This is a genomic window from Streptosporangium sp. NPDC023825 (genome assembly GCF_040639575.1).
GTDB lineage: Bacteria > Actinomycetota > Actinomycetes > Streptosporangiales > Streptosporangiaceae > Streptosporangium.
The window spans coordinates 1-57671 of sequence record NZ_JBFAAE010000013.1 but is presented as its reverse complement, the minus strand read 5'-3'; the positions used below and the strand labels follow the sequence as shown (position 1 = coordinate 57671).

At 71.7% G+C, this 57671-nt stretch carries 50 protein-coding genes (1 of these 50 running past the window's edge); 19 read left to right on the top strand and 31 right to left on the bottom strand.

Translation table 11 applies throughout. The features are described 5' to 3' along the window. Positions 1-413 carry the 5' portion of a hypothetical protein gene (locus AB0G15_RS14600; protein WP_362839076.1) on the bottom strand. The gene continues 289 nt to the left of window position 1, outside the view, so only the first 413 of its 702 coding nucleotides appear in the window; its start codon is at positions 411-413; the stop codon falls past the left edge of the window. 715 nt (positions 414-1128) lie between these two features. Here AB0G15_RS14600 and AB0G15_RS14595 point away from each other — a divergent pair. After that, complete coding sequence (locus AB0G15_RS14595) at positions 1129-5769, top strand: FtsK/SpoIIIE domain-containing protein (protein ID WP_362839074.1); 4641 nt, start codon at positions 1129-1131, stop codon at positions 5767-5769. A 278-nt stretch (positions 5770-6047) separates the two neighbouring features. Here AB0G15_RS14595 and AB0G15_RS14590 read toward each other — a convergent pair whose 3' ends face one another. Next, positions 6048-6320 carry a WXG100 family type VII secretion target gene (locus tag AB0G15_RS14590; RefSeq protein ID WP_329090315.1) on the bottom strand — a complete coding sequence of 91 codons (273 nt, stop codon included), beginning with the start codon at positions 6318-6320 and terminating at the stop codon, positions 6048-6050. 416 nt (positions 6321-6736) lie between these two features. On the opposite strand from AB0G15_RS14590, the gene AB0G15_RS14585 reads away from it, so the two are divergent. Further along, positions 6737-8512 (top strand): biotin carboxylase N-terminal domain-containing protein, encoded by a 1776-nt coding sequence (locus tag AB0G15_RS14585; protein ID WP_362839071.1) that lies wholly within the window; start codon positions 6737-6739, stop codon positions 8510-8512. A 182-nt stretch (positions 8513-8694) separates the two neighbouring features. Beyond that, positions 8695-10041: a hypothetical protein gene (locus tag AB0G15_RS14580; protein WP_362839069.1), complete on the top strand. Its 1347-nt coding sequence runs from the start codon at positions 8695-8697 to the stop codon at positions 10039-10041. 208 nt (positions 10042-10249) lie between these two features. Here the strand turns inward: AB0G15_RS14580 and AB0G15_RS14575 are convergent, their stop codons facing one another. From AB0G15_RS14575 to AB0G15_RS14565, 3 genes are all read right to left on the bottom strand, one after another. Next, on the bottom strand, positions 10250-11239 hold the full coding sequence (locus AB0G15_RS14575; RefSeq protein WP_362678915.1) for a LacI family DNA-binding transcriptional regulator: 990 nt from the start codon (positions 11237-11239) through the stop codon (positions 10250-10252). 11 nt (positions 11240-11250) lie between these two features. After that, positions 11251-14070, bottom strand: coding sequence for a glycoside hydrolase family 3 C-terminal domain-containing protein (locus tag AB0G15_RS14570; protein WP_362839067.1), 2820 nt, complete (start codon positions 14068-14070; stop codon positions 11251-11253). Between the two features lie 417 nt (positions 14071-14487). Then, positions 14488-15693 carry an ROK family transcriptional regulator gene (locus tag AB0G15_RS14565; RefSeq protein WP_362839064.1) on the bottom strand — a complete coding sequence of 402 codons (1206 nt, stop codon included), beginning with the start codon at positions 15691-15693 and terminating at the stop codon, positions 14488-14490. Between the two features lie 213 nt (positions 15694-15906). Here AB0G15_RS14565 and AB0G15_RS14560 point away from each other — a divergent pair, with 213 nt between their 5' ends. From AB0G15_RS14560 to AB0G15_RS14550, 3 genes are read left to right on the top strand one after another with little or no spacing between them, the layout of a single operon-like run. Continuing rightward, positions 15907-17601 carry an extracellular solute-binding protein gene (locus AB0G15_RS14560; RefSeq protein WP_362839061.1) on the top strand — a complete coding sequence of 565 codons (1695 nt, stop codon included), beginning with the start codon at positions 15907-15909 and terminating at the stop codon, positions 17599-17601. A 43-nt stretch (positions 17602-17644) separates the two neighbouring features. Then, a complete protein-coding gene (locus tag AB0G15_RS14555) occupies positions 17645-18628 on the top strand; it encodes an ABC transporter permease subunit (RefSeq protein WP_362839312.1) in 984 nt (327 codons plus the stop codon). Then, entirely contained in the window at positions 18625-19524 is a 900-nt protein-coding gene (locus tag AB0G15_RS14550) for a carbohydrate ABC transporter permease (protein WP_362678903.1), read from the top strand. Before AB0G15_RS14555 ends, AB0G15_RS14550 begins: the two co-directional genes overlap by 4 nt. Here AB0G15_RS14550 and AB0G15_RS14545 read toward each other — a convergent pair. Both AB0G15_RS14545 and AB0G15_RS14540 read right to left on the bottom strand, forming a co-directional pair. After that, a complete protein-coding gene (locus tag AB0G15_RS14545) occupies positions 19514-19855 on the bottom strand; it encodes a MerR family transcriptional regulator (protein ID WP_362839058.1) in 342 nt (113 codons plus the stop codon). The genes AB0G15_RS14550 and AB0G15_RS14545 overlap by 11 nt on opposite strands. A gap of 144 nt (positions 19856-19999) precedes the next feature. Next, positions 20000-20455, bottom strand: coding sequence for an Hsp20/alpha crystallin family protein (locus AB0G15_RS14540; protein WP_362678897.1), 456 nt, complete (start codon positions 20453-20455; stop codon positions 20000-20002). 293 nt (positions 20456-20748) lie between these two features. Here AB0G15_RS14540 and AB0G15_RS14535 point away from each other — a divergent pair, with 293 nt between their 5' ends. Then, entirely contained in the window at positions 20749-21333 is a 585-nt protein-coding gene (locus AB0G15_RS14535; protein WP_362839055.1) for a CGNR zinc finger domain-containing protein, read from the top strand. Between the two features lie 34 nt (positions 21334-21367). After that, positions 21368-21925 (top strand): protein-tyrosine phosphatase family protein, encoded by a 558-nt coding sequence (locus AB0G15_RS14530; RefSeq protein ID WP_362839053.1) that lies wholly within the window; start codon positions 21368-21370, stop codon positions 21923-21925. A 93-nt stretch (positions 21926-22018) separates the two neighbouring features. On the opposite strand, the gene AB0G15_RS14525 is transcribed toward AB0G15_RS14530, so the two are convergent. Next, a complete protein-coding gene (locus tag AB0G15_RS14525) occupies positions 22019-22885 on the bottom strand; it encodes an aldo/keto reductase (protein WP_362839050.1) in 867 nt (288 codons plus the stop codon). A gap of 343 nt (positions 22886-23228) precedes the next feature. On the opposite strand from AB0G15_RS14525, the gene AB0G15_RS14520 reads away from it, so the two are divergent. Then, complete coding sequence (locus AB0G15_RS14520) at positions 23229-24344, top strand: exo-alpha-sialidase (protein ID WP_362839048.1); 1116 nt, start codon at positions 23229-23231, stop codon at positions 24342-24344. An 8-nt stretch (positions 24345-24352) separates the two neighbouring features. Next, on the top strand, positions 24353-24637 hold the full coding sequence (locus tag AB0G15_RS14515; protein WP_362839046.1) for a MoaD/ThiS family protein: 285 nt from the start codon (positions 24353-24355) through the stop codon (positions 24635-24637). 346 nt (positions 24638-24983) lie between these two features. Here AB0G15_RS14515 and AB0G15_RS14510 read toward each other — a convergent pair whose 3' ends face one another. The 9 genes from AB0G15_RS14510 to AB0G15_RS14470 form a co-directional block, all read right to left on the bottom strand. Then, positions 24984-25202 (bottom strand): hypothetical protein, encoded by a 219-nt coding sequence (locus AB0G15_RS14510; RefSeq protein WP_362839043.1) that lies wholly within the window; start codon positions 25200-25202, stop codon positions 24984-24986. A gap of 72 nt (positions 25203-25274) precedes the next feature. Further along, positions 25275-25511, bottom strand: coding sequence for a zinc ribbon domain-containing protein (locus tag AB0G15_RS14505; protein WP_362839309.1), 237 nt, complete (start codon positions 25509-25511; stop codon positions 25275-25277). Then, positions 25508-25726 (bottom strand): hypothetical protein, encoded by a 219-nt coding sequence (locus tag AB0G15_RS14500; RefSeq protein WP_362839040.1) that lies wholly within the window; start codon positions 25724-25726, stop codon positions 25508-25510. Before AB0G15_RS14500 ends, AB0G15_RS14505 begins: the two co-directional genes overlap by 4 nt. Further along, positions 25723-26538 carry a carbohydrate ABC transporter permease gene (locus AB0G15_RS14495; RefSeq protein ID WP_362839037.1) on the bottom strand — a complete coding sequence of 272 codons (816 nt, stop codon included), beginning with the start codon at positions 26536-26538 and terminating at the stop codon, positions 25723-25725. The genes AB0G15_RS14500 and AB0G15_RS14495 overlap by 4 nt, the downstream gene beginning before the upstream one ends. Then, complete coding sequence (locus tag AB0G15_RS14490; protein WP_362839035.1) at positions 26535-27419, bottom strand: sugar ABC transporter permease; 885 nt, start codon at positions 27417-27419, stop codon at positions 26535-26537. The genes AB0G15_RS14495 and AB0G15_RS14490 overlap by 4 nt, the downstream gene beginning before the upstream one ends. 86 nt (positions 27420-27505) lie before the next feature. After that, positions 27506-28810, bottom strand: a complete 1305-nt coding sequence (locus AB0G15_RS14485) for an extracellular solute-binding protein (protein ID WP_362839032.1) — start codon at positions 28808-28810, stop codon at positions 27506-27508. A gap of 10 nt (positions 28811-28820) precedes the next feature. Continuing rightward, the gene (locus AB0G15_RS14480) at positions 28821-31127 is read right to left on the bottom strand and encodes a TIM-barrel domain-containing protein (RefSeq protein ID WP_362839030.1); all 2307 of its coding nucleotides are present in this window, start codon (positions 31125-31127) and stop codon (positions 28821-28823) included. A 162-nt stretch (positions 31128-31289) separates the two neighbouring features. Further along, positions 31290-32147 (bottom strand): permease-like cell division protein FtsX, encoded by an 858-nt coding sequence (locus tag AB0G15_RS14475; RefSeq protein WP_362839027.1) that lies wholly within the window; start codon positions 32145-32147, stop codon positions 31290-31292. Further along, complete coding sequence (locus AB0G15_RS14470; RefSeq protein ID WP_362839025.1) at positions 32140-32862, bottom strand: RNA polymerase sigma factor; 723 nt, start codon at positions 32860-32862, stop codon at positions 32140-32142. The genes AB0G15_RS14475 and AB0G15_RS14470 overlap by 8 nt, the downstream gene beginning before the upstream one ends. Before the next feature lie 240 nt (positions 32863-33102). Here AB0G15_RS14470 and AB0G15_RS14465 point away from each other — a divergent pair, with 240 nt between their 5' ends. After that, positions 33103-35160 carry a beta-galactosidase gene (locus tag AB0G15_RS14465; protein ID WP_362839022.1) on the top strand — a complete coding sequence of 686 codons (2058 nt, stop codon included), beginning with the start codon at positions 33103-33105 and terminating at the stop codon, positions 35158-35160. A gap of 39 nt (positions 35161-35199) precedes the next feature. On the opposite strand, the gene AB0G15_RS14460 is transcribed toward AB0G15_RS14465, so the two are convergent. The 8 genes from AB0G15_RS14460 to AB0G15_RS14425 all read right to left on the bottom strand — a co-directional run bounded on the left by AB0G15_RS14460 (position 35200) and on the right by AB0G15_RS14425 (position 43522). Beyond that, the gene (locus tag AB0G15_RS14460) at positions 35200-35616 is read right to left on the bottom strand and encodes a type II toxin-antitoxin system VapC family toxin (RefSeq protein WP_362839020.1); all 417 of its coding nucleotides are present in this window, start codon (positions 35614-35616) and stop codon (positions 35200-35202) included. Further along, positions 35613-35837 (bottom strand): hypothetical protein, encoded by a 225-nt coding sequence (locus AB0G15_RS14455; protein WP_362839017.1) that lies wholly within the window; start codon positions 35835-35837, stop codon positions 35613-35615. The genes AB0G15_RS14460 and AB0G15_RS14455 overlap by 4 nt, the downstream gene beginning before the upstream one ends. Before the next feature lie 425 nt (positions 35838-36262). Beyond that, positions 36263-37222 (bottom strand): hypothetical protein, encoded by a 960-nt coding sequence (locus AB0G15_RS14450; RefSeq protein ID WP_362839014.1) that lies wholly within the window; start codon positions 37220-37222, stop codon positions 36263-36265. Then, positions 37219-37764 (bottom strand): RNA polymerase sigma factor, encoded by a 546-nt coding sequence (locus AB0G15_RS14445; RefSeq protein WP_362839011.1) that lies wholly within the window; start codon positions 37762-37764, stop codon positions 37219-37221. The genes AB0G15_RS14450 and AB0G15_RS14445 overlap by 4 nt, the downstream gene beginning before the upstream one ends. Positions 37765-37956: 192 nt before the next feature. Further along, the gene (locus tag AB0G15_RS14440) at positions 37957-38952 is read right to left on the bottom strand and encodes an RNA polymerase subunit sigma-70 (protein ID WP_362839008.1); all 996 of its coding nucleotides are present in this window, start codon (positions 38950-38952) and stop codon (positions 37957-37959) included. Positions 38953-38981: 29 nt separating this feature from the next. Continuing rightward, positions 38982-39884: an alpha/beta hydrolase gene (locus AB0G15_RS14435; protein WP_362839005.1), complete on the bottom strand. Its 903-nt coding sequence runs from the start codon at positions 39882-39884 to the stop codon at positions 38982-38984. Positions 39885-39899: 15 nt separating this feature from the next. Next, complete coding sequence (locus tag AB0G15_RS14430) at positions 39900-40268, bottom strand: hypothetical protein (RefSeq protein ID WP_362839002.1); 369 nt, start codon at positions 40266-40268, stop codon at positions 39900-39902. A gap of 92 nt (positions 40269-40360) precedes the next feature. After that, positions 40361-43522, bottom strand: a complete 3162-nt coding sequence (locus AB0G15_RS14425) for a BTAD domain-containing putative transcriptional regulator (protein ID WP_362838999.1) — start codon at positions 43520-43522, stop codon at positions 40361-40363. A 278-nt stretch (positions 43523-43800) separates the two neighbouring features. On the opposite strand from AB0G15_RS14425, the gene AB0G15_RS14420 reads away from it, so the two are divergent. The 3 genes from AB0G15_RS14420 to AB0G15_RS14410 all read left to right on the top strand — a co-directional run bounded on the left by AB0G15_RS14420 (position 43801) and on the right by AB0G15_RS14410 (position 47370). Then, the gene (locus AB0G15_RS14420; RefSeq protein ID WP_362838996.1) at positions 43801-45000 is read left to right on the top strand and encodes a cytochrome P450; all 1200 of its coding nucleotides are present in this window, start codon (positions 43801-43803) and stop codon (positions 44998-45000) included. Positions 45001-45093: 93 nt separating this feature from the next. Further along, positions 45094-46290 (top strand): pentapeptide repeat-containing protein, encoded by a 1197-nt coding sequence (locus tag AB0G15_RS14415; protein ID WP_362838993.1) that lies wholly within the window; start codon positions 45094-45096, stop codon positions 46288-46290. Positions 46291-46476: 186 nt separating this feature from the next. Next, positions 46477-47370: an endonuclease/exonuclease/phosphatase family protein gene (locus tag AB0G15_RS14410; RefSeq protein ID WP_362838990.1), complete on the top strand. Its 894-nt coding sequence runs from the start codon at positions 46477-46479 to the stop codon at positions 47368-47370. Between the two features lie 18 nt (positions 47371-47388). Here AB0G15_RS14410 and AB0G15_RS14405 read toward each other — a convergent pair whose 3' ends face one another. Then, on the bottom strand, positions 47389-47889 hold the full coding sequence (locus AB0G15_RS14405) for a helix-turn-helix domain-containing protein (RefSeq protein ID WP_362838987.1): 501 nt from the start codon (positions 47887-47889) through the stop codon (positions 47389-47391). Between the two features lie 110 nt (positions 47890-47999). On the opposite strand from AB0G15_RS14405, the gene AB0G15_RS14400 reads away from it, so the two are divergent. Beyond that, complete coding sequence (locus AB0G15_RS14400; RefSeq protein ID WP_362838984.1) at positions 48000-48785, top strand: SDR family oxidoreductase; 786 nt, start codon at positions 48000-48002, stop codon at positions 48783-48785. Positions 48786-48974: 189 nt separating this feature from the next. Then, positions 48975-49307 (top strand): nuclear transport factor 2 family protein, encoded by a 333-nt coding sequence (locus AB0G15_RS14395; RefSeq protein ID WP_362838982.1) that lies wholly within the window; start codon positions 48975-48977, stop codon positions 49305-49307. A gap of 108 nt (positions 49308-49415) precedes the next feature. Here the strand turns inward: AB0G15_RS14395 and AB0G15_RS14390 are convergent, their stop codons facing one another. Then, a complete protein-coding gene (locus AB0G15_RS14390) occupies positions 49416-50810 on the bottom strand; it encodes an NAD(P)H-quinone dehydrogenase (protein ID WP_362838979.1) in 1395 nt (464 codons plus the stop codon). Between the two features lie 153 nt (positions 50811-50963). On the opposite strand from AB0G15_RS14390, the gene AB0G15_RS14385 reads away from it, so the two are divergent. The 3 genes from AB0G15_RS14385 (at position 50964) to AB0G15_RS14375 (ending at position 54165) form a co-directional block, all read left to right on the top strand. Continuing rightward, entirely contained in the window at positions 50964-51416 is a 453-nt protein-coding gene (locus tag AB0G15_RS14385) for a gamma-glutamylcyclotransferase (protein WP_362678808.1), read from the top strand. Positions 51417-51642: 226 nt separating this feature from the next. Continuing rightward, positions 51643-52446: a purine-nucleoside phosphorylase gene (locus AB0G15_RS14380; protein ID WP_362838977.1), complete on the top strand. Its 804-nt coding sequence runs from the start codon at positions 51643-51645 to the stop codon at positions 52444-52446. Positions 52447-52521: 75 nt separating this feature from the next. Then, the gene (locus AB0G15_RS14375) at positions 52522-54165 is read left to right on the top strand and encodes a phospho-sugar mutase (RefSeq protein WP_362838975.1); all 1644 of its coding nucleotides are present in this window, start codon (positions 52522-52524) and stop codon (positions 54163-54165) included. Between the two features lie 132 nt (positions 54166-54297). Here the strand turns inward: AB0G15_RS14375 and AB0G15_RS14370 are convergent, their stop codons facing one another. The 4 genes from AB0G15_RS14370 to AB0G15_RS14355 all read right to left on the bottom strand — a co-directional run bounded on the left by AB0G15_RS14370 (position 54298) and on the right by AB0G15_RS14355 (position 57356). Next, positions 54298-55089, bottom strand: coding sequence for a PH domain-containing protein (locus AB0G15_RS14370; RefSeq protein ID WP_362838972.1), 792 nt, complete (start codon positions 55087-55089; stop codon positions 54298-54300). A gap of 31 nt (positions 55090-55120) precedes the next feature. Continuing rightward, positions 55121-56200, bottom strand: coding sequence for an adenosine deaminase (locus AB0G15_RS14365; protein ID WP_362838969.1), 1080 nt, complete (start codon positions 56198-56200; stop codon positions 55121-55123). A 90-nt stretch (positions 56201-56290) separates the two neighbouring features. Next, positions 56291-56647: an AraC family ligand binding domain-containing protein gene (locus AB0G15_RS14360; RefSeq protein ID WP_362838967.1), complete on the bottom strand. Its 357-nt coding sequence runs from the start codon at positions 56645-56647 to the stop codon at positions 56291-56293. A 91-nt stretch (positions 56648-56738) separates the two neighbouring features. Beyond that, positions 56739-57356 carry a hypothetical protein gene (locus AB0G15_RS14355; RefSeq protein WP_362838965.1) on the bottom strand — a complete coding sequence of 206 codons (618 nt, stop codon included), beginning with the start codon at positions 57354-57356 and terminating at the stop codon, positions 56739-56741. Between the last annotated feature and the right edge of the window lie 315 nt (positions 57357-57671).

Sequence of the window (57671 nt, the reverse complement as noted above, 5' to 3'; positions counted from 1 at the left end):
CCGAGTTCCCTGCTGGCGGAGACCACCATGTCGCGGGTGAGAAGCGTGCCGGGGATGAGGGTGACGCGGGCGAAGTTCTCGGTGACGCGGGCGCGCTGGGACCAGGCCACGTAGCCGATGCCGGTGTCGGCGATCTGGACCTCCCTCAGCATCGCCTCGGTGAAGGGCTGTCCGGCGCCGACCTGCTGTGAGATGGCGATCGCCGAGACGCGGTCGCCGCTGCGCAGGACGAGCAGCGTGGTGGCGAGGGCGCCGCCCAGGATGAGGAGGACGGCGAGGGCGGCGAGGGCTGGTTTGCGCTCGCGTGGGGGCACGGGAAGTTTGCGCGACGCCGGGCCCGACAGGGTGCCCGCCGAGGTCTGACGCTCGGCGTTGACCGGGACGCGGCCCGTTGGCTTCTCACTGGTCCTCATGGGTAGGGGGACTCCCAGAGTGATCATAAATATGGGGAACTACTGGTCGAATTTACGCCATTATGCGCACCATGCCGACGGGCTGTCGGACAAAAGCCAGGACCCATGCTCGTTTGATAGGAACACGTCTGTCAACGCCACTTCAGAAGAAAATGGCTGTTTGGCTAGATGACGGGAGACTTATCTGGGTGATAAGGACGGTAATTAACTCTCGCACCAATCACCCCACCTTTTTCACACCTCATTCGCGTGTCCGGCCCCGGCCGTCTTCATCCACCCCCCTCCGCCCGTCCCCGACTTCCTTCGCCCGCTTCCCCCGCCCGATTCCTTCGCGCGCCCTCCCCGCCCGCGCCCCTCGCCCGTCGCCTTCGCGTGCCGCTCCGGCCCGTCGCCGGAATGCCGGACACCGGAAGGTCAGGCACCGGAAGGTCAGGCCGGCGCGCTCAGGACGCGGACCGGAATCCGCCGTTCCCCCCGGTTCTCCGAACAGGTTTTCCACAGCCCGGCGTCGCGGGCGGCCCACCGCCCGCCCACCCTCGCATCCCCAAATGCCCACCTGGGGCGGCATAACCGGTCAACACCCCCGGACAGTTATCCACAGGTTTTGCCGTTTTCCACATACCGGTCGCGAGTCAGGACATTGCCGCGAACACTCTCTCGGGGACGGTTTTCACTCTGTACGGTGGATCCGGGGCCTGACCCGAGGAGAGCGGCGATGCGGATCATGCTCACCGTGCTCGACGAGCACGCCGACCGCGATGTCGTGGTCGAGGGCGACGAGACGACCACGGTGGCACGGCTCGCGGAGTCCCTGGCGGGCCAGGGAGGCGAGCGGCCGAGCAACGTGGTGCGGCTGACGCGCAGCAAGGCCCCGTACGGGCTGGATCGCGACTCCGCCGGGGCCGAGCCTCCGACGCTCTGGATGGACGGCCGCCCCCTCGACCCGGCCGCCCCCGCGCTCGGCCTGCTCCGCGACGGCGACCTCGTCACCCTCGACCGCTCCCTCGCGGTGGCCACGCTGGCCGAGGAGCCCGGCGGGATCGTGGAGATCCGGGTGGTCGGCGGGCCCGCCGCCGGGTCGGTGCACCGCCTCAGCCTGGGTGTGCACACCATCGGTTCCGACCCCGCCTGCTCGGTGGCCGTGACCGACCCTCGGCTGCCCGCGCGGGCCGCGGTGGTGCGGCTCACCCCGGACGCCATCACCGTGGAGCCCGGGGAGGGCACGACCCCCCTGCTGGACCGCGACCCCCTGGAGGGTCCGCTGCCCTGGCCCGAGCACGCCCTGCTGAGCTGCGGGGGGACCGTGCTCACCCTCAAGGCGGTGGAGCCGCCCGACGCCCACCTGGACGCGCAGCCCGACGGCGGGCTGGCCTACAACCGGCCGCCCAGGTTCCGGCCGCCGGGCGGCGCGCGGCGCTTCGAGGTCCCGGCCGAGCCCAAGCGGGCCGAGACCATGCGGCTGCAGCTGCTCACCGCCTTCCTGCCCGCCGCGCTGGGGGTGGGCCTGGCCATCGCCCTCAAGTCGCCGTACTTCCTGCTGTTCGCGTTCATGACGCCACTGATCATGATCGGCCAGTGGTGGAGCGACAGGCGGCACGGCCGCAAGCAGTACCGCCAGCAGCTCAAGGAGTACAAAGCGCGGCTGAAGGTCTTCGAGGCGGCCGTGGAGCGCGCCCGCGCCGACGACGAGACCGCCCGCCGCGCCGCCGCGCCCGACCCCGCCGAGGTGCTGCTCACCGTGACGGGCCCCCGGCGGCGGCTCTGGGAACGACGCGATCACGACCCCGACGCGCTGCGGCTGCGGGTCGGCCTCGCCGACCTCCCCGCCGACCTGGAGTTCGCCCCCGAGCGCTCCGCGCCGGTCGACGCCCCGCTGCCCGCCCCGCCCACCTGCCAGGCGGTGCCGGTGGCGCTGGCCATGCGCCGCCTGGGCGTCGCCGGCCTGACCGGGCCCAGGAACACGGCGGCCGGGGTGGCGCGCTGGCTGGTCGGCCAGGCCGCCGCCCTGCACAGCCCGCGCGACCTGGCGATCGTCGTCCTGTCCGCGCACGGCGACGGCGAGGAGCGCTGGAACTGGGTCCGCTGGCTGCCGCACTGCGCCCCGCGCGGCGGCGAGGACTGCGTGGCCCTGGTCGGCGCCGACCCGGACACCGCGGCCCGCCGGGTGAGCGAGCTCGCCGCGCTGATCGACGAGCGCCTCGGCGACGACGCCGCCGCGGGCCCCGCGGCCAAGCTGGGCCGCATCCCGGCCGGCTGGGGCGACCTGGGCGGAGCCGCGGGTACGGGTGCCGAGCAGCCGTACGCCGCCCCCGTCTACGACGAGCGCCCCTACGACGTGCTGGTCGTGCTCGACGGCGCGCAGGTGCTGCGCGCCCTGCCGGGCATGCCCCAGGTGCTGCGCCAGGGTCCCAGGGCGGGCGTCTACACCCTGGCGATCGACGGCGACCAGCGGTTGCTGCCCGAGGAGTGCGCCACCGTCGCCGCCGTGGAGGCCGATGGCACCGTGCGGCTGCGCGGCGGCGGCCTGGACGACCTCGGGGAGATCCTGGCCGACCAGGTGACGGCCGCCTGGTGCGACAGGCTGGCCCGCTCGCTGGCGCCGATCCGCGACGTCAGCCGCGACGACGCCGGGGTCGCCCTGCCGGACTCCGCGCGGCTGCTGGACCTGCTGGAGCTGCCGTCGGTCTCCGGCGCGGCCCTGACCAAGCGCTGGGGCCGGGCCACCGAGGCCGTGGTGGGAGTGGGCCCCGAGGGGCCGTTCTCCATCGACCTGCGCAGGGACGGGCCGCACGCGCTCATCGCGGGCACCACGGGCGCGGGCAAGTCGGAGCTGCTGCAGACCCTGATCTGCTCGCTGGCGGTGGCCAACCGGCCGGACGAGATGACGTTCGTGCTGATCGACTACAAGGGCGGCGCCGCGTTCAAGGAGTGCGTGCGGCTGCCGCACACGGTGGGCATGGTCAGCGACCTCGACGGCCACCTGACCCAGCGGGCGCTGGCCTCGCTGGCCGCGGAGATCCGCCGCCGCGAGCGCCTGCTGCTGGCCGCGGGGGCGAAGGACATCGGGGACTACCACGAGCTGCGCGACGCCCGTACGGCCCGCGCCTCCCGCGACCTGCTCGTCGCCGGAGGCGGCCCGCAGGGCAGGCCGCTGCGCGGGCGCGCGGGATCCACCGTGTCCTCGGCGTCCTCGGCGTCCTCGGCGTCCTCGGCGTCCTCGGCGTCCCTGGAGCCCCCGGCCCCGCTGCCCCGGCTGGTGCTGGTCATCGACGAGTTCGCGGCCATGGTCAGCGAGCTGCCCGACTTCATGACCGGGCTGGTCGACATCGCCAGGCGGGGACGCTCGCTCGGCATCCACCTCATCCTCGCCACCCAGCGGCCCGGCGGCGTGGTGACCGCCGACATCCAGGCCAACACCTCCCTGCGGATCGCCCTGCGGGTCACCGAGGCGTCGGAGTCGGCCGACGTCATCGGCCGCCCCGACGCCTCGTACATCCCCAAGTCCGCTCCCGGCCGGTGCTACGTGAAGTCGGGCGCGGGGGCGGCGACGGCCGTGCAGACCGCGCGGATCGGCGGCCGGAGCCCCGGCGCCTCGGGCGGCGAGACGAGGGTACGGGTGACGGAGGTCGGGTGGCAGGCCCTGGGGCACCCCAGGGCGGTCCGCGCCGGAGCCGAGAGCGGCCACGTCACCGACCTGTCCCTGCTCGCCGACGCCATGGTCGAGGCGGCCCGCCTCGCCGGGGTCGCGGAGCAGCCGAGTCCCTGGCTCGACCCGCTTCCCGACCTCGTGACCGTCCCCGTCCTCCCGGCACCGCCCGTGTTTCCCGGCGACGCGCCCGGCGGGCTGCCGTACCGGGCGGGGGTCGAGGAGGTGCCGCCGCTGGCCTTCGGGATCACCGACCTGCCCTGGGCGCAGGACCGGCGGGCGCTGGCGCTCGACCTCGCCCACGGGGGGCACCTGCTCGTCGCGGGGGCCTCGCGCAGCGGGCGGTCCACCGCGCTGCGCACGCTGGCGGGGGCGATCGCCGCCGGAGCCTCCCCCGACGACGTGCACGTGCACGCGATCGACTGCGGCTCGGGCTCGTTGCTGCCGCTGATGGCGATGCCGCACTGCGGGGCGGTGGTGACCCGCGACCAGCTCGACCGGGTGGAGCGGCTGCTGACCCGGCTGCGCGAGGAGGTGGGGCGGCGCCAGCAGCTCCTCGCCGAGGCCGGGTACGCCTCGCTGGCCGAGCTGCGCGCCGCCGCGGACGGGCCGCGGCTGCCGTGGCTGGTCCTGATGCTCGACCGGTGGGAGGGGTTCGTCGCCGCGTTCGAGGCGTACGACTACGGGCGGCTGATCGAGTCGCTGATGCAGCTGCTGCGCGAGGGGCCCGCGGTCGGGCTGCGGGCCGTGCTGACCGGCGACAGGTCCGCGCTGATCGGGCAGATCTCCACGGTCTTCGACGACCGGCTGATCCTGCGGCTGGCCGACCCCTCCGACTACGGCCTGGCCGGGCTGCCCGTCAAGGACCTTCCGGCGACCCTCGCGCCGGGCCGCGCGCTGTCGACCGGCGAGCACGGCACGACCGAGAGCCAGATCGCGCTGCTGTGCGACGACCCCTCGGGGCCCGCGCAGGTCGCCGCGCTCCAGGCGCTGGCCCGCTCGGCGCCGGAGATCGCCGCCGACCCGCCGCTGCGGGTGGACGCGCTGCCGATGCGCGTCACCGCGGCGCAGGTCCTGGATCTGGTGCCCTCCTTCCGGCCCCCGTCCCCGCTGTGGGCGCTGCTCGGCGCCGGAGGCGACTCGCTGGCACCGCTCGGCGTCGACCTGCTCGCCCACGGTCCCGCCGCGGTCGTCGCGGGCCCGCCCAGGTCGGGCAGGTCCACGGCACTGCTGACCGCCACCCACTCGCTGCTCTCCCACGGCACCCCCACGGTCCTGGTGACCCCCCGGCGCAGCCCGCTGTGCACGCTGGTGGACACCCCGGGCGTGCTGGCCGTGCTGGACGCGGGCGGCGACCTGCACGAGGCCGTCGCGGGGCAGGACCGCTACGTCGTGATCGTCGACGACGCGGAGCTGATCTCCGCGGACTCCCCCTTGGGCGCCGCGCTGGAGCAGGTGCTGCGGAGCGGCAGGGACGGCGAGCACGGCATGATCATCGGTGGCACCACCGGGGACCTGACCACCGCCTACCGCGGTTTCGCGGCCGAGGCGCGCAAGGGCCGCACGGGTCTGCTGCTGTCGGTCCAGAGCCCCGCGGACGGCGACCTGTTCACCGTCCGCCTGCCGCGCGGCGCGGTCGGCGGTCCCCCAGGCCGCGGCCTGCTGGTGACCCTGGGCTCGGTGATCCCCGTCCAGGCCGCCGTCACGTGAGGACCGTGGTCACGTAGGGCCTGCCGTTCACGTAGGGCCCGCCGTCACGTGAGGACCGTGGTCACGTAGGGCCGCCACCACCCGCCACACGCCGTCCTGTACGCCTTGCGCGTCTCTTGTGCGTCCGCGCCTTGCGCGTCTCGTGTGCTTCGCGTGCCCCGTGCCGCCCATGCCGTCTGTGCCGCCCATGCCGATCCGTGCCGTCAATGAGACGATCCGTGCCGTCAATGAGAAATGCCCCGGCCCTTGCGGACCGGGGCATTTCGGCGGGCCGTTTCCTATCGAGTGGCGGACTCGATATTGCCGCGATAGGTGTTGATGACCCGGGAGGCCTCGGCGAGTTCCTCGGACATGCGCTGGAAAGCGGCCCGGTAGTTCTGCCAGGCCTCGCTGAAACGCTGGGCACCGGGCCCCGTCCAGGCGGTGCCGACTTTCGCGGCCTCCCGGTCGAGGGCGGCCACGGTGGCCCTGACCTGGTCGGCCTGCTGGGTGAACTGGGTGGCCATCTGCTGCATTTCCGCGGGATTGCCGCCGAGCAAGTTCTGGCTCATGCCAGTCTCCTTTGGATCGGTGTCGGAGGGAGTCGCCAAACGAAATCACGATAGGCGTAAGGATCACAGAGGTATCCGGGTTATGCCGAGCGGCTATGGACGTTCCCTCGGTCGCCAAGAGGCTAAACGTTGTCCATTGCCTTGATTTCCAGTAATTCAAGGAGCCGTAGGCGGACGGGAGACACCCCGGCGAGGACTGGACCGGCCAGGAACGGACCGTGAGCGGACCGGGGCGACCAGGGCGGGAATCCCCGCGGTGTCGCCGGGACGGCGAAGGCGGGCAGGCCCCGCTCCCTCACGTCCGAGGAGGAACAACCCACCACTCCCTCACGATCAAAGGACGCCTACACTCCGTTGAAGGCCCGCCAGTCCTTCGTCCGCACGTACTGGCACACGTACTGAAGGGAAAGACGTCGGTGCACAAGGTCCTGATCGCCAATCGTGGTGAGATCGCGGTGCGGATCGCCCGCGCCTGCAAGGACGCCGGGCTGGCCAGCGTCGCCGTCTACGCCGACCAGGACCTGGACGCCCTCCATGTCCGGGTCGCGGACGAGGCCCGCGCGCTCGGCGGCGAGACTCCCGCGGAGACCTACCTCGACGTCGACAAGCTGCTGGGCGTCGCCGCCGAGGCCGGGGCCGACGCCGTGCACCCCGGCTACGGCTTCCTGGCCGAGAACGCCGGCTTCGCCCAGGCCGTGATCGACGCGGGACTGACCTGGATCGGCCCGCCGCCGGCCGCGATCACTGCGCTCGGCGACAAGGTGCAGGCCCGCCACATCGCCCAGAAGGTCGGCGCGCCGCTCGTGGCCGGCACCAAGGATCCGGTCTCGGGGAGCGAGGAGGTCGTCGCCTTCGCCGCCGAGCACGGCCTGCCGATCGCGATCAAGGCCGCGTACGGCGGCGGCGGGCGCGGGCTGAAGGTCGCGCGCACCCTGGAGGAGATCCCCGAGCTGTACGACAGCGCGGTCCGGGAGGCCGTCACCGCGTTCGGCAGGGGCGAGTGCTTCGTCGAGCGCTACCTGGACCGGCCCCGGCACGTGGAGACCCAGTGCCTGGCCGACGCCCACGGCACCGTGGTCGTGGTGTCCACCCGCGACTGCTCGCTGCAACGGCGCCACCAGAAGCTGGTGGAGGAGGCCCCGGCCCCGTTCCTGTCGCCCGAGCAGCTGGACCTGCTCTACACCAGCTCCAAGGCGATCCTGAAGGAGGCGGGCTACGTCGGCGCCGGCACGTGCGAGTTCCTGGTGGGCCAGGACGGCACGATCTCCTTCCTGGAGGTCAACACCCGCCTGCAGGTCGAGCACCCGGTGACCGAGGAGGTGGCGGGCGTCGATCTCGTACGGGAGATGTTCCGCGTCGCCGACGGTGAGGAGCTCGGCTACGGCGACCCCGTGCTGCGCGGCCACTCGATCGAGTTCCGGATCAACGCCGAGGACGCCGGGCGCGGCTTCCTGCCCGCCCCCGGCACGATCACGCGCATGAGCGCCCCCTCGGGGCCCGGGGTGCGCCTGGACGCCGGCTACGAGGCGGGCATGACCGTCCCGCAGTCCTTCGACTCGCTGATCGCCAAGCTGGTGGTGACCGGGGCCACCCGGGCGCAGGCCCTGGAGCGCTCGCGCAGGGCCCTGGCCGAGTTCGAGATCGGCGGCATGCCGACCGTGCTGCCCTTCCATCGGGCCGTGGTGGCCGATCCGGCGTTCACCGGCGACCCGTTCTCGGTGCACACCCGGTGGATCGAGACCGAGTTCGACAACACGATCACGCCGTACGAGGGCGAGCCGGACGCGGCCGAGGAGCCGGGCGAGCGGGAGCGGATCACCGTCGAGGTGGGCGGCAAGCGGCTGGAGGTGGTGCTTCCCCCGGGATTCGCCGCCGGAAACGCCGGAGCCGCCGGGAGCGCCGGGAGCACAGCCGCGGGCCGCGCCTCGAAGGCGCCGCGCCGGGGCGGCGGGGTGGCCAGGAAGGCCGCGAGCGGCGACTCGCTGGTCAGCCCGATGCAGGGCACGATCGTCAAGGTCGTGGCCGCCGACGGCGACACCGTCGCGGCCGGTGACACGATCGTCGTGCTGGAGGCGATGAAGATGGAGCAGCCTCTCGCCGCCCACAAGGCGGGCACCGTCACGGGACTGGCCGCGTCGGTCGGCCAGAGCATCACCTCGGGCGCCACGATCTGCGAGATCAAGGACGCCTGAGATCTGCGAGATCAGGAACGCCTGAGCGCGCCCGCCGCGCGGCGGGCGGTGGCGGCCGGGTACGGCGCTCACACACCGGGTGCCCGAGAGGTGCCTGACGCGGGCCGTGAGGGGATACGGTCGAGGGGTAGGGAACTCTGTCGCCCGCTCATTCGTCTTCAGGACGAAGGAGGCTTTCTGCCGTGACCATCACAAAAGCCGCGCCAGGTCGTTTCGGTGCCACGATCATGGCACTGTTCGCCGGGCTACTGGCCATGTTCATGATCGCCCCGGCGGCCAATGCCGCGGCGCCAGACCCAAGTGCGATCGTCTCGGAGCTGAAGGACGGGGACAACTTCTACGTTGATCCCGCGGCGGGGCTGCCCACCGACGCCGCCGACGCCGTCGACGCCATGCGCGGCGCGGCCGACCAGACGTCCTCCGTCTACGTGGCGCTGCTGCCCCAGGGCTCGATCAGCAGCCAGTCCCAGGCGAGGACCCTGCTGAGCTCGCTCCTGAAGGGCGTCGGCTCGAAGTCCACCGTTCTGGTGATGAGCGGCAAGACCCCGTTCGGCGTCACCAACATCAAGGGCGTGGACGTCGACGAGCTGCTCGGACGGGCCAAGACCACCGGCAGCCCGACCGACAATGTGATCAACTTCGTCAAGCTGGCCGACGAGGCGGCCGTCGGTGCCGGTGCCCCGTCCGGTTCCTCCGGCTCCTCCGGCGGCTCCAGCGGGGGCGTGCTGGTCGGCATCCTGGTGCTGGCCCTGGCCGGCGGCGCGGGCATCTTCCTCTACTCGCGCAAGAAGAAGAAGCAGCGCGAGGAGCGCGAGGCCGCCGAGCTGGCCGCGGTCAAGCAGACCGTGGACGAGGACGTCACCAAGTTCGGTGAGGAGATCACCGATCTCGACACCGACGTGAAGCTGCTCAACGACGGCGGCGACCACCAGCAGGACTGGCAGCGCGCCCTCGACTCCTACGAGCGGGCCAAGGTGGAGCTCGCGGCGGTCAAGCGCCCCGACGAGTTCCGCGGCGTCACCACCGCGCTGGAGGAGGGCCGCTACGCCCTCGCCTGCGTGAAGGCGCGCGTCAACCACCAGCCGGTGCCCGAGCGGCGCTCCCCGTGCTTCTTCAACCCGCAGCACGGCCCCTCCGCCCGCGACGTGCGCTGGGCCCCGCCCGGCGGCGCGCTGCGCGACGTGCCCGCCTGCGCGGCCGACGCCGAGGCCGTCGAGCGCGGCTTCGAGCCGCAGACCCGCGAGGTCATGGTCAACGGCCAGCGCCGCCCGTACTACGACGCGGGACCGGCCTACCAGCCCTACGCCTACGGCTACTACGGCGGCTTCGGCGACGTCATGACCGGCATGCTCGTCGGCACGATGATGGGCAGCATGATGAGCGGCGGCTTCGGCTACGGCGGCTACGGCGGCGGCGCCGAGAGCGGTGCCGACTTCGGCGGCGGAGGTGACTTCGGCGGCGGAGGCTGGGGTGACTTCGGCGGCGGAGGCGACTTCGGCGGCGGAGACTTCGGCGGGGGCGACTGGTAGCCGTCCACGGCGAAACGACCGGCAGGACAGGTAAGGCAGAACGAGCGGAACACCGACGGGCGCGTCTCCCCTTCCGGGGAGCGCGCCCTTCGGCGTCACGGAGGGCTCCCGGCCGGGTGCTGTCGCGGACGGTGAGTCTCGGCTGCAGCAGGGTGCCGTCGGGGACGGTGAGCCTCGGATACAGCAGGATGCCGTCGGGGACGGCAGGTCAGGTGCTGTCGCGGACGGTGAGCCTCGGCTGCAGCAGGGTGCCGTCGGGGACGGCGCGGCCTTCGAGCTTCTCCATGAGCAGCCGGACCGCCTGGCGGCCCACCTCCTCGGCCGGGATCAGCACCGAGGTGAGCGGCGGGCTGGCGCGTTCCGCGATGTCGTCGGGGCAGATCGCCACCACGGCGATGTCGCCGGGCACCCGCCTGCCGTACTGGCGCAGCGCCCCCAGCACGTGGCCCACCGCCGCCTCGTTGTGCACGACCAGGCCGGACAGGCCCGGCCTGGCGTCGAGGAGCCCGGCGATCGCGGTGGACACCTGGTCGAAGTTCTCCTCGCACGGCAGGGCCACCCCGGTCAGGCCGGTCTCGGCCACGGCCGCGGCGAAGCCCTCCCGGGTGCGGCGGGCGAAGCCGGTGCCCCGGTCGTAGACGACCGAGGGCGCGCCGAGCAGCGCGACCTCCCGGTGCCCGCGCTCGGCCAGGTGCTCCACGCAGAGCGCGCCCGCCCGCGCGAAGTCGAGGTCGACGCAGGTCAGACCGGCCGAGTCGGCGGGAAATCCGATCAGCACGCTGGGTTCGGCGAGCTCCCGCAGCAGCGGTACCCGGCTGTCGTGGAGCTCCACGTCCATCAGCACCAGCCCGTCGACCAGCGCGCTCGCCGCCGCCCTGCGGAGCCCGTCGGAGCCCTCGTCCGCGGTGAGCAGCAGCACGTCGTGGTCGTAGCGCCGCGCGGCGGTGACCACCGAGGTGGCGAACTGCATCAGCACCGGGACGTGCACCCCGGCCCGCAGGGGCAGGACCAGCGCGATGACGTTGGCGCGCCTGCTGGCCAGGGCCCTCGCCCCGGCGTTGGGGTGGTATCCCAGGACCCGCACGCTGTCGAGCACCCGGCGCCGGGTGTCGGCCGAGATCGCGCGCTTCCCGCTGAGCACGTACGACACCGTGCTCACCGCGACCCCCGCGTGCCTGGCGACCTCGCTGATGGTCACCGCCCGCCCGCTCACCCGGCCTCGCCGAAGCTCAGGGAGGCGACGGTGATCCCCGCATTCTCGAACACCACATAAAGATCGTGGACTCCTCTCGCCTCCGCAAGCCCGGCGCGCACCTCGACGAGGTCGTGGCGGCCCGCGCGGGGGACGGGGAGGTCGCCGGCGACGGGCCCGTAGAGGGGGTCGTCCAGGCGCAGGGTGATCACCCCGCCCTCCTCTCCGGCGGCGACGGCGGTGCAGGAGGCGGCGCCCTCCCCCAGGTCGACCGCGCGGAACACGATCCAGGCCCCCTCGGCGGTGGACCGCACGGCGTCGCCGGAGACCCTGTCCGCGTCCACGAACGTCACCGAGTCGTACTCGTCGTGGTCCACGGCGGCGATCGGGCCCGCGAGGGCGTCGCGCGGCGGGATCCGCTCGCCGTCGACGTGGAAGGGGGCGCACAGCCGGATGTCCCGCGAGGAACGGCCGACCATGATCTTGTGGGGGGCGTCCTCGACGACGAACCGGCCCCTGGTGACGTCCCAGAAGGCGAGTTCCGCGACGTCGAGGCCCCAGTCGATCCGGGTGCTCTCACCGGGGGCGAGGCGCACCTTGACGAAGCCGCGCAGGCGGCGCAGCGCCTGCTTGACCCGGGAGCGCCGCTGGCGGGTGTAGATCTGGACGACCTCCACCCCCTCGCGGGAACCGGTGTTGGTGACGGTGACCGAGGCGGTGACCCTGCCGCCGTCGCCGCCGTCGCCGCCGTCGCCGCCGTCGCCGCCCTCCACCGAGACGGCCAGGTCGGCGTAGTCGAAGGTGGTGTAGCCGAGGCCGTGGCCGAAGGGGTAGAGCGGGGTTCCCCTGAAGTACTGGTAGGTCGCGTCCGAGGCGATGATGTCGTAGTCGAACAGGTCGGGCAGCTCGCACGCCGAGCGGTACCAGGTCTGGGTGAGCCTCCCCTCGGGGGCGGCGTCGCCGAACAGCACCTCGGCCAGCGCGTGGCCGTACTCCTGGCCGCCGTGCGAGGACCACAGCACCGCGGGCGGGTCGTCGATGTCCCAGGTCACCGGGTAGCCGCTGCTGATCACCATGACGGTTCTCGGGTTGGCCCCGCGCACCGCCGCGACCACGGCCTGCTGCGCGGCGGGCAGCGCGAGGTCGAGGCGGTCCTCGGTCTCCCTGCCGTTGACCAGCGGGTGGTCGCCGACGACCACCACGGCCACGTCCGCGGTCGCGGCGAGCGCGGCGGCGGCCTCGGCGCCGCTCACGATCCGCTCCACGGTGAACCAGGCGGCGGCGTCGGCGTCGTCGGCCAGGCGGAAGACCTCGCCGTCCAGGGCGAGGTAGCGGCCGGTGGAGATGTGCCGGAGCGCGAGCGCGCCACGGGGGCGGTCCTCGGTGCGGAAGGTCTGGCGCACCTCCCAGCCGTTGGGACCCGGCTGGTCGTTGACCAGCACCCCGTCGTCGTCGACGGACAGGTGGCGGCCGGTCTCCACGGCGCGCAGGGCGTAGCAGCCGCCGCCCCAGTCGAACAGGTCGAACAGGCCGGGCTCGTCGCCGACCCCGAGCGGCCCCCCGTGGGGGTCGGCGACGACGTGACGGCCGTCCGTTCCCTCGACCGCGAGGGTGATCCGGTCCACGGCCTCGCAGAAGACGGTCTCGCACCGCTCGGCGAGCCCGGCGCGGGCGGTGACGGCGTACGGGAGGGTCCCGGAGTACCAGTCCTCCATGAGCGTGTCGCCGAGCTGGCCGATGACCGCGATCCTGCGCACCGAGGTGTCCAGCGGCAGGACACCGTCGTTGCGCAGCAGCACGATCGAGCGCCGGGCGGCCTCGCGGGCCAGGCTCTGGTGCTCGGGGCAGTTGACGACCGCCTCGGTGATGTCGTCGTACGGGGTGGAGGGGTCGAACTCGCCCAGCCGGAAGCGGACCGACAGCGTGTGCCGGACGGCGGCGTCGACGTCGGCCTCGGTGAGCAGGCCGCGCTCCAGCGCGGCGCGGAGGTGGCCGAGGGTGGCCTCTGGGCGGTCGTCGTCCTGGGTGAAACTGTCGAGCCCCGCCCTGATCGCGTGGGCGTACGCCTCGGGGAGGTCGTCGTGGTAGCCCTGCAGGCCGGTGAGGTTGGCGGGCGCGTACGCGTCGCTGACCACGAGGAGGTCGTCGGGCGCCCAGGCCCGCAGCACCTCGCCGATCAGCGGGCTGAGGTGGGCCGGGCGGCCGTTGACCAGGTTGTAGGAGGGCATCACGGCGACCGCGGCGCCGCTGGCCAGGGCGGGCCGGTAGGCCGGGAGCTCGTACTCGCGCAGCACCCGGGGCGGCAGGTCGCTGGAGGTGACGCATCGGTCGGTCTCGTTGTTGTAGCCGAGGAAGTGCTTGAGGGTGGGCGCGGTCTTCAGCACCGTGGGATCGCTTCCACGCAGGCCGGAGGCGTACGCCGTCGCCATGACACCGGTCAGCCACGGGTCCTCGGAGTAGCCCTCCTCGTTGCGGCCCCAGCGGGGGTCGCGCAGCGGGTTGACGACCGGGGCCCAGACGTTGAGTCCCGCCCCCGACGGATCCTTGTGGTGGAAGGCCAGGACCTCGTCGCTCGTCGCCTCGCCGACCCGCCGGACGAGGTCGGGGTCCCAGGTGCTGGCCAGCCCGACCGCCTGCGGGAACACCGTCGCCGGGCCGAGCCAGGCGAGGCCGTGCAGCGCCTCGGTACCGGTACGGAACGGGCCGAGCCCGAGGCGCTCCACCGGCCGCTGGTACTGGTGCAGCAGCCCGATCTTCTCCTCCAGGGTCAGCCGGCCCTGCAGGTCCGCGACGCGCCGCGCGAGGGAGAGTTCCGGGTCACGGAACGGTTCGTTCATCGGGGACCATCCCTTTGAGAGCGTCGAAGCGCTTCGATTCCGACGTGGTTCCAACGGGTTCAAGCAGGGTTCCGACAGGGCTCCGACCTGGAAGGACGCCTCAGTCGAAGCGCTTCGACACTCGGTCAGGGAAAACTCCGTCACCACCCGCGCGCTCCGGCGTTCGTTGCGCGCGTGTTTCGAACGGAGCTTCCCTGAAGGGTGCACTTCTGTGCGGCCAAGGTCAATAGGCGGGCGGCAGACGGTTGCGAGCCACCGGGAAACCGGAGCGGAAGGGAGTGGAAGACCGCCTGCGAGTGACCCGGGCCCTCGGGATCCGGGCCAGGAGATCCGCCGGGGACATCATGAAACTAACTGAAAACAGGGTGAATCCCAGGCGGCGTCGACCGCCGCGTCAGCGAGACGCGGAGCGGCGGATCACGGGACTCGCGGCAGGCGTCCGGAGTCCACCGAGTCGAGCACCCGGGCGGCGCCTCCCAGCGCGGCGGCCCCGTACCCGAGAGTGGAGGCCACGACCCGGCAGCCCCCGGCGTCCGGGGCGATCGTGCGCCCGCGGGTCTCGGCCTCCACCGAGGGCAGCAGCCACGGCGCGAGCGGCACGTAGTAGCCGCCCAGGACGACCACCTCGGGGTTGAGCAGGTTGGTCATCAGGGCCACGCCCTTGCCGAGGTTGTGGCCCACGGAACTCAGGAGGGCGAGCGTGCGCGCGTCGCCCGCGCGGGCCAGCCGCACCACCTCCTCGATCTCGATCTCGACCTCGGCGGGCGAGATCGCGGTGTGTTCCAGCACGGCGCCGATCCCGGCGACGGCCTCCAGGCAGCCCAGGCGCCCGCAGCGGCACTCGGCGCCGAAGGGGTCGAGCTGGATGTGGCCGATCTCGCCGCCGTACCCCTGGCCGCCGCGGCGCAGTCGCCCGTCGAGGATGACCCCGGCCCCGACGCCGATCTCGCCGGTGAGGTAGACCAGGTTGGCCGTCCCCGCGTGCGGGCCGAAGCGGTGCTCGGCCAGGGCCGCCAGGTTGGCGTCGTTGTCGACCTGGACGGGGAAGCCCGGGTCGCGCAGGGCCTTGGTGAGGTCGCCGCAGAGGTCGGCGTCGCGCCAGCCGAGGTTGGGCGCGATGCGCACGGTGCCGTCGGTGCCGATCAGTCCCGGCACGCCCACGGTCAGCCCCAGGACCTGGCGCTCCTCCTTGGCCATCCGGGTCACGACACGGCGGACGATCCCCGCGACGGTGGCCATGGCCTGGCCCGCCGTGCCGGCCGCGCCGGAGAAGGACCTGCGCCAGGACAGCAGCCTCTCCCCCGACAGGTCCACCGCGACCGCGGTGACGTAGTCGACGTTGACCTCGATGCCGATCGCCGCGTACGGCGAGCCGTCGAGCACGAGCATCGTGGCGGGGCGGCCGACGCGGTTCTCGGTCAGGCCTGTCTCCCTGACCAGGCGGCGGTCGATCAGATCGGCGACCAGGCTCGACACGGTCGCCTTGTTGAGACCGGTGGACGCCGCGATGTCGGCCCGCGAGCACGGCGCGTGCTCGCGCACGAACCTCAGCACGACGGCGAGGTTGGTGGCCCGCACGTCGGCGAAGTCGGCCGGACGCGGGTCAGTCGTAGATGTGATCAAGGTGAGTCCCGCTCCCGCTCGGCCAGGCTGGCCCCATCATGCCCCATCGTTCACCAATCCGTGACCGCTCCCCGGCGCCCCGCGATCGGCGGTCCCTTGTGGCGACGGCCACCCCTCGACTAATTTGTTTGGTCGAAAGACTAACTAATTCTACCCCGGAGCCGTTCCCCACGACACCCCGGACCCGTCTCGAAACAACGAAGGGAGCGCCCCGTGAAGGATCTTCCCCCGGGCGCGATGACCAGCCGCCGTGGATTTCTCGGGCTGGTGGGACTGAGCGCCGCGATGGCCGCGGGCGGCGGCCTGCTGGGCGCGTGTTCCGCGCCGGCCGGCCCCCGGCCCGGCTCCGGAGGCGCCACGGCCGCCGCGGCGGACAAGCTGACGTCCCTCACCCCCACCTACGCCGCCTTCCCCGGCGTCAAGCCTGACATTCCCGGCACGGTATCCACCCTTCCGGGGGTCCCCGATGTCAGCGGCGGCTTCACCTCCTACCCGGCCAGCCCCACCGCCGCGCTCTCCCAGAAGGCGGGCAGGGGCGGCACCTACAAGGCCATGACCCCGCTGTGGGGCCCGCCGCCGCCCGGACTGGCGAGCAACTCCTACTTCCAGGCCGTCAACGCCGACATCGGCGCGACCGTGGAGTTCCAGATCACCGACGGCACCGTCTACGCCGACAAGGCCATCGCCAGGCTCGCCTCCGGGGACATCCCGGAGATCATGGTCATCCCGAGCTGGGAGATCGACAAGATGGCGGACTTCAACACCGCCGTCGACAAGACCTTCGAGGACCTCACCCCGTACCTGCAGGGCGACAAGGTCAAGCCCTACCCGCTGCTGGCCAACCTGCCGACAGCCGCGTGGCAGTGGTCGGTCTGGAACGACAAGCTCATGGCGGTGCCGTTCCCGACCGAGCCGTACCCCCTCGCGCTGCTCTACCGCAAGGACCTGTTCGACAAGAACGGCTGGAACGCCAACCCCAAGACCGCCGACGAGCTGTTCGAGCTCGGCAAGGAGATCACCGACGCCAAGGCCAAGCGCTGGGCGTTCGGCAGCATCCACGAGATGATGTGGCCGACCTTCCGCATCCCGCAGGAGTGGCGGTACGAGGGCGGCAAGCTCGTCCACAAGTACGAGACCCCCGAGTTCGAGCTGATGCTGGAGTTCATGCGGAAGGTCTTCAAGGAGGGGCTGGTCCACCCGACCGTCGCCGGCAGCAAGGGCGCCAACGAGAAGGAGCTGATCGGGGCCGGGCAGATCCTCGTCTACCGCGACGGGCTGGGCGGCTGGAAGGAGCTCCTGCAGCAGCACCGCGGCAAGAACCCCGACTTCGGCCTGAACGCCTTCCCGCTCTTCTCCCACGACGGCGGCACGCCGCTGATGTACCACAACAACGCGGCCGGCCTCTTCACCTTCGTCAAGAAGGGCCTGCCGAAGGAGAAGGTGGAGGAGATCCTCTCCATCCTCAACTGGTGCGCGGCGCCGTACGGGACCAAGGAGTACGAGCTCTCCAACTTCGGCGTGGAGGGCAAGCACTTCACCCGGGGCGAGGACAACATCCCGGTGCAGACCGACCTCAACCGCAAGGAGGTCGCCTACACCTACGGCTTCCTCGGCGGGCGTCCGCAGTACGTGGACTGGCCCTTCCCCGACGCGGTCAAGCTCAACATGGAGTGGCAGAACGCGAGCTTCCAGTATCTGGAGAAGGGCCCGTTCGACGGGATCAGGATCCAGCGGCCGTCGAAGTTCTCCGGGCTGCAGGTCCCCACCGAGGACAAGTTCACCGACATCATGCGCGGCCGGCGGCCGGTGAGCGACGCCAAGCAGATCGCCTCGGAGTGGCGGCGGGACGGCGGGGACGAGGCCCGCGACTTCTACATGAAGGTCCTGCGGGACAACGGCCGTGCTTAGGACGACGCCCGGGGACAGTGAGAAGACCGGGCCGGCGGGTGACCTGACCTCACCCGCCGGCGCCGGCACCTCCAAGGATGTCCGCAAAAGGGGTCCGAGGACAAGCCGGGCGCGCCCACGATCCTTCCGCGCACGTCTGAGACGTGACTGGCAGCTGCTGCTCATGGCCCTTCCCGCGATCGGGCTGCTGGTCCTGTTCCACTACGTCCCGCTGCTCGGCAACGTGATCGCGTTCCAGGACTACTCGCCGTACGTGGGCATCGGGGACAGCCCGTGGGTGGGGCTCGCCAACTTCCACTGGCTGATGTTCGACGCGAGCTTCTGGGACGCGACGCTCAACACCCTGACGATCACCGCGTTCCAGCTGGTCTTCTACTTCCCCGTACCGATCATGCTGGCCGTGCTCCTGGACAGCGTGGTGCGGCCCCGGCTGCGCCTGTTCGTCCAGGGCATCGTCTACATGCCGCACTTCTTCTCGTGGGTGCTGGTGGTCACGCTGTTCCAGCAGATGTTCGGGGGTGCGGGCCTGCTCTCGCAGGTGCTGCGCGACCACGGATACGACGGCATCGACATCATGACAAATCCGGATACGTTCATCGTGCTGGTGACGGCGGAGACGGTCTGGAAGGACGCCGGCTGGGGAACGATCATCTTCCTGGCCGCGCTGGCGGCCATCAACCAGAACCTCTACGAGGCCGCCGCCGTCGACGGCGCGAGCCGCTGGCGGCGGCTGTGGCACATCACCCTGCCGGGCCTGCGCCCGGTCATCGTGCTGCTGCTGATCCTGCGCCTCGGCGAGGCGCTGAACGTCGGGTTCGAGCAGTTCTTCCTGCAGCGCGACGCGGTCGGCCGGGACGCCGCCGAGGTGCTGGACACGTTCGTGTACTGGCGCACGCTGCTGACCGGCGAGTGGAGCTACGGCGCGGCGGCCGGCCTGGTGAAGGGCCTCGTGGGGCTGGTGCTGATCCTGGTGGCCAACAAGGTCGCCCACCGATTCGGCGAGCAGGGGATCTACAAACGATCATGACGACTCTTCCCCCCTGGGCCGAGCGGCCCAGCCGCGCCGGCGGGCTCCTCAAGGGGCTCGTCCTGACGCTCATCGTCGCGTGCGTGCTCTTCCCCATCTACATGGTCGTGCTGACCAGCCTGTCCACCCAGGAGGCGGTGACGGAGGCCGGCGGCCTGGTCACCGTGCCGGGCGGGCTGTCCCTGGCCGCGTACGAGGAGCTGTTCTCCGGCGGCGTGGTGACCCGGGCGGTCGGGGTCAGCCTCGGCGTGACCGTCGTCGGCACGGCGATCAGCCTGACCGTCACCGTGCTGGCCGCCTACGGGCTGTCGCGGCCGGGGTCGCTGCTGCACCGGCCGATGCTGTTCCTGATCCTGCTGACCTTCCTGTTCGGACCGGGGCTGATCCCGAACTACCTGCTGGTCAGCTCGCTGGGGCTGATCGACACGTACTGGTCGCTGATCCTGCCCGGGGCGGTCACCGCGTTCAACCTCGTGGTGATGCGGGCGTTCTTCATGAACATCCCCGAGGAGGTCACCGACAGCGCCCGCATCGACGGCGCGAGCGAGTTCCGCATCCTGCGCACCATCGTGCTGCCCATGTCGAAGGGCGTCACGGCCGTCATCGGCATGTTCTACGCGGTCGGCTACTGGAACTCGTTCTTCAACGCCGTCCTCTACCTGAACGACAACGCCAAGTGGCCGCTGCAGGTGGTGCTGCGCCAGTACGTGCTCCAGGGCCAGTCGCTGATCGTCGGCCAGACCGGCGTCGGCACCGTCGCCGGGCAGGCCCCGCCGCCGAGCCTGGCCATCCAGATGGCCATCATCGTCGTCGCGCTGCTCCCGGTGCTGTTCCTCTACCCGTTCGTCCAGCGGCACTTCACCAAGGGGGTGATCATCGGGGCCGTCAAGGGGTGAGCGGTCCCGGCCGCCCGGAGGAGCCGTCCTCCCGCCGGGCGGCGCGTTCCCTGGCGAGCTCCTCCTGCAGGTCGCGGACCTGCTGCTGCAGGGTGAAGATCCGGCGTACGGCGGCGAGGGTCATGCCCTCGCCCACGAGCCGGATGGCGTTCTGGAGGTCGCCGATCTCGTGGCGGGTGTAGCGCCGCTGGCCGCCGGTGGAGCGGGCGGGGCTGACCACGTCGTGTTCGTCGAGCCGGCGCAGGAACGCCTGCTCGACGTCGAGCATGTCGGCGACCTGGCCGACGGAGTACAGCGGGGCGTGCTCGTCGTCGAAGGGCAACCGGGCCATCACCGCTCCTTTCCCGTACGGGTTCGTGGGGGTTCGCTGGAGTTCATGGGAGGTCCGTGACGGTGCGGGGGTGGGAAACGCGCGGGGGTGGGCGCCGGAACCCGGCACCCACCCCGAGGAGGCTCGTCGGTCAGATCCTGGGCCTCACGCCTTGATGGACCTCTGGTCGGACGTGTTCTCGGCCTTCTGGATCTCGACCTTGCGAGGCTTGGCCCGCTCGATGACCGGGATGCGTACCGCCAGGACGCCGTTGGAGTAGGCGGCGTCGATCTTGTCGCTGTCGAGGTGCTCGGACAGGTAGACGCGTCGGGTGAAGGTGCCCATCGGACGCTCCCGGACGAACAGGCGGTCCTCCTCGCCGTACTCCTCCTCGCGACCGGCGCTCACCGAGAGCACCCCGCGGTCGACGGTCACCTCGATGGTGTCGGGGTCGATGCCCGGGAGGTCGAACTTCAGGAGGACGTCGTCCTTGCGCCGCACACCGTCCAGCGGCATGGCCCCACGGGCGGCACTCTCGCCGGAGCCCAGAGCCTGACGCGCGAGCCGGTCGAACTGGCGGTCGAACTCCTGGATGAACGGGTCGATCGACGTCAGCAGCATCGGTAACCACCTCCGTTTGGACTGGCAGGTATCCTCAAGCCTGCCTGCTCGGAAACCTCTTAGTTCAGTTATAGGTTATCGACATGAGAGTTCGCAAGTAGCCTCACGAAAAATTTCCAGGCTTCCTCTGACATGGGTCGCGGCGCCGGGCGGGACGGATCCCGGCGCCGGCGAGCTTCACGGGCGAGGGGGCGGCGAGGGAGACTCCGCTCCGGCTCGGGCGCGACCCGTGACTTCGCCAAGACGTAAGGGGTATATTTTCATTTTATCAGTTACATGGAAGGTGGCGGGACATGCGGATCGCTATCGCCGGCTACGTGGTGGGGGCGACCGTGGCCGGCGACCTGGCCAACACCTCTCCCACCGTGCAGACGGCCGGGGACGCCCTGCCGACCCCGGAGGCGTTGACGCGCTTCCTCGCGGAGCACGGACTGCGGCTCGACGCCCTGGCCGACGGGCGGCCGCCGACCGGCGACGACGTCCGCGAGGTCCACCTGCTGCGCCGGGAGGCGCGTGGCGTCGTGGAGACCGAGACGGAGGACCAGGCCGTCGCGGGCGCCGCCGTGCTGGCCGGGCGGGCCGGTCTCAGCCCGGCGCTGGGCCGCGATCCCGGCGGGCGGTGGCAGTGGTACGTCCCGACCGCGCCGGGCGCGTCGCTCGCCGAGGAGTTGGCCGCGCTCATCGGTGTCGGGCTGCTCGGCGCCGTCCGCGCCCTCGGCCACGGCCGGTTCCGCGCCTGTGTCGCCCCGGGCTGCCGCGGCGTGTTCGTCGACACCAGCCGCGGAGGACGCCGCGTCTACTGCATGCCCGACCGGTGCGGCAACCGGCTCAATGTCGCCAATCACCGCGCACGGCATCGACTTGGCAGCGTCCGGTGAGAGACACCGCCCAGTAAGAGACAGGGAGAACACGATGCAGGACCCCAGGGACGACGCGGTGACCGGCCCGGCCGGCGAGCCGGCGAGCGGCCCGGCCGGCGGACCGGTGAGCGGGCCGCCGCTCGTGGGCGCCGTCCAGCTGCCGGACGGCTCCTGGATCCGCGGCCGCGGCCTGCGGCGTCCGCCGCCGGAAGGGCCGCTGCCCGGCTTCGGCCTGTACCTCGGTTCCGACCGGCTCCGCCGTCGCCGGGAGAGCGAGCTGCGGTGGCCGCACGAGTGGATCCGGTGGCCCGACTTCTTGCTGCCCCGCGACCACGATCTGGCCGTGCGGCGAATCCGCGCGCTGCACGAGCGGGCTCGGGCGGGCACCGCGGTGGAGGTCGCCTGCGGGGGCGGCGTCGGACGCACCGGCACGGTCGTCGCCTGCCTCGCCGTCCTGGCCGGCCTGGCCCCGGCCGACGCCGTCGCCTGGGCGCGCGAGCACCACCACCCCCGGGCCGTCGAGACCCCGTGGCAGCGCCGCTGGGTACTGCGCTTCCCGCCGTCCTCTCGCTCGGATCCGCGCGACCACGGTGCCGGCACATCGCGCTGAGCCGCATCGCGGCCGGCGCGGAATCGAGCGTCCACGGCCTCGACGGGCGCTCTCCCGGACTCCCGCGAGGCCCCCGTGACGGCCCGTCTTCCCTCAGGCCGCCCTGGTCAGGGCGTCGAACTCGGTGTCGGTCAGCTGGACGGTCGCGGCGGCGACGTTGTCCTCCAGATGGGCGACCGTCGAGGTACCGGGGATGGGCAGCATCACCGGGGAACGGCGCAGCAGCCATGCCAGCGCGAGCTGCGACGGGGTGGCGCCGTGTTCCTTGGCCGCCGCGGCGAGCGGGCCGCCCTCCGCCGCGAGTTCGCCGGTGGCGAGCGGGAACCAGGGGATGAAGGCGATGTCGTTGGCCTCGGAGTACTCGAGCAGGGGCTCGGCGTCGCGGTGCGCGAGGTTGTAGAGGTTCTGCACCGAGACGATCGTCGCGGACCTGCCCGCCTCCTCGACGTCCTCGACGCTGACCTCGCTGAGGCCGATGTGCCGGATCTTGCCCTCCCGCTGCATCAGCGCGAGCTCCCCGACCTGGTCGGCGACGGGGACGGCCGGGTCGATGCGGTGCAGCTGCAACAGGTCGATCCGCTCGACGCCCAGATGGCGCAGGCTCAGCTCGACCTGCTGGCGCAGGTACTCGGGGCGGCCCACCGGCGTCCAGAGCCCGGGACCCTGCCGGGTGAACCCCGCCTTGGTCGCGATGACCAGGTCGTCGGCGTAGGGGTGCAGCGCCTTCTTGATGAGCAGCTCGGCGACGAACGGGCCGTAGGAGTCGGCGGTGTCGAAGAAGTTCACCCCGAGCTCGACGGCCCTGCGCAGGACGCGGACCGCCTCCTCGGGGTCGCGCGGATCCCCCCACACGCCCTCGCCGGTGAGCTGCATCGTCCCGTAACCCAGGCGGTTGACGGTGAGATCTCCCCCGATGGCGAACTGGCCCGACGCCTCCGCGGGACGAGTCGTGGTCGTCATGGTTGTCCTCCCAAAGGACTCGGCCTGACGTTCATGATTCGAAACAGCACGGCGACGGGGCCGATTCCCCATCCGAGGCCCATACGCGTAAACCTTGCGACATGTACTCGCAAAGCGACCCGGGTGGGGGCGGGCCGTGTGGAATCACATGACGTCACTCGCGAAAATCGGATTTCCGCACGGCCGCGGCGTGCGGCGATTTTGTCGGTGGGCTGTCGTAGCGTCGGTGGCCACGGCCGTGGCGGACATGTCGCGAACGAAATCGGCTCCGAGCCCGGTCGGACGATCAGGAGCGTGGCCGCAGTGTCGAGCCAGATCGGCACCGGCTCGGAAAGGAACGCCGATGAGTGGTGTACGGGTGCTGGTTGGCACGCGCAAGGGCGCGTTCATCCTCACGTCGGACGGCAGGCGCGAGCGGTGGGACATCAGCGGTCCCCACTTCGGGGGCTGGGAGATCTATCACGTCGCCGGATCTCCCGCAGACCCGTCCCGCCTCTACATGTCGCAGTCCGGCGGCTGGTTCGGGCAGGTGATCCAGCGGTCCGACGACGGCGGCGCGACGTGGGAGGCGGTCGGCAACCGGTTCCAGTACGACGGTGTCCCCGGCACCCACCAGTGGTACGACGGTACGCCGCACCCGTGGGAGTTCGCCCGGGTCTGGCATCTGGAGCCGTCACCGACCGACCCGGACACGGTGTACGCCGGGGTCGAGGACGCCGCCCTGTTCCGCACGGTGGACGGCGGGCAGAGCTGGCAGGAGCTGCCCGGGCTGCGCGAGCATCCCTCCGGGCCCTCCTGGCAGCCGGGTGCCGGGGGGATGTGCCTGCACACGATCGTTCCCGACCCGCGCGATCCCGCCCGCATCACCGTGGCGATCTCGGCGGCGGGCGTGTTCAGGACGGAGGACTCCGGCAAGAGCTGGCAGCCCGCGAACCGCGGCCTGCGGTCCGAGGGCATCCCCGACCAGGACGCCGAGGTCGGCCACTGCGTCCACCACATCGCGATGCACCCGTCGCGTCCCGAGGTGCTCTTCATGCAGAAGCACTGGGACGTCATGCGCAGCGACGACGCCGGCGATTCGTGGTACGAGATCAGCGGTGACCTGCCCAGCGACTTCGGTTTCCCGATCGCCGTGCACGCGCACGAGCCGGACACCGTCTACGTCGTGCCGATCAAGAGCGACTCGGAGCACTACCCGCCGGAGGGGAAGCTCCGGGTGTACCGCAGCCGGACGGGCGGAAACGAGTGGGAGCCGCTCACCAGGGGGCTGCCTCAGAGCCACTGCTACGTCAACGTGCTGCGGGACGCGATGGCCGTCGACACGCTGGATTCGTGCGGCGTCTACTTCGGCACCACCGGCGGGCAGGTGTACGCCTCGGCCGACGCCGGCGACAGCTGGGCGCCCATCGCCCGGGACCTTCCGGCCGTGCTGTCCGTCGAAGTCCAGACGCTGCCATGATCCGCGTGGTGCTTCCGGCACATCTGCGCAACCTCGCGAGCGTCGAGGGCGAGGTGGAGCTCCACGTTCGGGGGCAGGCCACGCAGCGCTCGGTCCTCGACGCGCTCGAGGACCGCTACCCGATGCTGCGCGGCACGATCCGCGATCACACCACGCAGCGGCGCCGCCCGTTCGTGCGGTTCTTCGCCTGCGAGCAGGACCTGTCCCACGAGCCGCCCGACACCCCGTTGCCCGAGCCGGTCGCGACGGGGGCCGAGCCGTTCATGGTCGTGGGGGCGATGGCGGGCGGGTAGCCCCCCGAACGGGGACGAGCGGCCCGGGCGACGGGGTGTCGGGCCGCTCGCGAACGGCTGGGCCGCACCGCCGCCCTCGCCGACGCGCATCGTCCGGCCGCACGCGAACAACCCAGACCACACCGCCGCTCCCCCGGACGCGCGCACCGTCCGGCCGCACGCGAACGGCTCAGGCCGTATCGCGCGGCGGGTGGTCCGGCCGCTCGGCCGGCGCACGCAGCCACGGGGTGAGCGCCACGTCGGTCACCCGCCTGCACCTCGACCGGGTCCCTCGTCCGGTCGGGGTCCTCGAGCAGCACCTGCAGCGCGCTCGTGACCCGGACGACCGCGCGGGGGCGTTCCGCCGCTACGAGGCCGAGCACCGCACCCCGGTCGACCCGAAGCAGCGCAACGTCGGCCGGGCCACGGCACTGCTCGTCCCCAGGACACGGCTCGGGATCGCCGCCCGGCGGTCATCGGAAAAGCCATCGGGCACGGACCGTGAAAACAGATCGGCCGGAAAACGGAGTCCGGGAGACAGGCTCACCCGCCGGAAGCCGCGCAGCTGCCTGACCGGTTGCTCCACCCGGGACGCGTGCTGGTGGGTTTGAACTCCTCCTCGGCTTGAGGGCCGGGGGATTCTCCCGTCGCGTGGCGGTCAGGCGGCGCGCGGGGGTTGACGCTTCGCAGACCGGGCAGCCCCGAGGTCTCCACGTCCTGACACCACAGTTCCTGCGGCGTTGCGAATGTTGATGATCGCGGCGTTGGTGTCGGCGTGGCCGCTCCACCCGCACGCGAGGCTGGCGCACGAGAACCGGGTGCCGACACGGGAGGTGGGGTCGCGGGGCCCGCACCGGTGGCAGGTCTGCGACGTGCCCGGGGCGGGGACCTTCACCACCAGCCCGCCGCGACCTTCTGCGAGGGACGGAACGGCAGCCTCCTCCCGGAGTTCTTCAGTGGCACCGCCGCCTCGGCCAGGGTCCGCCGGGACAGCCTCCAGTACGCGGGACCGTCGACCACGTCCTTGGTGATCTTCCTGTTCGGGACGACGTCCGCCCCCGAGCGGCGTACGGCGTCGAGGGAGTGCCGAGGAATGTCGAGAGGGGTCACTTGACGGCGCCGACGGTCACGCCGCGGGTCAGCGTGCGCTGGAAGATGAGGAAGAAGACGACGGCCGGGAGGATGCCGAGCAGCGCCGAGGCGCTGGACATCGTCGCGTCCATCATCTTGTCGCCCTGCAGGACGCCCAGCGCGACCGGGACGGTCTGGTTCTCGTTGGAGATGAGGAAGACCAGCGGCAGGAAGAACTCGTTCCAGGTCCAGATGAAGAAGAAGACGAGCAGCACGCTCAGCGTCGGCCTGCTGATCGGCACGACGACCTGCCACAGGGCCCGCCACTTCCCCGCTCCGTCGAGGGCCGCGGCCTCCAGGATCTCGCGCGGGAAGCGGCCGAGCACCGAGGCGAGCAGGTACGTCCCGAAGGCGCTCTGGATGACCGTGAAGATGATGATCACCCCGAGCCGGGTGTCGTAGAGGCCGACCTGCTTGGCCAGGTAGTACAGGGGGTAGACCAGCGCCTCCTGCGGCAGCGTGTGGGCGACCAGGAAGAGGACGAGGATCCACATCCGGCCGCGCACCCTGCCGATGCCGAGCGCGTAGGCGTTGAGCACCGACAGCACCGTGGCGAGCACCGCGACCGAGCCGCTGATCAGCAGGCTGTTCCAGAGCTTGCCGCCGAAGTCGACCCGGTTCCAGAACTCGACGATCCCGTCGAGGTAGAGCTCCGAGGGCAGGCCGAGGGGCCCGCCCGAGGAGTAGTCGGCCGGGGACTTCAGCGCGTTGAGCGTGACGATGGCGAACGGCACCAGCATCACGACGGCCAGCACGACCAGCGAGACCAGCACCGAGTATTTCCGGATCATGTTTCCCTGTCCCGGTCCTGGATCCGCAGGAAGAACACCGTCACCGCGATGATCACGAGGGTGAGCACGGTGGCGATCGCCGCGCCGTACCCGACGTTGGCCTTCTCGAAGAAGTTCTGGTAGCTGAAGTAGGACGGCACGAGCGTGGCCCCGCCCGGCCCGCCCCTGGTCAGCACGAAGATCGGCCCGAAGACCTTGAGCGCGGCGATCGTGCAGGTGAGCAGGACCACGTAGATCTCCGGCCGGATCTGCGGGATCGTGATGTGCCAGAACCTGCGCCACCACGACGCGCCGTCCATCTCGGCGGCCTCGTACAGGGCGGGGTCGACCCGCTGCAGCCCGGCCATGAAGATGACGACCGGGTAGCCGATCTGGAACCACACCATGATCGCCATCACGCTCGGCAGCGCCCAGGCCGGGTCGCCGAGCCAGTTCCTCGGCTCCATCCCCAGCACCCCGAGCAACTCGTTGAGCGCCCCGTAGCGCGGGTGCATGATCCAGCCCCAGACGATCCCGGCGACCGCGACCGGCAGCACCTGCGGCAGGTAGTACGCGGCCCGCAGCGCCCCGGCGGCCCGGGGGCCGAACCTCCTGCTCACGTGGTCGAACAGGGTCGCCGCGAGGAGCAGGCCGATGAGCGTGGGGACGATCGCCATCGCGACGATCAGCGCGACGTTGTTGCGGAAGGAGGTCCAGAACCGCGCGTCGGCCACGAGCCTCGCGTAGTTGTCCAGCCCGATCCACCGCGGGTCGCCGATCCCCTGCCACCGGGTGAACCCGATCCCGACGTTCATCAGGAACGGCACCGCGACGACCGCGACGAACAGCACGGTGCTCGGCAGCAGAAAAATCCAGTACCCGCGGTCGCGAGACCTCTGCATCGGAGGTCTCCTCTCTGTCTCTCCGTACGTACGCCCCGGGCCGTGACCTGACATGACGGCGTCACGGCACGGGGCGCGAGGGGGGGTCAGTTGCCGAGGTCGGCGAGGTTCTCCTCGTACGGCGCGGCGATCTCGTCCAGGACCTGGTCGGAGGTCTTGGTACCGTTGATGATGTTCTGCACGCCCGACACGAGCACGTCGTAGTAGCCGGGCGCCGGCCAGTCGGGGTAGAAGGCCAGCCCGTCGGAGGTCGAGAGCGTGTTGAAGTTCTCGATCAGCTCCTTGCTCTTCCCGTCGGTGATCGCGGCGGTGTCCGCGGCCACCGGGATGCCGCCGGAGTTGCCGAGCAGGTTCTGGATGTCCTTGCTCATCGTGATGTCGATGAAGTCGTAGGCCAGGTCCTTGTTCTTCGCGTTCTCCGGGACGACCCACATGTTGCCGCTGGACCCGGCGCTCATCGTGTTGCCCGGCCACAGGAACGAGCCCCACTCGAAGTCCTTGATCTCGCTCGCGAGGCGGCCGTACCACCAGCTGCCCGTGACCATGATCGGGTACTTGCCGCCGATGAAGGACACGCCCATGTCCTCGGCCTTGATGCCGGCGGAGTCCTTGCCGATGTAGCCCTTCTTCACCCAGTCGGCGAGGGTGTCGGCCGCGTACTTGAACTCCGGGCCCTTGAAGTCGACCTTGCCCTTGTAGAGCTGGAAGGCGTCCACCCACGGCCGCTGCGCCTTGCTCAGCGCGAGCTGGTAGAAGATCTGCTGCGCGGGGTACTCGGCGCCGCCGACGGCGAGGGGGGTGGTCCCGGCCTTGGCGAACGTGTCGAGCGCGGCGGTGAACTCCTCGAAGGTCGCAGGCACCTTCACGCCCGCCTTCTCGAACGCGTCCTTGTTGTAGTAGACCATCACGTACTCGGCGTAGTTGGGGACGCCGTACCACTTGCCCGCGCCCATGACGCCGCGCTCGTCGTATCGCGCGGTCGTCTGGATGGAGGGGCTGAGCAGCTTGTCCCAGCCCCGCTCGGTCACCTCCGGGGTGAGGTCGGTGAGCAGGCCCTGCTTCGACAGCAGGCCGGCCGAGGCGTTGCCCTTGTTGTACTCCATCACGTCGGGGACCTCGTCCGAGTTGAGGATCATCCCCGCCGACTGGCGGATCTGCTCGAACGCCTTCTCCTCGAACTTCACCGTCACGCCGGGGTGCGTGGCCTGGAACCGCTTGACGGCCTCGGTCCAGGCCTTGCCCATCGCGCTGTCGGCGCCCTCGTAGTACCAGAGCTTCAGGACGCGGGGACCGTCCGCGGCGGGCGTCTCCGCCGCCTTCTCGGTGCCGCCGCAGGCGACGAGCACCGCGAGCGCGGCCACCAGGGCGACACCCGCCTTGAGGTTGAGCATGGTTCTTCTCCTAGATGGTGGTGATGACGATCGGGACACCCGGGCCCACCAGCTCGACGCCCGCGATCCGCGCGCTCCCCGAGACGGCCATCCGCAGGCCCTCTCCCTCGGGGACCGCGGTGATCGTGGTGTCCCCGTCGATGTCGGAGACGACCGTGCTCCTCTCCCCGGTGCCGCTACCGGCCCCGACGCCGTACGCGACCAGGGTGATCTCCCCGAACGGCCCGTCCCCGACGGTCCCGCCCGGGTCGGCGAGGACGGGGACGATCGCGCCGCGCCGGGCGAAGAGCGGGACGCGGTCCAGCGGCGGGGCGACCGTGACGTACCGGCCGCCGGGCAGGATCTCGCCCGTCCAGTGGTCCACCCACTCCCCCCGCGGCAGGTAGACCTTCCTGACCTGCTCCGGCGAGGTCATCGGCGCCACCAGCAGGTCGCGGCCGAGGAGATACTGCAGGTCGGCCTGCCAGGCCACCGGGTCGTCCGGGTGGTCGACGCACAGCGCCCGCATCATCGGCGCCCCGGTCCTGGCGGCCTCGACGGCCGCCGTGTAGATGTACGGCATGAGCCGGTAGCGCAGTCTCAGCGCCTCGACCGCCTCCGCCTCGACCTCGGGGAACTCCCACGGCTCCCGGCTGGTGGTGCCGTGCAGGCGCAGCAGCGGGGAGAGCGCGCCGAACTGGGTCCACCTGACGTACAGGTCGTCGGTGGGCCGGCCGGTGAACCCGCCCGCGTCGTGGCTCCAGAACGGGACGCCGGACAGGCCGTGCGCCAGCCCGCCGCGCAGCGTGCTGCCCATCGCGGCGTAGCTGGTGTAGGTGTCGCCGCTCCACTGCGCCGAGTGCCGCTGCCCGCCGAGGAACGACGAGCGCGCCCACACCATGCCGTGCCCGGCGATCTCCCGGGTCACCTCGGAGACGGCGTCGTTGAACAGCAGCGTGTAGACGTTGTGCAGGTCGGTGCCCGACATGCCGTTGGCCGCGACCGCGTCGCGCGGCACCCCCTCGGCGAAGTCGGTCTTGAAGACCTGGACGCCCTGCTCCAGCAGCGGGCGGAGCAGCCCCTTGAACCACTCGGTGGCGGCGGGGTTGGTGAAGTCGACGATGCCGCAGGCCGGGTAGGAGCCGTGCCAGCAGTCGGCCACGTAGACCTCGCCATCTGGCTTTTTGAGGAAGTATCCGCTTTCGGCCGCTTGCGGGAAGGCCGGGCTGAGGTGGGAGACGTACGGGTTCATCCACAGGCAGACCTTGAAGCCCATCGCGTCCAGCTCGGCCAGCATCCCCGCCGGGTCGGGAAAGCCCTCCGCGTCCCAGCGCATGTCCGACCAGTGCCCGTCCGTCTGCCAGTACGTGTCCAGGTGGAGCACGTCGCACGGGATCCCCCGCTCGCGGATCCGCCGCGCCCTGGCCATCACCCGCTCCTGGGTGTCGACGAAGAACCCCGAGGAGATCCAGGTGCCGAACGCCCACTTCGGCGGGAGCAGCGGGCGGCAGGTCAGCAGGTCGTACCGGCCGAGTACCTCCGGCGGGGTGGGCCCGGCGATCACGTAGTAGTCGATCAGGTCGTCGGGGACCACGATCTGCACGCAGCTGTGCGTGGACTGGCACACGTCGAACTCCACCGGTGTCCCGCTGTCCACCAGTACCCCGTAACCCCTGCTGGACAGGTAGAACGGGATGTTCTTGTACGCCCGCTGCGACTCGGCGCCGAACGCGTCGAAGTTCCACATCACCGGCCGCTGGCCGCGCTTGTCGAGCCGGGTGAACGACTCGCCGAACCCGCCGAACGCCTCGTCGGCGGGGGCGGCGAAGCTCTCGTGGTAGCCGGCCACCGCGCCGTCCGCGCTGGAGCGGCCGAACGGCAGCGTGCGCAACCGGCCGCTGATGTCGGTGTGCCCCCGGTCCTGCTCCAGCAGCGGCGCCCCGCTCGCGTCGGTGAACCTCAGGTGCCAGGGCGCCAAGGTGATCTCCGCGCGGAGCGAGCCCGCGTCCAGCAGGATCGTCCCGTCGCGGCTCTCCACCCGCGCTCCGGCGAACTCACCCGGGGTGACCATGGAGATCGCGGCGGCCGACCTGGTCCGTGCGTCCGCGTCCTGCCCGAGCCTGACCCGGATCACCCCCTCGCCCGCCACACCCACCTGGACCAGGAGCGTCTCCTCCGCCGAGGTCACCGCCTTCAGGATCACCCCGGCCCCGTCGGAGGCCACCGGCTCCGCCGAGATCAGCGCGGACAGGCCATCCTCGCCGTGTGAGCGGACGGGCAGCTCCGGCGGATCGGCGACGAAGTACTCGTGCGCGACCAGAGGAGGGCGGTAAGGCATGGGGACTCCAGCACTCGGGCTTCCGTTTGCTGAATTAGTTTTACGTCCAAACCAACAAAGGTCAATGGCCCCCACCTGCCGCGGCCCGGACGCGGCGTCCACCGGCACCGCGATGTCATCGGGCCCGGTGTTCGCCGCGTCCCCCGGCCGGCACGGGTTCGGTCAGTCGTCGGAACCACCGGGAGCACACAGGGTCCTGTCCCTCTCGACAAGCTCCCGGTGGTTCTCGACGAGGCACTTGCGGTTGAGCACGCTGGACACCCCCCGCAACGTCTCGACCGTCTCGATCACCGCGTTCCAGTCGGTGCCGGGCCTCATCTTCAGGACGTACGACTCCGTCATGTCCTCCTCGTCGAGGATTTCGGACAGCTTCCGTTGCGTGGAGCCCAGGACGGACCGCTCCCGCTCCCGGCGGAGCAGGTCGGCGTAGGCCTCCTGCCTGCTCGCGAAGGAGAACCTCTCCACCTGCGGCATGGCCCCGAGCGTCCGCTCGATCACCGCCTTGTCCTGCGACGTGGTGGCCCTGCCGCCCAGGATGGGGTCCGGCGGAGCACCCAGGCCGCCGTCCTCCACGGCGAAACCGCCGCCACCACACCCGACGAAGGGCGAGTCGTCCTTGCAGAGGAACACCACGAGCTCGGGATCCCCTTCGCGCCACCTCTCCCAGCCGTCCACGGCCGCGAGCGTGGGCGGCCTCTCCTCGCCGGGCCCCCGCGCGATCATCGTCGTCGTCATCACCACCCCGACGACGCCGGCCGCGACGAGGACCGCGGCCACGAGGCGCGGGACCGGGCCGGACCATCGCCCCGGCGCGGACGGCGGGCCCGCCGCGACGGGCCTCCGGCGCGAGCCGGGCAGCCGGATCGGGCGCCGGGCCGTCCGCCCGGGCTTCCTGGCTGCGCCGTGTCCGGACTCCTCCCGGGCGGCGCCGTGGAGACGGCCGAGCGCGGAGGCGACGGCCTCGGGCCGGGGAGCGGCCTGGGCCTCGGCCCGGTCGCGGAGCAGGTCCATCTCATCCATCGTGTCGTCTCCCCTTGCTCGCGACGTCCGTGTCCAGAACTTCCCTGAGCCGCCTGCGGGCCCGGTTGAGGCGGGACCCGACCGTCCCCGGGGGAATGCCCAGGGCGTCGGACACCTCCGCGTAGCTGAGCTCGCCGTACGCGACCAGCAGGAGCGCCTCCCGGTCGCCGGCCTTCAGCACGGCGAGGGCGCCCGCCAGCCGGCGCTGCGCGTCGACGACGAGGTCGGCGTCCGCGAAGTCCGCCTCCGCCGCGCCCGAGCCGGTGGCGGAAGCGTCCCGGGCCCGTCCCAGGGCTCGGTACAGGCGCACCTCATCCCTGCGGTGCCGTCTGATCAGATTGGTCGCGATGCCGAACAGCCAGGCACGCGCGTCACGACGGGACAGGTCGTAGCGCTCCCGCTGCCGGAAGGCCACGAGAAACGTCTCCGCCGCGACGTCGTCCGCCGCGTCGGCGCCCAGCCTCGCGGAGGCGTACCGGTGGATCGCGGCGAAGTACCTGTGGAAGATCTCGGCGAACCGTTCCGGATCGCGCAGCGACAGCCGGATCACGCCGGCGTCACTCGCGACGGCGAACTCCCCCGGTACGGCACCCCGGGCCAGGTCGCCCGCGTCGCCCGCGTCGCCCGCGTCGTCCACGTCGTCCACGTGGAACGAGGCGGGAAGGACCAGGTCGGGAAGGGCGCGATCAGGGGGACGATCGCTGTTGACTCTCATATGGAGGATGCCTTTCGTGGGGCAACGGACGCTGTTATTGCCCGCACCCCGCCGCCGTCTTCACGAGAAGGCTCGCACGACGCCCCGGCACCCGATTCCCCGTGTGAGCCGTCCGCGGGCGAGGTGACCCGAAAGCCGCGAGCGGGGAGGCATGAGCGCGCGGACCGGGGTCCCCGCGCTTGAACGGGACCGGCGACCCGTGATAATTAGTTTAGTCTCCATCCAAATAGAGGAGTGGTCGTGGACTGGCCTGGGCGGTTCGGCGGGCTGTGCTACGGCGGGGACTACAACCCCGAGCAGTGGCCCGAGGAGGTCTGGAAGGAGGACGTCGCGCTCATGCGGCGGGCCGGGGTCAACCTGGTCAGCGTCGGGGTGTTCTCCTGGGCCCGGCTGGAGCCGTCACCCGGCGTCCACGACTTCGGGTGGCTCGACCGCGTCCTCGACCTGCTGCACGACGGCGGGATCGGGGTCAACCTCGCCACCCCGACCGCCTCCCCGCCCCCCTGGTTCGGCCTGGCCCACCCCGACGCCCTCACCGTCACCCCCGGCGGCACCCGGCTCACCCACGGCAGCCGCGACACCTACTGCGTGCACGCCCCCGCCTACCGCGCCGCCTCCGTCCGCGTCGCCGGCGCCCTCGCCGAGCGTTATCGCGACCACCCGGCGCTCGCCATGTGGCACGTCCACAACGAGTACGGCACCGCGTGCCACTGCGAGCACGCCGCCTCGGCCTTCAGGACCTGGCTGCGCGCCCGGCACGGCACCCTGGACGCGCTCAACGACGCCTGGACCACCTCGTTCTGGAGCCAGCACTACTCCGCGTGGGAGCAGGTCACCCCGCCCCGCGCCACCCAGTACCTGCCCAACCCCTCCCAGGTCCTCGACTTCCGCCGGTTCGTCTCCGACGCGATGCTCGACCACTTCCGCGAGCAGAAGGCCGTGCTGCGCGAGCTCACCCCGGACGTCCCGGTCACCACGAACTTCGTCCTCGGCGACTGGGTGCCGGTGAACCACCGCCACTGGGCGGCCGAGGTCGACCTCGTCGCGATCGACCACTATCCGTCGTCCGACCCGCCCGCCGAGACCGCCTTCGCCGCCGACCTGGCCCGCGGCTGGGCCTCGCCCCCGGCGTGTGCTTCGGCCGCCGGCCCGGCGCGCACCCCCGAGCGTGTCCCCGGCCCGCCCTGCGAAAAACCCTGGCTGCTGATGGAGCAGGCGGTGGTCACCTACACCGGCCCCCGGATGCTCGCCAAGCGCCCCGGTGAGATCACCAGGCTGAGCCTGTCGCACATCGCGCGGGGCTCGCGGGGCGCGATGTTCTTCCAGTGGCGAGCCTCCCGGGGCGGCGCCGAACTCTGGCACGGCGGCATGGTCCCGCACGCCGGACCCGACTCCCGGATCTTCCGCGAGATCTGCGACCTGGGCGCGCTCCTGCCGTCCCTGACGGACGCCTGCGCGGCCCCCGTCGAGGCCGGGGCCGCGATCCTCTGGGACGCCGAGGCGGGCTGGGCGCTCCAGTCCCCGGGCCTGCCCTCCACCGAGCTGGACTACGCCGAGGCCGTACGCCAGGCCCACCGGGTCCTCTACCGGCACGGCGTCACCGCCGACCTCGTCCACCCCTCGGCCGACCTGTCGGCATACCCGCTCGTGCTCGTCCCGGCCCTGTATCTCATCTCGGACGCCGACGCCGACAACCTGCGCCGCTACGTCGCCGGCGGCGGCACCCTCGTGGTCTCCTACCTCAGCGGCGTCGCCGACGAACACGCCCGCGTCCGCCTCGGCGGCTACCCCGGCGCCCTGCGCGACCTCCTCGGCATCCGCGTCGAGGAGTTCCACCCCCTCCCGCCCGGCGTCGCCCTCACCCTGTCCCCTCCGGACATCCTCGACGGTGACCAGGGCGAGTGGGACGACCAGGAGGACCGGGGTTACCGGGGCCACCGGGGCGACCGGCCGGAGACCGGAACGTTCTGGAGCGAGCACCTCGACCTCGAAGGCGCCGAGGCCCTCGCCGTCTACACCGGCTCGCATACCTCCGGCACCCCCCTCGCCGGCCGGCCCGCCATCACCCGCCACCCCTACGGCTCCGGCACCGCCCTCTACATCTCCACCCGCCTGTCCGACGACGCCTACGCTCGCCTGCTGGGCCTGCGACCGGCCCCCGTGGAACTCGTCCGGCGCGGCGAATGGCTCTTCGCCATCAACCACGACGACAAGGAACACGAGACGCAGGGCCTGCGCCTGCCTCCGGGCGGTTTCTCCGTACGAGTGCACGGTGATTCGGAGCCTCGATTGTCATGACCCCGCCGGCCCCTGTGCGGGCGTGTCCGGTCAACGGCTCTAGCCCGCTTGCGGTGGCGGGTAGCGGTGGATCTCCGCCCAGTGCCCGGTCGAACCGGCGAACTTGGCGTCGTCGGTGAGCAGCGGCACCCTCAGCAACTCGGCGAGGGCCACATACATACCGTCGTAGGCGGTGAGGTTGTTGCGCAGTTCCAGTACCCGAGGCTGCAGCGGCAGCATCGGATGACGGACGATCTTGAGCTGGGCGTAACGCTCCAGCATGACCTGGGCCCGCGCCGGGGAGACGCGCACCTCCGGCTTGCTGGTGATCACATGTCCGCGCACCACCGAAGCGATCTCCACGTCGATCAACGCAGGGGCGTGCACCTTGCGGGCCAGTCGTTGGCGGAGAAGGTCATCCCCCTTCACGTTGGCCAGGAGACGGAAGACGATGGAGGCGTCGACGACCAGGCTCACCTGTGCCCCTCCCGCATCGTCTCGCGGACGAAGTCGGGGTTGTACGGCACCGGCTCATCAGTAGCGATCTTGGCCATCACCTCGTCCAGCGTCGGAGTGGAGGCCTCCTCGTTCAGCAGGTCGCGCACGTATGCCGTCAGCGACTTGCCCTCACGCTCAGCCCTCGCCTTCAACGTCCGCTCGGTCTCCTCGGGGACATCCCGGATCTGCATGATTCCCATGCCCCCACTTTAGCATGCAACTTGCATGCACCCTGGGCGACAAGGCAAGGCCGCCCCGAGCTCACGAGCACCTCACCCGCCTGAACCGTCTTCGCGCAGGCCCGTGAAGGAGACCTCTGTCCCCCGCGAGCGGTTCCTGGTCGCCGCACCACCGCTCGCGGGGATCAGCTGCGTCGGCACGAGGAAACACGTTCTCCATGTCGGCACGCTGCCCTGGGTGGGGGCATCGGCTCGGCGCAGTACCAACCGAGCCGCTCGGCGAGCCTGGCCGTGACCTGCGGCAGGTCATCAACCGACGCGGCCGGCAGGCCCCTCGCCGGTACGGCTCACGTGGCCTGCCCGCTTGGTCGCCGCGGAGGCCCGCGGCCTTGCCGCTGGGCGGGAGGCCACGGGGCCGAGCGATCGCGGGCAGACCGAGAAGCGCGTCAATCCTTGACGACGTTGTCGCGCGGACCGCCGTAGACGGGATTGCTGTCGTAGCGCCTGTCGGTGACGAGCAGGCGGATCACCCCTGGCCTGCGGATGGACTCCTCCGCCTCCCAGACGATCCAGTCGTCGCCGACGGGAGTGGCCTGTGTGCGGAGCACGCCGTAGCCGCCCGGGTTTCCCGGCGAGATGTCCATGACGACGTAGGTGATCTTCAGCCCGCGCCTCCTGAGCTCGGGCAGGACCTCGCCGACGGTCTTCTCGTCCACCCGGAACCCGGCGAGTGAGCGCCCCTTCGTGGTCGCCAGCCGGTAGTCGGACTTGATCTCCTTCCCCTTATGGCTGTCGTCGAGCACCAGGACGCACGGCGCGACCGGGCCGTCCATGAGGATGGTGCTGGTGCTCTCTTCTCCGATCGTCCAGACGAAGGTCTGGCCGGGCCTGAAGAGCTTGGTGTCGATCCGCATCTGCCAGCCGCGGGCGGGGTCTTCGCCGGGGATGTTCTCCGGCACGGAGTACAGGCCGGTGGGGATGTCCCGGACATGGGTTCCGCGCGGTTCCCGGCACCACTTGCCCGCGGGCGCGTGATCGACGATGGCGGGGACGTCGAGCTCCTCCAGCTGTCTCGCCAGCCCCGCGGCGTCGCGAAAATCCCGGACCTTGACGTAGACGACGCCGTCGGAGTCCTTGGTGACCGCGTACGAAGGGGACGCGCCGTTCTGCAGCAGACTCGGCCCCACCACGAGGCCCGCGGCGAGCAGCCCCGCGCCCACCAGACCCAGGGCCGGCCGCCGGGGACGGCGCCCGCGGGCGCGAGTCACGGACGGGCCGGGCTCCTCGGCGATGATCGAGGCCAGCAGCGTCCGCGCCCCCGCGTCGGACGAGTGGCCTCCCGGCCGGCCCGGCTCCACCCGCGCCAGCGCGCCGATGGTCGTGTCGATGTCGTCGATGTTCTTCACAGCTGCCTCTCCGCCGGGACCATCCGGCTTTCCGCCGCGAAGCGGACATCCGCCTCGGCGAGCGCACGGGCGAAGCGCCTGCGGGCGCGGTGGAGTCTGATGCGTACGGCGTTGCGCGACAGGCCGAGCACGGTGGCGACCTCCTGCCGGTCCAGCCCTTCCCAGCCGATCAGCGACAACAGCTCGCGATCGTCGTCCGGCAGGGTCTGGAAGACCTGCGCGATCGCCTTCAGCTCGACCCCGCTGTCTGGTGAGGCTCCGTACAGGTCGGCCATCTCGGCGTCGAGCTGCACGCTACGGGCCTGGCGGCGAACCTCACCGCGGTAGTGGTTGGCCAGCACCTTGCGCGCCACGCCGTACAGCCACAGCATGGCCTCCTCCCCGTCCGGCAGCTCTCCTATCCGCCGCCAGGCGATGGCGAAGGTCTCCGCCACCACGTCCGCCGCGTCCTGCGGCGACGCGCAGCGGCGTGCCGTGTACGCCGTGATCCGGCCGTACGTTTCCCGGTAGACGGCCTCGAATCTGGCCTGCGCGTCATTCACGGGCCGTTCCCGCGCCCGGTCTCCTCGGCATCCCCATGCCCGTCTCCTTGATAGTGCGATCTACGGACATCCGTGCCTATGTAAGGAGTCAGGCCATCATTTCTCGTCAGAGCGAGGAAATTTCGAGCATGCCGAACACCGGGAGGAGACTCCCGCGCGTCGTTTCATCGCCCCGCCTCGGCGCGGGGAGTCTCATGACCCCGGGTGCACGGGTGGGAGGCCGAACCTGGCGACCAGGTCGGCGCCGCCGTCGAAGACGAGGATGCGGGCGATGCCCGAGCCGGTGACGGTGAGGACGCCGAGTCCGTAGGCGCGGTGGTTCCCGTGGCCGTCGCGGAGGTAGGCGGCAGCGGCGGGCTGCGCGTTGGCGGTGGTGGGAGTCATCCGCCAGTCGCCGGGGGATCCGACCGCGTGGGTGAGGTGGCGCAGGCAGGTCAGGCGGCCGGAGAACCAGGTGCGGGTGCCGACCATTTCTATCGCGGCGTCGGCGCGCAGGGCCCGTTCCAGGGCTGTCGTGTCGGCGTTCTGGAAGCCGGTGACGTATTGGTCGAGCAGGGCCCGGGCGTGCGGCTCGGTGGGGTCGGTGAGGTGGTCGCGTTCCGGTGCCACCTCGTCGAGGCGGGCGCGGGCCCGCTGCAGGGCGCTCTTGACCGCCGCGGTCGAGGTGCCGAGCATCGCCGCGACCTCGGTGGCGGGGAAACCGAGGACCTCTCGAAGGATGAGCACAGCCCGCTGCCGTGTCGGCAGGTACTGCAGGCTCGCGATGAGCGCGAGCCGGAGACTCTCGCGTGTCTCGACGATCGTCGCGGGGTCTGCTGACGGCGGGGTCACCAGCGTGTCCGCGATCGGCTGCAGCCACGCCACGCCGGTGTCGGGCGGATCCGGTGCGGCGTCGGGGTCGTCGGCCGGACCGCCCAGACCGGACGGCAACGCCCGCCGACCGCCCTGCTGCAGCGCGGTCAGGCAGGCGTTGGTGGCGATGCGGTACAGCCAGACCCGCAGCGACGACCGGCCCTCGAAGGTGCCGTAGGACCGCCACGCCCGCAGGTAGGTTTCCTGGACGAGGTCCTCGGCCTCGTCCGCCGACCCGAGCATTCGGTAGCAGTGCGCCAGCAACTCGCGCCGGTACTGCTCGGTTCGGCGGGCGAACTCGCCGGCCTCGGCGGCAGCACCCGCTCTGTCCGCCATCACCGCCTCCTGCTCCCCCGCCCAGCCGATCACAGACCGATCCTGGGGCAGACCCAGTGGGCCATCCTACGGATCGCCTCGTCGGCCTCCGGCGCTCGGCCGGCGGCCATTTGGAAGGTGTGCTGCATGCCGGGGAAGACGTCGAGCCGGACGTCGACGCCGGCCCGGCGGGCGTGTTCGGCCAGCCGGAGGGCGTCGTCGAGCAGGACCTCGTCTCCTCCCGCCTGGATGTAGACCGGGCCGAGACCGGACAGGTCGGCACACAGCGGACTGACCAGCGGGTCGCTGGGGTCGCCGCCCTCACCCAGGAAGGTGCCGGCCAACTCACGCACGACTTCGGCGGAGAAGAACGCGTCCCGGTCTCGATTGGTCTTGTACGACTCGCCGGTAGCCCGCATGTCCACCCACGGTGAGAAAAGCATCGCCGCAGCCGGCAGGGGCAGTCCTTGTTCGCGGGCCCGCAGCTGGGCGGTGATCGACAGTCCGCCGCCACAGGAATCACCGGTGAACACCACATGGTCGGCGCCGATCCCCCGGTCGTGCAGCAGCCACCGGTAGACAGCGGTCGCGTCATCGACCTGCGTGGGGTGGAGATGGTGGGGGGCGAGGCGGTAGTCGAAGATCAGCGCCCGCGCCCCGGTCGCCTTGGCCAGGTGGCCGAACAGTTTGCGGTGTGTGTAGATCGAGCCGCTGATGAACCCTCCGCCGTGCATGCACAGCAGTACCCGATCCTCGGCCGCTCGTTTCGGTACCGCCCACATCGCGGGCAAACCACCCGCTTCGGTCTCGATGTAGTCCACGCCGCGTGGTTCGGCTGTCAGGTTGCCCCACGACTCGTCGTCCGGCTGCTCCGCGTCCGGCCGCTCACTGGCCGCTCGGATCGCCGCCCAGTGCCTCTTGACGGCTTCGGACTGCTTGCTCGGCGTCGCCATGTCCGCCTCCTCGCCTCAGGCGGCGTGTTCGGGACGGTTGTGAAAGGCCTGCACACGCCAGGTGCCGTCCTGTTCGGCGAAGGCAGTCGCGTCGTTGTCGGCCCAGGCGGCGTAGACCTCGTCGAGCACGGCGCGTACTTCCTGGTCGGCTTCGACGAGCGAAGCGCTGTGGTGGCTCATGGCAGTCCCTTTTGGTGTCGTGCGTCGGATCGCTTCGCCGCGGCTGATGGATGGTCGCCGTACCGCGAAGCCTTCGACAGTGCAGACCTCCGCCGGCCGAAAAGGAATCGCTCGCCCCGACGGCTCTGCCTGCGCCTGTTCACGCCCGACCACGAGGCCGTCGGTCTGCGACGCGCCCATGTGACCGGCGAGCGGGTACGCCACGAACCCGCCCGGCGAGTGCCCCAGGCGGCTTCGCCGTGCGGGTACACGGCGGCTCCGAGCCCCGATCGGCTACCTGCGGGCGCGCGCGTCGTTCACGAGGCGAGCGTGATCTCGGCCAGCTCGCGCCAGTCCCGCCGCCCACCGGCACGGGTCGCCTCGGCGAACGCGGTCTCGCCGAGGCGGTTCCGCGTGTCCGCGGCGATCCTGGAGACGTCCGGCTGCGAACGATCCGGCGTACCGCGCACGCCGTCGCTCGCCGCGAGCAGTCGCACGGCCTGCTCGTACCGTCCCTGGCGCAGCGCGAGATCCGCGACCCCGATCAGCACCTCGGCGATCAGCGGCGGGTACATCGTCTCCGCAGCCGCGCGGAACGCCTCGGTCCGATGCGCGCGGGCCCTCTCGAGATCCTCGGTGAGGTAGCCGTACAGGTCCATGACCTTGGCCTTGGCTCGAACCTTGTCACTCAGTTCCTCGTTGCCCAGCATCGTCCGCACCGTGGCCAGGTGCCGGCGCGCCTCGTCCGGCTCGCCGCGCCAGCGCGCCAGCTGCGCCTTCGAGAGCGCCAGCTCGGCGAGCGTGTCCGGCCAGGCGATCTCGTCCGTGCACCGCTGCGCCTCGGCCATGGCGGACGTGCTGGACCGCTCGTCGCCGAGCAGCCAGTACAGCTGGGACTGCCGCGCCCGCAGGCCGATCACGTCCTCGGTCGAGCCCACCTCGGTCAGCGCCACGACCGCATCCTCGTAGTGCTCACACGCGCGTGCGAGCTCGCCGCGCGTGGCGAGCCGGTCGGCCAGGAAGGTCAGCGCCATCGAGATCCCCCACCGGTCGCCCAGCGCGCGGAACTCGGCGAGGGCGATCTCGGCGTCGATGTCCACGTCGGTCTCGTCGCCGCCGAGTGTGAGCCGCAGCCGGCTACGAGTGAGCCTGGCCTGCGCGCGCACCCACGGATCGTCGTCGGCGACGAGCGGCTCGAACGCGGGCAGGAACTCCGTCGGCTCCCGCAGCATCCGCTCCAGCGGCCCGATGAACCCGAGCAGCGAATTGCGATGCCCGCCGTGCCGGGTGAGCCGGTGCGCCTCGTGGATCCACTCCCGCGCCTGATACTGGTCGCGGCCGGGCCCGGAGGTCACGAACATCGTCACGATGGTGTACGCCATCGCCCGCACATCGTCGGACACCTCACCGGGCAGCGAGGCCGCCGCGATGCTCAACTCGGTGCCCTCGGCCCTGTGCCCGCTGAGGTACCAGTACCAGCCCACGGCCCCGACCAGCCGCATCGCCTCCTGTGCCCACCCCTCGGCGATCGCCCCGCGCAGGGCCGCACCGATGTTGTCGCGCTCGGCGTCGAGCGTGGACAGCCACTCCAGCTGCCCGGCCCGGCGCAGGTGCGGGTCGGCCGTCTCGGCCAGCTCGGTGAAGTAGGCGAGGTGCGCCCGGCGCGCCGGCTCGGTCTCCCCGGCCTCGGCGAGCCGGTGCGCCGCGTACTCCCTGATGGTGTCGAGCATGCGATAGCGCGGCGCGCCCTCGCCGTCGGCGAGCAGCAGCGACTTCTCGATCAACGCGGTCAGCACGTCGAGCACCTGCTCCCCGGCGAACGCCCCGTCCCCGCACACCCGTTCGGCCGCCTCCAGGCTCGCCCCGCCGGAGAACACCGAGAGCCGCCGCAGCACGCCGCGTTCGGCCTCGGTCAGCAGATCCCAGCTCCAGTCCACGACCGCGCGCAGCGTCTTGTGCCGGGGAAGCGCCGTACGGCTGCCGCCGGTCAGCAGGCGGAACCGGTCGTCGAGCCGGCGTGCCAGCTGATCGACGGACATGGTGCGCAGCCGCGCCGCGGCCAGTTCGATCGCCAGCGGCATCCCGTCGAGTGCCCGGCAGATCCGCGCCAGGGCCGACAGGGTGTGCGCGTCGGAGCCGATGTCCTTGCGCAGCAGACCCGCGCGGTCCCGCAGCAGCCGCACCGCGGGCGAGGACCCGGCCTCGGCGGGATCCGCTCCCTTCGCGGGCAGCGCGAGTGGCTCGACCTGCCACAGCACCTCCCCGGTGATGCCGAGCGGTTCCCTGCTCGTGGCCAGGATCCGCAGCCTCCGGCACTCCCCCAGCAGCCGGTCCGCGAAAGCCGCGGCCGCCTCGATCATGTGCTCGCAGTTGTCCAGGATCAGCAGGATCGCGCGCTCCCGGAGCGCGGCGATGAGCCGATCCATCGGTTCCCCGCCCCGCGCGTCGCCGAGCAGCGCCTGGTCACGCAGGCCGATCGCGGCGAGCGCGGCCTGCGCCGGCTCACCGCCCGCCCGGACCGAGGCCAGTTCGATCAGCCACGCCCCGTCCGGCAGCTCGGCGAGCATCGTCCGCGCGGTCTCCGTGGCCAGCCTCGTCTTGCCGGAGCCGCCCGCCCCCGTCAAGGTGACCAGCCGGTGCCTGGCCGACAGACCGGCGACCTCGGAGACGTCGTCGTTCTTGCCGACGAAACTCGTCAGCTCGGCGCGCAGGTTCGTCCTGCGGTTCTCCGCCCGCTCGCCCAGCTCGCCCCGCAGCAACGCGGTGTGCAGCGCGGAGAGCTCGGCCGACGGATCGGCGCCCAGCTCCTCGGCGAGCCGCTCGCGCGTCCGCTGGTACACGGTCAACGCCTCGGCGCCCCGCCCCGCCTCGGCGAGCGCGCGCATCAGGGCCGCCACGAACCCCTCCCGCAGCGGATGCGTGGCGACCAGCTCGGTCAGCTCGGAGACCAGCTCCGGACCACGGCCGAGGCGGACATCCGCGTCCACCCGGTCCCCGAGTGCGGCGACGTGGAGTTCGCCCAGGCGCGCGACCGCGGCGTCGAACACGTCGCTGTCTCGCGGTGCGACGTCCTCCATGGCCGTACCGCGCCACAACGCCAGGGCCGAGCGCAGCAGGTCCGCCCGCGCCGCGGGCTCGGCGGCGGCACGGGCCTGACCGACCAGCTGCTCGAACCGGTGCACGTCCACGGCGTCGGGAGCCACCGCCAGCCGGTACCCGCCGGACTCCGCCTCGATCACACCGTCCGGCAACACCCTGCGCAGCCTGGACACCAACGCCTGCAAGGCGTTCACCTCGTCCGCGGGCGGCCGTTGCCCCCAGATCCAGTCCACCAGCCTCCCGCGCGAGACGATCCGGCCGGGTTCGAGGGCGAGTGCGGCCAGCAGCGCGCGCAGCCGGATCCCGGGAACCTCCACCACGGCTCCGTCGCGGTTCCGGACCTCGAACGGCCCGAGCAGTCCAACTCGCACATCAGCCATTGTGCCGAACCGTGTCAGCGGTCGTGTCAGCGCGGTGACGGCCCGGTATCAGCGCGGTGGGCGACGGTGGACGCCATGAACGGTTCGGCGAGTGCGACCTCGGGGCCGCGAGAGCACGTCACCGCGTTTTCGCGCGGCGTCGTCGCCGCGATCGGTGTCGGGCACCCGCCCGAGCGCACTTCCCGTCGTTGACAGAACCCCCGAACGCGACGTAGCTTCCAAACCGCCACAAACACGTAATATCTCGAGTAGAGTCCAGGCCGACAAGGGGAACGACCATGGAGCACACCCTCACCACGCTGCCGGCCGCGCGCCGGCCCGGCTGTCCCTTCGACCCGCCCGAGGAGCTGATCCAGGCCCGCGAGCACGGCCCGATCAGCCGCTACATCTTCCCCGACGGGCACGAGGGCTGGCTGGTCACCGGATACGACCTGGTCAGGTCGGTCCTGGCCGACTCGCGGTTCAGCTCGCGCAAGGAGCTCATGCGCCACCACCCGCTGATCGACTACGGCGACATCGAGGTCCCCCCGGCGCCGCCCGGCGAGTTCCTGCTGATGGACGACCCGCGGCACAGCCGCTACCGCAAACCGCTGGTGGGCAAGTTCACCGTACGGCGGATGCGGCTGCTCACCGAGCGCGTCGAGCAGGTCACCGCCGAGCACCTGGACGCGATGGGGGAGGCCGGGCCGTCGGCGGACCTGGTGACCGCGTTCGCCAGGCCCATCCCCTCCGTCATCATCTGTGAGCTGCTGGGGGTGCCGTACGAGGACCGGGGCTTCTTCCAGGAGCACATCGACAAGTTCCTCGGCGGGGAGGCCGGCGACGAGGAACTGTTCGCGGCCTACACCGCGACCCAGCAGTACCTCGCGGAGCTGGTGGCCGCCAAGCGCGCCAACCCCACCGACGACGTGCTCAGCGACCTCACCGACACCGATCTGACCGACGAGGAGCTGAGGGGTGTCGCCCTGATCCTGCTGGCGGCCGGGTTCGACACCACCGCGAACATGCTGGCGCTGGGCACCTTCGCGCTGCTGCGGAACCCGGAGCAGCTGGCCGCGCTGCGTGCCGACCCCGGGCTCGCCGACGGGGCCGTGGAGGAGCTGCTGCGGTATCTGAGCGTCGCCAAGCAGTTCCAGAGGGTCGCGCTGGAGGACGTCGAGCTGGGCGGCCGGACCGTCAAGGCCGGCGCGACCGTCATCCTGTCCTACAACACCGCCAACCGCGACCCCGAGCGCTTCGCCGATCCCCACGCGCTCGACCTGCGCAGGCAGGACGGCGGGCACCTGGCCTTCGGCCACGGCATCCACCAGTGCCTGGGCCAGCAGCTGGCCCGCGTCGAGATGCGGGTCGCCCTCCCCGCGCTGCTCGCCCGCTTCCCCACGCTGCGCCTGGCCGTACCGGCCGAAGAGGTCCCCCTGCGCCCGGAGATCGCGGACATCTACGGGGTCAAGAGCCTGCCGGTCACCTGGGACGTGTGACCGCGAGAACCCCGGCAGGAAAGGTGCAAGCGGGTGTCTAGCGTGATGCAATGATCGGCTGACACGATCGGGGCTGCTCTGAAGGAGGCTCCCGTGCGTCGTTCCATCCCCCTGGCTCTCATCGCCGCGATCTTCGCGCTGTCGGGGACAGTGATCTCTCCCGCCCAGGCCGCGGCCGGGCCGTGCAGGCCCGGTCAGGGCGTCGACCTGCGCGGCAAGGACTTCACCCGGGGGGCGCAGCTCCCCGCCGTCCTGCGCTGCGCCGACCTGACCAAGGCCAAGCTGGACGGCGTGGAGCTGCTCCAGAAGGACCTCACCGGAGCGGTCCTGCGCGACGCCTCGCTCAAGCAGGCCAACCTCACGCAGGCCACGCTGAAGTACGCCGACCTGCGGGGCGCCGACCTCTCAGAGGCCGACCTGGGGCAGATGCACGCCGACCACGCCGACCTGCGGGGCGCGATCCTGATCGACGCGGAGGCGGGGCAGGCGGAGTTCCCGCACGCGAACCTGACCGGGGCGACCCTGACCAGGGCCGAGCTGACCCAGGTCGACTTCACCAACGCCAAGCTGGTCGACGCCGACCTGGAGGAGAGCACCCCCGGCCAGCTCAAGGCACGCAAGGCCGACTTCACCAGGGCCAAGCTCCGCGAGGCCAAGATGAGCCAGGCGAACCTGCGCAACGCGACGTTCAAGGACGCCGACGTGAGCGAGGCCGAGTTCACCCAGGCCGAGCTGGACGGCGCCGACTTCACCGGCGCGCTGGTCCAGGACGCCTCCTTCGTCCAGGCCGACGACGCCGACCTCACCGGTTCCAAGGGCAAGCCCACGGGTCTCACCGTCGCGGTGCCGACCTCGCTGCCCGATCTCGACATCTTCAACACCGAGGAGAGGGACACCCCCGGGGACGAGCCCGCCCCGAGCGGCGGCCCGTCCGTGGGACTGGCCATGGTCGTGCTCAGCGCCGTGGGCCTGGCGCTGACCGTGGTGGCCTGGGGCGTCAGCGCCCAGCGGCGGACCCGGCGCAACGCCCGGTTCGTCATGATGCGGCGCGACGCCGAGGAGGACATCACCCGGCTGGGCGAGGGAATCGACCAGCTCGACTACGAGCTCCAGGTGAACGGGCGCGGCGGCATGACCGCCGACCGCGACTGGCGCCTCGCCCTCGACGCCTACGAGGCGGCCAAGCAGGCTCTTCTGGTCGCCCGCCGCCCGGAGGAGCTGCACTTCGTGGCCCGCGCCGTCCAGGACGGCGGGGCCGCCCTGGACCGTCTCCGCTCTCGTGTGCACTAGATCGCGGCCGGTGAGTGATCACATGAGGTCGTCTCCCGGCCGTACGACGACTCTCGATCGCACGACGACTCCCGGCCGTACGACGGCTCCCGGCCGTACGACGGCTCCCGGCCGTACGACGGAGGGAATGCCGCATCCGACCGGCCGTGCATGCTTCGGCGGCCGGCCATGACCGCGGGGAGGCTGATGGCGACGGCCGCCCTGGTGGTCGCGGCGGTGCCCCTCTCCGTGGGACAGGCTCAGGCCAAGGCGTCCTCCGCCATCTCGGTGATGAGCTGGAACGTCTGCGCGGGCACCAACGCCGCGTGTCTCTTCTACGGCGAGGACGTGCGGGAGGTGGCCGCGCAGGTCGGCCGGTACGCGACCACCCAGCCGATCAGGCCGGACGTGATCCTCCTTCAGGAGTTCTGCTCGGCCGGGACGGTCGCGCTGGAAAGCACGCTGGAGCGAGGGACCGGGCGCGCCTGGACCGTGCGCTCGTCGGCCCTCACGATGGGGAACGGCTCCCCCAAGCCGTGCGCGCCCGACCGGCAGGGGCGTCCCAGGGGCGACATGGCCGTCACCGTCGCGGTCGCCGGCGACGCGGCCACCTTCCAGGCCCACGGACTGACCTCCCCGCCGTGGTACGTCAGGCGCATGGCGCTCTGTGCCGCGATCCCGGCCAGAAGGGTCAACGTCTGCGGCACCCACCTCAGCTCCGGCCTGTCCTACGACGACAGCGCGCCCGGCGCGCCCTTCAGGGTGAAGCAGGTACGGGAGCTGCTGGCGGTGGCGGTCAGGCCCGGTTACCGTGCCGTCTTCGGCGGGGACCTCAACCTTCCCCCGCCGGACAGCCGGCAGAGCACCGCGGCGAAGAGACGCATCCTGGCGCCCGTCTACGCGGCCCACGCCGAGTGCGACCAGAAGGGCCGCCGCGACGGGCGGTGGACAGAGAAGCACGCCCGCCAGGACGGCGGCGTCACGAGACGCAAGCTCGACTACCTCTTCGCCCCCAAGGGAAGCGTGAGGCGGTGCCACGTGGCGCAGGACGCCGCCCCCTCCGACCACAAACCCGTCTACGTCAAGGTCGGCCTGGGCTGACCTCGGCATCCGGACAGGTCAGCGGCCGTTGCCGGAGGTGCGCAGGTAGCGGGCGCGCATGGTCTCGCTGGCAACGGGACCGGCGGTGAAGACGAACTCCTCGCTGGAGTCGAGGCGCCGGCCGGTGGCGGCGTCGACGACGGCGGGCTCGACCTCCTCGCCGGTGGCGGCGTCGACGAGGATCATGGCGCGCTGCGACGGGTCGAGCCGGGAGTTGCCCCAGGCCGCCAGGGCGACGATCACCGGGCGCAGGGACCGGCCCAGCTCGGTCAGGACGTACTCGTGGCGGGTGGGGTTGCTCTGGTAGGCGCGGCGTTCCAGTAGCCCGTCGGCGACGAGGGTCTTCAGGCGGCTGGTCAGCATGCTGGAGGAGATGCCCAGGTTCTCCTGGAACTCGTCGAAGCGGGTGTAGCCGTCGAAGGCGTCGTGCAGGATCAGCAGCGTCCACCACTCCCCGACGTGGGCCACCGTCGTCGACAGCGGGCATTCACGATCTTCCAGCTTGATCCGGCTCGCCACCGTGACCCCTCCTCGAATAGTTACTGCTAAAGTCGAAGTGACTCACTCCTATTTTAGCAGTAACTGGAGGTGCGGGCCTCGCCATGCCCGCACCCGGAACGGAGCACACCGTGGAGACCTCCATCAGCGACTCCCTCGACGGGAGGCGCGCCCTGGTCACCGGCGGCACCAGGGGCACGGGCGCCGCCATCGCCAGGCGTCTCGCGCGGGCCGGCGCCACGGTGCTGGTGACCGCCCGCACCCGGCCGGAGGACGTCGACCCCGAGCTGTTCGTCGCGGCCGACGTCTCCACCCGCGAGGGCACCGACAGCGTCGTCGAGCAGGTTCTCGACCGCCTCGGCGGCGTCGACATCCTGGTCAACAGCCTCGGCGGCTCCGGCGCGCCCGCCGGGGGCTTCGCCGCCCTCGACGACGACACGTGGGACAGGGAGCTCAGCACCAACCTGCTGGGCGCCGTCCGCCTGGACCGCGGGCTCCTGCCCGGCATGATCGAGAACCGCTCCGGCGCGATCGTGCACGTCTCCTCGATCCAGCGCCGGATGCCGCTGTACGACGCGACGCTGGCCTACGCCGCGGCCAAGGGGGCCCTGACCGTCTACAGCAAGGGCCTGGCCAACGAGGTCGCTCCGCACGGGGTGCGGGTCAACTCCGTCGCCCCCGGCTTCATCCGGACGACGGCCGCCGAGGAGCTCGTCGACCGCATCGCCACCGGCTCCGGCATCGACAGGCAGGCCGCGCTGGAAAAGCTGATGGACTCCCTCGGGGGAATCCCCCTCGGCCGCCCCAACCTCCCGGAGGAGGTCGCCGAGCTCGTCGCGTTCCTCGTCTCCGACCGCGCCGCGTCCATCGTCGGCGCCGAGCACGTCATCGACGGCGGCACCCTGCCGACCGTCTGATCCCGCGCACCCTGCCGACCGTCTGATCCCGCGCACCCTGCCGACCGTCTGATCCCGCGCACCCTGCCGACCGTCTGATCCCGCGCACCCTGCCGACCGCCTGGCCCCGCTCACCGAGCCGGCCGTCCGGCGGCACCCACCGATCCGATCACCCGAGCCTGTCCACCGGCACGGAAAGGAAGTGTCCCCATGTCCGACGCACCCACCATCCCAGGCGCCGTCCGCCGCTACTTCGAGCTGGCCGCCCTGCCCGACCAGGACGCCTATTTCGCGCTGTTCGCGGACGACGCGACCGTTGAGGACGAGGGCGTCGAGCACCACGGCATCGCCTCGATCCGCGCCTGGCGCACCAGCGTGCCCGCCGTCACCTACACCGTCACCGGTGCCGGCCTCACCGACGGCGGCGCCACCCTGGCCGTCGCGGACATCTCCGGCGACTTCCCCGGCAGCCCGGTGACCCTGCGGTTCCACTTCGAGTACGGCGGCGACGGGCGCGTCCGCGTCCTGCGCATCCGTCCCTGACCTCGGCCGCCCTCCGCCTCGGAAGCCCGGAACCTCGGAAACCCAGAACCTCGAAGCCCGGAACCTCGAAAGACTGGGGCCCGGACGGCACGAGATCGAGCAGACGGGTCAGATGCCGCTGGGGGTCATCGGCTGCATGAGGCGGCGGGCGGCCTCGGTGACGGAGCCGGACAGGGAGGGGTAGACCGCGAAGGTGTGGGCGATCTGGTCGACCGTCAGCCGCTGCTGGACGGCGACCGAGACCGCCAGGATCAGCTCCGACGCGCGGGGGGCGACCACCACGCCGCCCAGGATGATGCCGGTGTTCGGGCGGCAGAACAGCTTCACGAAGCCGTCGTTGAACCCCTGCATCTTGGCGCGGGCGTTGGTGGCCAGCGGCAGCTTGACGATGTTGGCCTCGATCTCCCCGTTCTCGATCGCCCGCTCGGCGATGCCCACGGCGGCGATCTCGGGGTCGGTGAAGATGGCGGAGGCGACGGTGGCCAGGCGGAGCGGGTGCACGGCCTCGCCGAGGGCGTGCCAGACGGCGATCCGGCCCTGCATGGCGGCGACCGAGGCGAGCATCAGGACCCCGGTGCAGTCCCCGGCCGCGTAGACGCCGGGCGCGGAGGTGCGGGAGACCTTGTCGACCTGGATGAACCCGCCCCTGTCGAGGGTGATCCCGGCCTCCTCGAGGCCGATCCCCGCCGTGTTGGGGACCATGCCGACCGTCATGAGGCAGTGGCTGCCCTCGGCGGTCCGGCCGTCCTCCAGGGTGACGACCACGCCGTCCGGGGTGCGCTTGACGGACTCGGCGCGGGAACGGCCCATGACGTTCATGCCGCGGCGCCGGTAGACCTCTTCGAGGACCTCGGCGGCGTCGGCGTCCTCGTTGGGCATCATGCGGTCGCGGGAGGAGACGAGCGTGACCTCGGAGCCCAGCGAGCGGTAGGCGCCCGCGAACTCCGCGCCGGTGACGCCGGAGCCGACCACGATGAGGTGCTCGGGCAGCTCCTCCAGGTCGTACAGCTGGCGCCAGGTGAGGATGCGCTCGCCGTCGGGCTCGGCGCCGGTCAGGATGCGCGGGGTCGCGCCGGTCGCCACGATGACGACGTCCGCGCGGATCGTCCGGTCTCCGGCCCTGACCACCTGCGGGTCGACCAGCCGCCCCGGAGCCTTGATCACCTCGACGCCCTCCGCCGCCAGCCGGGCGGCGATGTCGGCGGACTGCGCGCGGGCGAGATCCTTGACGCGCCTGTTCACCAGCGGCATGTCGGCGGTGACACCGCCGACGTCGCCGTCGGGGCCGCCGGTGTAGTGGACCCCCAGCATGCTGGCGTCGAGGAGCGCCTGCTTGCGCACCGAGGTGGCGATCAGCGTCTTGGACGGTACGCAGTCGGTGAGGACGCAGGCCCCGCCGGGGCCGTCCTGTTCGACCACGGTGACCTGCGCTCCCAGTTGGGCGGCGACCAGCGCCGCCTCGTATCCGCCGGGACCGCCACCGATGATCACTATCCTCGTCACATAGCCCATTCTCCCGCATGGTGGGACCGGACATCGCTCGGCATCCCTCCTAAACCACGGAACCCCCACAAAACCACCGGGATTCCGCGAGACATCGGCGTGGCTTCGAAGCCGGGTGAGCGTCTCGCGGATCTTGGATTAGTGTTTGTCTCCGTGCCTGTCTACGCCGCTTACGGCAGCAACATGGACCCGAAGCAGATGGCCCAGCGGGCCCCTCACTCCCCGATCAGGGGGACGGGCTGGCTCCAGGGCTGGCGCCTGACCTTCGGCGGGAACGATCTCGGCTGGGAGGGCGCGCTCGCCTCCATCGTCGAAGACGCCGCCGACCAGGTTTTCGTCGTCCTCTACGACGTGCCCGAGTGGGACGAGAGCTCCCTCGACCAGTGGGAGGGCGCGGCGCGCGGCCTCTATCACAAGGTCAAGCTCCGGGTGCAGACCATGGAGGGCGAGATCGTGGCGTGGTTCTACGTGCTCGACGGGTACGAGGGCGGGCTGCCCTCGGCTCGCTACCTCGGCATCCTGGCCGAGGCCGCCGAGCGCGCGGGTGCCCCCGACGACTACGTCAGGGAGCTGCGCGGCCGTCCCTGCACCTCCCTGGGGAGCTGAGGGCGACCTTCCCCGGGAACTCCCGGGGAGCCGGCGGCTCCGGGAACCGCCGGGAAGCCGGGGGCGCCACCCGTCACCGGCCGCGCGCGAGCACGCGCGGAAGGCGGAAGTCCGCCGGGCGGCTCGCCGGGATCACCGGCCGGATCAGGTCGGGGGCCTGGTCGGGCGCTCCGCTCGCAGGTGACACGGCGCGGCGCGAAGACGGATGACCGGTACGCTCGGTGACGTGACCAATGACCCATATGTACTCGCCACCGACGCCGCGGACGCGCTGAGAAGCGCCGTCGGCGTGGATTCCTTCGACGTCGCGCTGGTGATGGGGTCCGGCTGGGTCCCGGCCGCCGACGCGATCGGCGAGACGGTCGCCGAGATCCCGGTGACCGACCTGCCCGGCTTCGCGCCGCCCGCCGTGCAGGGCCACGCGGGCCGGATCCGCGCCGTCAGGACCGAGTCGGGCAAGAACGTGCTGATCTTCCTCGGCCGCACCCACCTCTACGAGGGCCGCGGCGTGGAGCCGGTCGTGCACGGCGTACGGACCGCGATCAGGGCCGGGGTGGGCACGGTCGTGCTGACCAACGCCGCCGGCGGCCTTCGCCCCGAGACCCAGGAGGTCGGCGAGGCGGTGCTGATCAGTGACCACATCAACCTGACCGGTGCCAGCCCGATCACCGGCGCCACCTTCGTCGACCTCACCGACGTCTACACCCCGCGCCTGCGCGAGCTGGCCCGCGAGGCCGACCCGTCGCTGGCCGAGGGCGTCTACGTGGCCTTCCGCGGCCCGACGTACGAGACCCCGGCCGAGGTCCGCATGTGCCGCATCCTCGGCGGCGACATGGTGGGCATGTCCACCGTGCTGGAGGCCATCGCGGCCCGCGAGGGCGGCGCCGACGTGCTGGGCATCTCCCTGGTCACGAACCCGGGTGCCGGGCTGGTGGGCGAGCCGCTCAACCACGAGGAGGTGCTGGAGGTCGGCCGGGCCACCGCCACGCGCATGGGCGGCCTGCTGGCCGGCGTCGTCGGCAAGCTGTAAGCCGGCGGACCGACTTCAGGGATCAACAGGAGGCGGGCCCGGCGAGCGGACGGGCCCCGGCCCCGAGAGGTGACGATGAGCAGCGATCTCGCAGGGCTCGCCCGTTCCTGGCTGGCCCAGGACCCCGACCCCGACACGCGCGCGGAGCTGGAGAAGCTGCTGGAGAGCGGCGACGACGACGCGCTGCGCGAGCGGTTCGGCTCCAGGCTGGAGTTCGGCACCGCCGGGCTCAGAGGCGAGCTGGGAGCCGGTCCCAACCGGATGAACCGGGTGACGGTCATGCGCGCCGCCGCCGGGCTGGCCCGCGTTCTCGGTCCCGGCAGACACGTCGTGATCGGCTACGACGCCCGGCACAAGTCGGACGCCTTCGCCCGCGACACCGCGGCCGTGCTCACCGGGGCCGGGCTGCGCGCCTCGATCCTCCCCGGGCCGCTGCCCACCCCGGTGCTGGCCTTCGCCGTCCGCCACCTCGGTGCCGACGCGGGTGTGACCGTCACCGCCAGCCACAACCCGCCCCGTGACAACGGCTACAAGGTCTACTGGGGAGACGGCTCCCAGATCGTGCCGCCGGTGGACGCGGAGATCTCCGCCGCCATCGACGCGACGGGGCCGGTCTCCGAACTGCCCCTCGGCTCCCCCGGCGACCCGGCCTGGAGCGAGCTGGACGACGGCGTCGTGGCCGCCTACCTGGAGGCGGTGACCGCGCTCCCGATCGGCGGCGCGCGCGAGCTGCGGGTGGCGTACACCCCGCTGCACGGCGTGGGTGGCGACACCCTGGCCAGGGCCTTCGTCGCCGCCGGGTTCGACGCGCCCGCGACCGTCGGGGCGCAGGCCGAGCCCGACCCCGACTTCCCCACCGTCGCCTTCCCCAACCCGGAGGAGCCCGGCGCGATGGACCTCGCGCTGGAGCTCGCGGAGCGGGTCGGCGCCGATCTGATCCTGGCCAACGACCCCGACGCGGACCGCTGCGCGGTGGGCGTGCCGCTGCCCGGCGGCGGCTACCGGATGCTGACCGGCGACGAGGTGGGCGCCCTGCTGGGCGAGCACGTGATCCGGCAGACCTCGGGCGACGGCCGCCTGGTGGCGACCACCATCGTGTCCTCGTCCCTGCTCGGCAAGATCGCCGCCGAGCACGGGGTGCGCTACGCCGAGACCCTGACCGGCTTCAAGTGGATCATGAAGGCCGGGGAGGGCCTGCTGTTCGGGTACGAGGAGGCGCTGGGATACAGCGTCGGCTCCGAACTCGGGCTGCCCGTGCACGACAAGGACGGCATCGGCGCGGCGCTGACCGTGGCCGGGATCGCCGCGCGGGCCAAGCTGGAGGGCCGCGGCCTGCTCGACCTCCTGGACGACCTGGCACGCCGTCACGGCCTGCACGCCACGTCCCAGCTGTCGTTCCGGGTGGCCGACCTGTCGCTGATCACCGGCGCCATGGCCCGCCTGCGGGCGACGCCGCCCGCGCGGCTCGGCGGTCGCGAGGTCGAGGCGGCCGACGACCTGAGCCTCGGCGCGGGCGGGCTGCCGCCCACCGACGGCGTCCGCTACCACCTGGCCGGAGGCGCCCGGGTCGTCGTCCGCCCCTCGGGCACCGAGCCCAAGCTCAAGTGCTACCTGGAGGTCGTGGTCCCGGTGACCGGCGAGGTCTCCGCCGCCCGCGCGCTGGCCGTACGGGATCTCGACGCGCTGAAGGCCGACCTCACCGGGGCACTCGGCCTCTGACCCACCGGGACCGGCGTGGGAAGGCGCCGGCGGCACGGCCGGCGACCGGCGCGTCCGGCGGGGGCACCGTCAGCGGCCGGCCACGACCGTCGGCAAGGTCCGGCGGAGGGGGCCGTCAGCGGCCGGCCAGGATCAGACGAGGAAGGCGGCGACCACCAGCAGGGCCGCGGCCGCGAAGGCCGCCAGGGCGCTCGGCGCCCAGGTCACCTTGAGCGCGCCGGCCCTCGCCACGGTGCCGTCAGCGGTCCCGGCGGCGGTTCCGGCCCCGGGTTCCGCCGGAGTCCCGGTCGCCGTCGAAGCGCCGGTCGCCGCGGGAGTTCCGGGTGCCGTCGGAACATCGGTCGTCGCAGGGGTTCCGGGTGCCGTCGGAACATCGGTCGCCTTCGAGGCCTCGGCCATCGAGGCCGCGCGCCTGGCGGCTTCCGCGCGTTCGGTGATCTGTTCGGCCACCCAGTCGGCGTGGGTCTTTCCCGCCAGCGCCTCGGCGGCGGCCTGCTCGCCCTTCGAGCGGACCGGTTCGGTCCTCAAACGGCCCCGCGCGGGCACGGGCGCGGCCGCGGACCGCCCCCTGCGCGCGGCCGCCGCCCGCTCGCGGGCCGAGGCCTGCGGCACCCAGCAGCGGACCCTCTCACCGCCGGAGGCGATCGTGATCGAGTGGGAGACCGTGACCTCGTCCACGTCCCGCCAGGGCACGAAGGCGTTCCTCAGCGGGTTGCGGACCCCGACGCCCTCCTCGGACAGGATGACCGCCGGGCGCAGGCAGGTGACGAAGACCAGCGCGGTCAGCACCCCCAGCACCGCCGCGGCGACCATCGACGCCTGCCCGCTGTAGCGGACGATCAGATCGACCGCGTTGAACGCGGCGAAGGCCATCCAGACCCAGCCGACGACCGTCGCGAGGGTGGAGCGGAACACCTGCTTCATCGAAAAGCTCACTTCACTCGTACGAGCCTGGTCACGCCTGCCACTTGAGGCGGGCGAAACCGGGTTTGATGACACCGTTGATGAGCGACAGGCGCTCGTCGAACGGCAGGAACGCGGACTTCATGGCGTTGACGGTGAACCACAGCATGTCGTCCCAGCCGTAGCCGAACGCCTCCGACAGTTTGGCGAACTCCTCGGAGACGGACGTACCACTCATCAGCCGGTTGTCGGTGTTGACCGTGACCCGGAAGTTCAGGCGGCGCAGCAGGCCGATCGGGTGTTCGGCGATGGAGGCCGCCGCGCCGGTCTGCAGGTTGGACGTCGGGCACATCTCCAGAGGGATGCGCTTGTCGCGCACGTAGGCCGCCAGACGGCCCAGCTTGGGCTCCCCGTCGCTCTGGACGGAGATGTCGTCGATGATCCGGACGCCGTGTCCGAGCCGGTCGGCGCCGCACCACTGGATCGCCTGCCAGATCGACGGCAGGCCGAACGCCTCGCCCGCGTGGATGGTGAAGTGGGCGTTCTCCCGCTGGAGGTACTCGAAGGCGTCCAGGTGGCGGGTGGGCGGGTAGCCCGCCTCCGCGCCGGCGATGTCGAACCCGACCACCCCGGCGTCGCGGTAGCGGACCGCGAGTTCGGCGATCTCCATGGACCTGGCCTGGTGGCGCATGGCGGTGAGCAGGGTGCCCACCCGGATGCCCCGCCCCTCGGAACCGGCGCCGAACCCCTCCTGCACGGCCTCGATGACCTCTTCGAGGCTCAGGCCCGCAGAGGTGTGCTGCTCGGGCGCGTAACGCACCTCGGCGTAGACGACGCCGTCCTCCGCGAGGTCCTCCGCGCACTCGGCGGCGACCCTGAACAGCGCCTCGCGCGTCTGCATGACGCCGACCGTGTGATCGAAGGTCTCCAGGTAGCGTTCCAGCGAGCCGGAGTCGGCGGACTCCCTGAACCAGGCGCGCAGGCTCTCCGTCTCGGTGGCGGGCAGCCTGTCGTAGCCCGACTCTCGGGCCAGGTCGATGATGGTCTCCGGCCGCAGGCCGCCGTCGAGGTGGTCGTGGAGCAACACCTTCGGAGCCAGGCGGATCTGCTCGAAAGTGGGTAGCTGACTCATCGTGTTCCTTTCAGTGTGGAGACCCCCGCCTTCAGGTCCGGGGAGGAGACGCGGCAGACGCGTGACGAACCGTCACCGGGTGCCGTTCCTTCACCCGCCGTCGCGGTTGACGGTCTCCGGGGAGAAGGCCGGCAGGCAGACGGCGACGTACTCGGCGCCGTCGGGGCCCGAGCTGTAGCGGATCCGCTCCCCCGGCTCGGACACGAACACCTGCCCGGCGCCGACCTCGGTCGTGCCTGCGTCGTGTTCCACGATGACGGTGCCCTTGAGCACCAGCGTGTACTCGGCGAACTCCGGTGTCTGGGCGGGCTCGTCCCACCCTGCCGGGGCTTTCATGTGCGCGATCGAGATCCCGGCGTCACCGGTGTTGGCCAGACCGACGTATTCGTCGATCGTCTTGCCACCCGGCACGGGAATCCGCGTCGCACTGTCGATTTTGCGTACCATCGGACCAGTCTGTCACCGGTCTCGGGGAGATGGCGCCTCTCGGCGCCCTCAGCGCCCTCGGTGCGTCACCCGGCACGTGACCCGGTACGTGCTAGTGCGCGATGTCGACGACCAGCCGGTTCGGGCTCTTCTGCTCCAGCACCCGGAACGGCGCCTTGCGGTCGAGGACGAGGCCCACGCTCACCACGCCCTCGAAGTCGCCTATCTTTACCACGTTCTGGACGTTGCCCAGCTTGGCCTGGAAGATCGGGCCGCCCGTCCAGGTGGACTTGCCCGCCTCGGTGTGCGCGACGGCCGGGGTGATCGTCAGCTGCAGGTAGGCGCCGCCCTTGACGTCGACCGGATCTCCCGAGCCGTCCTGGATGAGCTTGGGCACCCACCGCGCGGTGTAGCCGGGCAGGTCTCCCTTGAGGTCGATCACCACCCGGTCGAACCCCTTATGCTCCCCGAACCGGGCCCCGGTGACGGTCGGCTGGGTGTCGATGGGGCGGTCGACCTCGATCTCCTTGGTGCTCGTCGGGGGAAGCAGCCCGGCCGCGACGGCGGAGGGCGTGGGGGCCGGCTCCACCGGGGCCGTGGTCACCGGGCCCGCCGGGGACGTGGTCACCGGGCCCGCCGGGGAGGGGGTCGCGGTCTGCGTGGTCGAGCCGCAGCCGGCCACCAGCAGGAACGAGGGGACGAGGGCGAGGGAAACGAGGGTGCGGTTCATGATGAGCCTCCTGCCCCGTTAGATGCTCAGGTCTCCGGGGAGGTTCACCCCTCCGGCCGTCCACATGCGCCCTGGCCGGATCGTGACACCTTGTCGAGGGGGGAGTCAAGCACCCCGGTCGTGGCGGGGAGCCCCGCGGGTCGGTCGTGGCGGGAAGTGCCGCGGGTCGGTCGTGGCGGAAAGTGCCGCGGGTCGCGAGGGGGCCGCCGCCGGGCCCCGGTATCCGGCGGCGGCCCCCGCCCCCCCCCCCCCGGGTCACGCGGCCCCCGCCCCCGCCCCCGGCGGGCACGGGGGCGCGAGGCGGGGGGCGGGCCC

What these genes read in the sequence shown, in the direction of transcription:
- AB0G15_RS14595 (WP_362839074.1), top strand. Translation starts at nt 1,129, where the DNA reads ATGCGGATCATGCTCACCGTGCTCGACGAGCACGCCGACCGCGATGTC.
- AB0G15_RS14590 (WP_329090315.1), bottom strand. Translation starts at nt 6,320, where the DNA reads ATGAGCCAGAACTTGCTCGGCGGCAATCCCGCGGAAATGCAGCAGATG.
- AB0G15_RS14570 (WP_362839067.1), bottom strand. Translation starts at nt 14,070, where the DNA reads ATGAACGAACCGTTCCGTGACCCGGAACTCTCCCTCGCGCGGCGCGTC.
- AB0G15_RS14550 (WP_362678903.1), top strand. Translation starts at nt 18,625, where the DNA reads ATGACGACTCTTCCCCCCTGGGCCGAGCGGCCCAGCCGCGCCGGCGGG.
- AB0G15_RS14545 (WP_362839058.1), bottom strand. Translation starts at nt 19,855, where the DNA reads ATGGCCCGGTTGCCCTTCGACGACGAGCACGCCCCGCTGTACTCCGTC.
- AB0G15_RS14540 (WP_362678897.1), bottom strand. Translation starts at nt 20,455, where the DNA reads ATGCTGCTGACGTCGATCGACCCGTTCATCCAGGAGTTCGACCGCCAG.
- AB0G15_RS14535 (WP_362839055.1), top strand. Translation starts at nt 20,749, where the DNA reads ATGCGGATCGCTATCGCCGGCTACGTGGTGGGGGCGACCGTGGCCGGC.
- AB0G15_RS14530 (WP_362839053.1), top strand. Translation starts at nt 21,368, where the DNA reads ATGCAGGACCCCAGGGACGACGCGGTGACCGGCCCGGCCGGCGAGCCG.
- AB0G15_RS14525 (WP_362839050.1), bottom strand. Translation starts at nt 22,885, where the DNA reads ATGACGACCACGACTCGTCCCGCGGAGGCGTCGGGCCAGTTCGCCATC.
- AB0G15_RS14520 (WP_362839048.1), top strand. Translation starts at nt 23,229, where the DNA reads ATGAGTGGTGTACGGGTGCTGGTTGGCACGCGCAAGGGCGCGTTCATC.
- AB0G15_RS14495 (WP_362839037.1), bottom strand. Translation starts at nt 26,538, where the DNA reads ATGATCCGGAAATACTCGGTGCTGGTCTCGCTGGTCGTGCTGGCCGTC.
- AB0G15_RS14490 (WP_362839035.1), bottom strand. Translation starts at nt 27,419, where the DNA reads ATGCAGAGGTCTCGCGACCGCGGGTACTGGATTTTTCTGCTGCCGAGC.
- AB0G15_RS14485 (WP_362839032.1), bottom strand. Translation starts at nt 28,810, where the DNA reads ATGCTCAACCTCAAGGCGGGTGTCGCCCTGGTGGCCGCGCTCGCGGTG.
- AB0G15_RS14480 (WP_362839030.1), bottom strand. Translation starts at nt 31,127, where the DNA reads ATGCCTTACCGCCCTCCTCTGGTCGCGCACGAGTACTTCGTCGCCGAT.
- AB0G15_RS14475 (WP_362839027.1), bottom strand. Translation starts at nt 32,147, where the DNA reads ATGGATGAGATGGACCTGCTCCGCGACCGGGCCGAGGCCCAGGCCGCT.
- AB0G15_RS14470 (WP_362839025.1), bottom strand. Translation starts at nt 32,862, where the DNA reads ATGAGAGTCAACAGCGATCGTCCCCCTGATCGCGCCCTTCCCGACCTG.
- AB0G15_RS14455 (WP_362839017.1), bottom strand. Translation starts at nt 35,837, where the DNA reads ATGGGAATCATGCAGATCCGGGATGTCCCCGAGGAGACCGAGCGGACG.
- AB0G15_RS14440 (WP_362839008.1), bottom strand. Translation starts at nt 38,952, where the DNA reads ATGGCGGACAGAGCGGGTGCTGCCGCCGAGGCCGGCGAGTTCGCCCGC.
- AB0G15_RS14435 (WP_362839005.1), bottom strand. Translation starts at nt 39,884, where the DNA reads ATGGCGACGCCGAGCAAGCAGTCCGAAGCCGTCAAGAGGCACTGGGCG.
- AB0G15_RS14425 (WP_362838999.1), bottom strand. Translation starts at nt 43,522, where the DNA reads ATGGCTGATGTGCGAGTTGGACTGCTCGGGCCGTTCGAGGTCCGGAAC.
- AB0G15_RS14420 (WP_362838996.1), top strand. Translation starts at nt 43,801, where the DNA reads ATGGAGCACACCCTCACCACGCTGCCGGCCGCGCGCCGGCCCGGCTGT.
- AB0G15_RS14410 (WP_362838990.1), top strand. Translation starts at nt 46,477, where the DNA reads ATGGCGACGGCCGCCCTGGTGGTCGCGGCGGTGCCCCTCTCCGTGGGA.
- AB0G15_RS14395 (WP_362838982.1), top strand. Translation starts at nt 48,975, where the DNA reads ATGTCCGACGCACCCACCATCCCAGGCGCCGTCCGCCGCTACTTCGAG.
- AB0G15_RS14375 (WP_362838975.1), top strand. Translation starts at nt 52,522, where the DNA reads ATGAGCAGCGATCTCGCAGGGCTCGCCCGTTCCTGGCTGGCCCAGGAC.
- AB0G15_RS14370 (WP_362838972.1), bottom strand. Translation starts at nt 55,089, where the DNA reads ATGAAGCAGGTGTTCCGCTCCACCCTCGCGACGGTCGTCGGCTGGGTC.
- AB0G15_RS14365 (WP_362838969.1), bottom strand. Translation starts at nt 56,200, where the DNA reads ATGAGTCAGCTACCCACTTTCGAGCAGATCCGCCTGGCTCCGAAGGTG.
- AB0G15_RS14360 (WP_362838967.1), bottom strand. Translation starts at nt 56,647, where the DNA reads ATGGTACGCAAAATCGACAGTGCGACGCGGATTCCCGTGCCGGGTGGC.
- AB0G15_RS14355 (WP_362838965.1), bottom strand. Translation starts at nt 57,356, where the DNA reads ATGAACCGCACCCTCGTTTCCCTCGCCCTCGTCCCCTCGTTCCTGCTG.